We start from the raw sequence: 44,755 nt of genomic DNA, 5'->3' as shown, positions 1-44,755 counted from the left end.
TAAATCACTATATATCATATATATATAACTTCTTTAAATACTCCGAAAAAACCTAAATAAAAATTTCTTACAAATAAATCACCTACATTTCTCTTTTATTCAATATATTTATTTATATTTGGACTAATTAAAAATAGCATCACATTATGATCTCTGAGAGCATAGTCCTTAACAAATTAACCTTTTTTCTTTTTTTATTTACTTTTTCAATTAAACGGGCCGATGCACAGGTTGTCCTGAATATTACAAATGAATTCAAACAACCCATTGTCGGCGTACTAGTCACTGTTAAAGCAAACCAGAATTTGGTTTTCCAACAGCAAACGGATACAAACGGACAAGTACTAATTCAAGAAAAACCAGGAAATTATATTGTTGGGGTAGAAAGCTTTTCCTTTAAAAAGGTCAATCTCAAAATTCAGATAAAGGAAGAGCAAAACACTTTAAACATTATCCTTCAGAAATCAGCACATGAACTTGACGAAATAGTCGTGGCAAAAACCAAACTTTCGGCTTCTCAAAAAATTCGCGAGTCGCTCTACGCTCCTGAGGTAATCGACTTCAAAGAATTCAATAGCACCTCTAAATCTGTAGTTGAAGCAATAAACTTAGCATCGGGGTTGCGAATACAGCAACAAGGCGGTATGGGCAGCGCATTAAATATTAATCTTAATGGCATAGACGGTAAAGATGTCCGTGTGTTTGTGGATGAAATTCCGGTTTACCTCTTAGGTCGTGGTTTTGAACTTCAAAACCTTACCACCAACATGATTGATAGAGTTGAAATATATAAAGGACTCGTCCCCATACGGTTTGGCTCTGATGCTTTAGGAGGCGTAATCAACATTGTTACAAGAAAAAATGACAAGGATTTTTTAGGTGCAGGATACTCCTATGGTTCCTGGAATACACATGAAGCTACTCTTAGCTCCTATTCTCACCCGTTCAAAAACAAAAAATTCTTTGCAGGTGTTGATGCTGTTTATCGTCATTCCGACAATGATTACTGGATGGACGATGTAGAGGTTGTAGCTGACGATTTATACAATACCAAAAAAGGACGAGCCAGAAGATTTAATGATAAATACGATTTTGGTTTAGCCAAAGTACAAGTCGGTTTTAAAGACTTAAGCTGGGCAGACCATCTAAAATTCATTTCTTCCTTTACTTACACCCATAAAGAATGGCAACACGGAATTACGGCTCTGAAGCCTTGGGGAGAACCGTTTTCTACCGAATATACCGGAGGTGCAGCATTGAACTGGAAAAAATCAAGTTCGAAAAAAAACAGCTGGCAAATTGATATAACGACCGGATATAATTTCGAACAAACCTATTTTGAAGATCTTTCTTCACGCATCTACTTTTGGGACGGTAACTATATCGAAGGGCAAAATAAAGGCGAAAGCGGTTTATATAGTCAAGGCATCACGCCCAAAATAATTCAAAAAGTTTTGTATGCAAGAGAAAATGCTTTTTTCAGAATTGGAGAAAATTACCGAATAAACGCCAACCTTTTTACCACAAAAAGGGAATTAACAGGCGAAGACAAAGCAGGTGCAGCTACTTACAAAGAAGATCCTTTTAAAGAACCTCAAATGCTTATCAATAATTTCTTTGGAACTTCACTGGAATCAAAATTTCTAAACGGCCGCTTAATTAGTACTACGTCATTAAAACATTATTACAGCAAAGTACGCGGAGTAAGCTTTAAGATCACCAATGAATTTGATAAAATTAGCACCTCCTCTTCTTCCGATATTGGCTTTGGTCAGGTTTTCAAATGGGTTGTCAGTCCAAAAATAGCCATCATTCCGGGATATGAATATGCTGTTCGTCAACCCGATAGCAGAGAAATATTTGGTGACTATATCACCGTTAGCCCGAATCCCAATCTAAAATCGGCTACCAGTCATAACCTCAATATTAAAATACAATTTAAAGCATTAAATGAAAAGATCTTTACGGGCATTGGTGGCTTTTACAGAAACACCAAAAACCGAATTATACTGACTTCATTTTCCAATTCATTAGCAGCTTACACCAATTTATTACAAACTACTACTATTGGTGGTGAATGGTTTTTACAATACAAACCAACGAATACAATTGACCTGAGCCTAAACACAACGTATCAGGACATACGGTTGGCAGCTGTAGATGATCTGGGAATTTTTACAGCCGACTATATCGGAGCACGAATTCCAAATACTCCGTACCTATTCAGCAATTTTCAAGGATCATACACCCTAAACCCGGGGAATAAACGAAACTATTATTTCAAATTTTTATATACCTCGTCCTATGTACATGAGTATTTCCTCACTTGGGCCATTAACGGTAAAAAATCCTCCAAAGTAACCATTCCGTCTCAACTTATAAATGACATTTCAATCTCAATTCATTCAAAAAATGCACGATGGAGCTTTGCGGTTGATTGCAAAAACATAACCGATGCAAGGTTATACGATAACTTCTCTGTTCAAAAACCCGGGAGGAGCTTTTATGGAAAAATCGCTTATATATTAACCAAACAATAATCATGAAAAAATGACAAACAAATTTACCCTTTTACTTTTTACATTGTTAGCATTTTCATCTTGTAGCAGCAATGACGACAAGACAGAGCCAACAACGACAAATACATCGGCTAATTATGCCTTAATTACAAGACCACAAAATGCAGACGGCAGATCTTTTGCTGCTTATATGCAGAAAATGGACTCACCGGATGTTACAGGAACAATCAATAACGCTAATGCTCACGAAATTTCTGCTTCGCATTCGGGAGGCGTTTATGAGTTTAAAAAAGCAGTATATGTAAACGATTACCAAAATGGCTTAATCACCAGATGGACTTTATCAAACGGAAATCTAGGACAAAAAACAGGATCTATCAGCGTTGCGGAATTGGGATTCCAGGGAAATATTTCTTTCAAAGATGAAAATACGGCCTACATTGGAGGATCAGGAAAAATAGTAATTTTTAATCCTACCACCATGGTAAAAACAGGGGTTATCGATTGCTCTACTCTGTCAAGGATAGGTAAAGTGACCAATTTCCCAACTACCGGAGCAACCATTAAGGCCGAAGGCGTTACCGAGATTATCATCAACGGGAATTATATGTATGCAGCTTTGTATGCTATGTATGATTTTAACACCTTTACTCCGGCTACAACTAGCTGCGATATCCTTGTAATAGATCTTACAAAAGTGAATAATTCTGTTTCAGGTAATTCGGCTGCTTTAGTTAAAGTGATTACAGATGACCGTGGTTCTTTTACAGGTGCCTGGAATACCGGAGGCGGGGTTTATTATATGAATAAAACCGAAAACGGAGATATTTATGTATTGTGTCATAACGTTTTTGGCGGCGCGCGATCTGCGATAGGCAAACCAGCCTGTTTATTACGAATTAAAAACGGAGCTACTGCTTTTGATGCCAATTACTATTTTGACTTAGAAACGGTATCACAAGGAAACGGTAACTCGGTCACCAATTTTGAGTATTATGGAAACGGTAAATTCCTGGCAACCGTACTGGATCCGACAAAACTGGATCCAAACAATCCGTACTCTTATAATACAGATCCTGTTTTCCGTTGGTGGAGTTTTGACCTGAATGCTAAAACAGCAAAGAAACTGGATGATGAATATACCAATAGTGGTAAAGTGGCAAGATGTTATTTTGCAAACGGTTTTGCTTATGTTCCATTTGCTAATAAAACCACCAACTACATCAATAAAATCAACCTAAACGATTTTAGCAAAACTAAAGCGGTCACTACAACCGGTATTTCTCATATTCTGGGATTAAAATAATACCTCGCATTACTTTTGAGCATCCGAGATACCCACCCGGATGCTCATTACCTTTTGACACAGCTTATTAAGTCGACTATTCGTTAATCAAAAAAAAAATCTTATGAAAAAAACGATGCTTGTACTGCGGTACATTTTTGCCGTAATTCTTATACTCTTTGGTACAATAGGAACCTACGCCATGTTTACAGAAGGTTATAACCCACAAAGTGAAGGTATCCTGTTATTCGGAGAAACTTTTCGCAACCTACACAATGCCATTATGTTAAGTTATTTAGGAGTCTTTGTCCGTTTAGCACAGCTAGTTGCCGGCCTGTTGCTCGTAACCAAAAAATATTGGTGGATTGGTTTGTTGTTCTATCTTCCCTTTGCTGTCAATATCTTTTTAATCCATATTATTCATGACAACCCACCTGTACATCCGGGCTTTTTCGCTTCGGGAATGGTCGTTTCTATCTTGAATTTTATCCTGGTTTTCTATGAAACCGATCGCTTAAAGCAATTGGTTGTCAACCCGCAAAGTAAGTAAGATGGCCACAAATCATATCGTTTACGAAGCTGTAATTGTTGGATCGGGATTTTCGGGTATTTCAATGGCTATTAGCTTAAAAAAGCGTGGAATAAACTCTTTTATTATTCTCGAAAAAGCAAAAGACATTGGAGGTACCTGGAGAGACAACACCTATCCGGGAGCAGAATGTGATGTGCCCTCTTCCTTGTACAGCTATTCTTTTGAACCCTTCCCGAATTGGAAGAAAAAATGGTCTGATCAACCACAAATTCTCGACTATCTTAAATTCAATGTCGAAAAGAACGGATTAAGAGATCATATTCTCACAGAAAAGGAATTTTCATCTTCTTCTTTTCTTGAAAAAGAAGGGCATTGGGAAATAAAAACCAAACAAGGTGACGCCTATGCCGCCCGATTTCTGATTATGGCGGTCGGCCAGTTGGATCATCCCAAGATTCCAAATTTTAAAGGAAAAGAAATTTTTAAAGGAACGACCTGGCATTCGGCACGATGGAATCATGCTGTAGATCTGAACGGAAAACGTGTAGCAGTGATAGGCAATGCGGCCAGTGCTATTCAATTTATTCCGAAAATTGTTCCGCAGGTAAAAGCGTTGACTGTTTTTCAGCGTAGTGCCAAATGGTTGTTACCTAAGAAAAACGCCTCATACAGCAATAAAGACAGGCATTTGCACCAAAAATACCCTTTTCTGCTCCATTGGGCCCGCCATTCGAATAACACTTTCAACGGTTTGTTTTACCATTTGATGGGACAAAACAAATTCTGGAAAAAGGTTTGGCAAGGCATAAGCATGAGCCATCTCAAAAAAGCAATCAAAGATCCGGAATTATTGAAAAAACTAACACCGGATTATCCTATGGGCGCCGTTCGTGTTCTTTTGTCCGATGACTATTACCCTGCTCTGGCAAAAGAAAATGTAACTGTAAACGATGAAGGTATCTCACATCTAACAGAAGATGGTGTTGTTACTTCCTCAGGAAATAAAATTCCTCTGGACGTTATCATATATGCTACAGGTTTCGAAAGTAATCCTTTTTTAAAAGGACTGGATATCTATGGTTTAAACGGAAATTCGATTAGCGAGGCATGGGAAAAATCGACCGAAACTTATCTCGGAATCACCACCGCAGGTTTCCCCAATTTCTTCATGATGTACGGTCCAAATACAAATCTGGGACACAGCTCTGTCTTGCTCATGGTAGAAAGTCAGGCGCACTATATCTCTGAATGTCTCCATTTGATTTCAGAAAATAAATTGAAATATATGGATGTAAAACCTGACTCACAAAAAGGATTTACAAACCAGGTGAATGAACGAATGAAAAAAACAGCTTGGGCCCAGGTAAAAAACAGTTGGTACAAAAACGGCGATGTTATCGTCAACAACTGGCCCGGTAAAGCCAAAGAATACCAAAAACTCACAAAAGTGGTAGACGAATCGGCCTATACCTTTTGTCACTAAAAACAAATCATCAATCAACTAACCCAACAATACTGACATGGAAAAAAGTCACCCCAAACTTGCTCCTCACAAATCAGATACGCTAACCATTGAAGAAGATGCTGGCTGTCTCATTGATTTTCTGATCGAGGGGAGTATAAAGTGTCCGGACAAAATAGTATTCAGCGATGTAGACAGTAACCTTCAGGAAACTCCCCTGACCTATTCTGAATTTTTAAATCAGGTACAGCAACAGGCTCAGGTTTTTAAAAACAGAGAGATAAAAAAAGGAGATCGTTGCCTTTTGATTTTTGATCAGGGCATTGAATTCATCATCGCCTTTTTCGCTTGCCAGTGGATTGGCGCTATCCCCGTACCACTCAACATGCCCGGACGACTAAAACCTTTAGACAAATGGGAAAATATTGCAAAAGAATGTCAGCCCAAGGCTATTGCCTCCGGTGAAAAAAGCAGTTCCAGATTGATTCAGAGTTTAAGCAGATCCGAATTACTCCGCAACATACTCTTAATCCAAGTAAAAATCGCCTCCTCTAATACCTCCGAAACTCCTTTTACAGACCAACCCGATATACATCCTACAGCTTTCTTGCAATACACCTCCGGCTCCACAGGAAATCCAAAAGGAGTTGTTGTAACACAAAACTCCCTGATACAAAATTCAGAAGGGTCCAAAAACTACATGAACATCACTTCAGAAAGTGTACTGGTGAGCTGGCTTCCCTTTTATCATGATATGGGGTTAATATTATTTATAGTTCAAACCATTTACAATGCGAGTACCCTTTATTTACTGAGACCCGAAGACTTCATGAGTAAACCGCTTAATTGGGTTAATGCACTCAGCAAATGGAAAGCTACGCACACAGGAGGCCCCAATTTTGCTTATCAGCTGGTTGCCGATAAACTTGTACAGTTGCATCATGATCTAAAAGCCACCAATACTCCAACAGAAATTTCACTAAAAAACCTGAAAGTATGCGCTTCCGGAGCTGAACCTATTCGTTTTCAGACTATTTGCAATTTCCAAAATGCAATCTCATTGTTTGGCGCCGGCAATCATATCGTTTCTCCCGGTTATGGTTTAGCAGAAGCTACTTTAACTGTTTCTGTACTTAAACAAGGAGAAAAGGTAAAATGGTTAAAAGTTGATAAAGAAGCACTCAAAAACAATACGGTCATCCTGCTGCAAAGCGGTTTTATGGAAACCGGTCAGGATTTTCACGAAGAAGAAGGAGCAGTCTATCTCGTAGCCAACGGACAAGTAATTAACAAACATAGTATTGACATTATTGCTATTTCGGATCTGGAAGCAGAACTACCGGATTCGATCTCAAAACTCCAGACACAATCTCCTTTTGCGATTGGTGAATTATGGTTCTCCGGACCATCTGTGACAAATGGCTATTATGAAAATAAAAAAGCTACTTCCGAAAGTTATTTTTACTCCTGTTCGGATCACACTACTTATCTGCGAACAGGTGACTTAACCTTCAAGGATGAGGACGGACAGATATACATTGTCGGCAGAATTAAAGATCTCATTATCATAAGAGGGTTAAATTATTACCCTCAGGATTTAGAGCGTACCTCTTATTATTCCCATCCTGATTTAAGGATCGACGGTGCAGCTGCTTTTGCCATGAACAAACAAGGAAATGAATGTTGTTACATCGTTCAGGAATTAACCCGTACTGCGGTTCTGTCTCCCCAATTTGATGACTATACGAAAGCGATACGCACGGCTGTTTTAAAAGAACACGGCATCGCAATAGAAGCCATTCTTTTTGTTTCTCCAATGCATGTTCCCCGAACTACCAGTGGAAAAATTCAAAGACGACTTGCCAAACGTACTACTGAACTCGACCTATGGCCCAACATTCTACATACCTCACATCTGGGAGCAACGCCCTCTAAAAAAGAACCGGATTCCGCTTCAACTGATCAGCAAAAACAACTGTTACAGCAAATAACGGGAGAATTACAACATTTTCTTGAAACCAGAGTCGATAGTTATGCCATTGACGAAAGACGTACAATTCCGCCCTATATCATGACCGAATTTGCCCGCATGGGACTTATGGGGCTTATGGTTTCACCGCGATACGGTGGTCTGGGATTCAATCTGAGTCAAACAAGCCGTTTTATCGAAATGATCTCTTCGGCAGATTTAACACTGGGATTGTTCGTGAGCCTTCACAATATACTCGGGCTACACCCCATCGTACAATTTGCCAGAGCAGAAATTAAGGACAAAGTTGTTCAGGAATTAGCCACTGGCAAAGGAACAGCCAGCTTTGCACTTACTGAACCCGGAGCGGGAAGCAACCCCAATGCAGGTAAAACTTTTGCTCAAAAACAACCGGATGGCAATTGGATCTTAAATGGTGAAAAATGCTGGGTTGGTTCTTCGTCATGGGCAAGTTATCTGACTGTCATTGCACATACACAGGATCAAAACGGAAAATATCTCGGACAATCTGCCTTTTTAGTGCCACAGGGAACACCCGGACTGAGTCATATAGAGGAATGCATGACTCTGGGAATGCGTGGCTCCGTACAAGGTCATTTTGTACTAAATGAGGTTAGCCTTCCGGAATCACATATACTGGGCGAAATAGGCAAAGGAGCAGAAATTCTGCAAGAAGTCGTAGCAATGGGGCGTATAGGAATTAATTCTATGTGCATCGGAATCTTGAAAACCGTTTTATCCAGATCAAAAAGATGGGCGGAAAACAGAGAAATCAACTCCGGATACCTTATGGACCAACCTGTGGTTCTTAAACAGCTCCACCAACTATTACTAGTGCTGGAAATAATTGAAACGTGCCAATCCAAGCTTCTGAAATGGAAAGATGAAGAACTGCTTCTGCCGGATATGCTGATCAGTGCCGGCAAGGTTTTTTCAACAGAAGAAACCTGGAAAGGTGTTGATTTCCTAATGCAGATCACTGCCGCCAGAGGCTATTCGGAACACAACGGTATTTCGCAGCTTTTTCGTGATGCCCGTGTATTGCGAATTTTTGAAGGCCCTTCAGAATCGCTGATTGCTGATTTGGGAGGACGTTCTGATGAAAGTATCAACGAAACATTAAATTTCCTGCTCAACCAAAATGTAACCATTAATCCCGCCATTCAAAGCGAAAAAATACAACTTGTCAAACAGCAGTTCGAACATCATACAACAGCTAATGACGGGCAGCAGGATCTTCAGAAGAACAGAAAGTTTGCCAAATATGCTTTTGGTGAAGTACTAAACTGTCAATTGATACTGTGGATGTGTGGAGACGGTATTTCCTCCCACGCCAAAAAATGGCTGGAGAAAAAGATCAAAACTCTCACAGCGGAGGCACTTGAATTTGATACCAGTCTGCTTGTTAAACAACAATTTGAATCACAATTCAATCATTTACTAAAAGACCACCAGACTATTTATACACAACCCGTACTTCATGATGCTGCTGTACATTCCCCATTTCGGGATTTGCGTACAATAGAAACACAAAATTCCAAACACCAAACAGAGGAAGAAAGTAACGTTGGAAATACTGCTTCATTTTTGGCAGAAAGTTCTTCTGCTGTCCTGCAAAGCAATTCTCAATTGCTGCTAATAAATAAAGCCGTTAAAGAAATGGAGTCCTGGATCTACAACTGGTTAGAAAAAGAAGCCGAAATTGAAAGCGGGCACTTTGCCCCTGCCACTTCTTTTTCAGAATATGGACTCGACTCGTCCTTATCCATACGTTTTATAAGCGACATCAATTCATATTATGCCATTCACATCGAACCGTCGATCATCTGGAGTTATTCAACAGTAGCCGAACTGGCGACCTATCTGTGTGAATTTGAAATCAAACCTTCCGAACATACCGTAATCAAGGAAAATGAAAATAATGGTGTCGATAATGCCTTTTTAAAAGGACTACTGGAAGACGAAATAAAATGATAATCAAAAACAGAAACATATGAGCAACGTCAATAAAAATAAGATAGCTGTCATTGGTTTAGATTGTAAATTTCCGGGACAATCCAATGGTCCTGATCAATTTTGGGAAGCCCTTTTACATAAAAAAGACGGCATCATCCCAATCCCTTCGGATCGTTGGGATCATTCCTTTTATTATGATGCACAGGGTGGCAAAGGAAAAACATTTGTCGATCGTGCCGGTTTTATTTCCGATGTTTTTGATTTCTCACCTCAGAGCTTCGGCATGTCAGAAAAAGAAGCAGCTGACATCGACCCGCAACAGCGACTTCTGATCCAGTCTTCCTGGAACAGTATTCAAAATGCAGGTTACAAAATTGATGCTATAAAAGAAAAAACAGGCGCCTTCTTTGGTTTGAGTTATCGTGATTATTATGATTTCGATATCGCTCCAAATGGCGTAAACGGTTTTACAGCTGCAAATCCATTGGGAACTGTTAATGCAATTGCCGCAGGCAGAGTCGCCTATTTGTTGGGGCTAAACGGCCCTGCTATACAGCTTGACACTATTTGTTCTTCTTCGCTCATGACTCTACATCTAGCCTGTCAAAGCCTTCTCAATAAAGAATGTGATTATGCCCTTTCAGGAGGTGTTAATTGTATACTATCTCCTCATGCTTTAGTTGCCTTAGCACAAATGGGGGCTTTATCAAAGTCTGCCAAATGTCAGGCTTTCTCTAAACAAGCCGATGGTTACATAAGGGGCGAAGGCGTAGGAGTTCTGCTCCTTAAACGACTGGAAGATGCTGAACGCGATGGCGATTATATTTATGGTACTGTGGAAGCTACCGCTACCAACCATGATGGCCGTAGTAACGGATTAACCGCACCCAACGGCAAAGCACAGGTAAAACTTATAGAATCCTGTCTTGAAAAAGCCGGGCTTTCTCCTGAAGACATTGGTTATATTGAAGCACATGGTACCGGCACGTACTTGGGAGATCCCGTAGAACTCGAAGGTCTTAACCAAGTCTTTGAAGCCTCAAAATCACCTTTAAATCCGCTTTACGTAGGCTCCGTTAAATCTAATATTGGGCATCTGGAACCCGCAGCGGGAGTCGCTTCGTTAATAAAATCATTGTTAATTCTTAAAAACAATTGCATCCCTGCCGGATTGCATTTAGAAGAACTGAATCCCGGTTTTAAATGGAATGAAAAACCTATCGAACCGGTTAAAGAAAACAGAGCGTGGGAAACCGATAAAAAATTTATTGGTGTAAGTGCCTTTAGTATGACGGGAGCCAACGTTCATGCTATATTGGGTAAAGCTCCTCAGCAAAACGAAAATTATTTAACTGATATATCAGCGATGAAATGGCCGATTCTCATTTCCGCACAAAATGAAACCACCTTAAAACACTATATTTCTTCCCTTCTTTACAGTATCAACCCAAACATTTCTATCGCATCGCTATCCCACACATTCCTAACCGGACGTGAGGTATTTGAAGAGTCGATTTATGCCAGCTTCACGACCACTGAGGAATTCATTCAAGAACTGGAAAAATACCAAAATGGAGTACAAAATGCCTTTGAGAACGTTGCTCTGCAAAGAAAAAGAAAAACCAATCAGATGGTTTTGACGATCGCAAACTTTACCGACTTCCAACCTGAATATCTTCAAATCTGGAAGGAGCAGAAGTTATTTGTCCCATCCATCACAAAAACAGATCGTATGCTGACCAATTTACTTGGCAAATCGCTATACGAACTAACAGCATGTCCTGCTACAGAAACAGAACGAAAAATTATTCATTTTTCTCAGGCCTTTATATGGTCCGATACGATCGTGTCCGTATTAAAAACCGATGTATTATTGAACACATCCGGCGAAGGCGATTATCTCGGAGCGGTTTTCAGTGAATTAATAAGCTTTGAAGAATCTTTACTGCTTTATATTCTGGAAAATGGGTTAAAACGAAACCAACTACTTGACAAGATTAGATTCGGTACCGGAAATAAACATTGGGAAAAATTAGAAAAAGCCTCCAATAAAGAATTCTGGCTTGCTAAAAAAGACGATGCTTCTGCAAAGACGATCACATTGAATGTTCTTAATGATACAAAATCGTTATCCATAACCCAAACAGAAATGGTTGCGCAATTACCTGATTTTCTGCTATACGGTTACGCAAAAGGAGTTGAAATTGACTGGATACAACTATTAGGAAACACAGTCTTCAAAAAAATTCCACTTCCTCCAACGCCACTTGCCACTGCCACCTACATTTCTGAGTCGTACAAAATCAACAGCAGAAAAGATCCGTCCAACTTTCAGAAGTCAGGGCAGAATAATTTTATCGCTTCCATTTTGCATCATCAGATAACAAATGAACAAGACAACCGAAAAAGCTTTCATTCCTTTTTCAGTCCTGAGCAAGATCTTTTCATTAAAGACCATCTGGTCAACGAAACCTATATTTTTCCGGGTGCCGGTTATCTTTCTATGATCTGCGAAGCCTTATTTTATCTTAAAAAAGACCAACAAATCAAGCTAAAAAATGTGCAAATTTTTCAACCCATGAGTTTCAGTTCATTGGATGAAAAACGAGAAGTAAAACTGGATTTAACGTATGAAACAAAAAATACCGAAGAACCTTTTTCTACCAGTGGCTCTTGGGAAATTAAGAGTCGCAAAGAGCAACAAGAGTGGGCGATTCACATAAAAGGCAGTTTCGGACTTCGCTCTGAGAGTACCTCAACACAAAATAAAAAGACAGTATCCACTTCTAACGAGCCCCTCTTAACTCCCGTAGATACAACTGCATTTTACGACTATTTAAACCTTTGGGGCGTGCAATATGGTCCTGAGTTTCGTCTGATTAATCAACTGCAATCTGATGAACGCAGCATGAAAGCTGTAGTGAAACAGCATACAATGCCAATGAATTTGTTTGCTGCTCCGGAACTCCTAGATGCTTGTATGCACGGTTTGTTTTCGGCAAAAACATTTGAACATTTTTCGGAACCTTTTGTACCGTCCCGTTACGATGAAATAAATTTCTATCGTCCCCTTCATGGTACTATTCATGCCTCCGGAATGCTATTAAAAATGGAGTCTGATGCTATGAATGCACAATTCCGTTTCTGTGATCCCGAAGGCACTGTTCTAATGGACATTACCTCTATGGAAGTCCGCAAAATTTTAAGCGAGTTCCTCTCAACAGAAAAAGAAAACAAAACGGTTTATGACGAAAAGTGGAAAAAACTTGACGTTAACACTGCCAACAACCAGCCAAAAACCAATCCTGATCATCTGGTAGTTTCAAAAGAAGTTTGGGCTTTTATCAATGCGGAACAAGCGCAACAAACATTTTCAGAAATGGCTAAAACCGCTGTTACTCTTCCTCAAATTATGTTGCTCGGACAAGAAAGCAATACGATTTTAGATCACAATATAATTTCATTTAAAGAGATAACCGGGCTCCTGAAAAGTCTGCATAACAACGAACAGTTAATGCTGTTTGCCCCGCCTATTGACGACATAAAAGGATTGTCCCGGATGTTCGCTTTATTCAAAGACCTGCTCTTAAATCTACCCAAAAATCTAAATTTCAGATTGTGTACGATCAAAGGAATAGCGATCAATTCTGAGGAGCAAGTGAATCCCTTTCACACAGCACTTTGGGGACTGGCCCGCACGATGCCAATAGAAGGAAAACAAAAATGGAAAGGTGTTATCGACATCACTTCTATTGAGGAAGCTCCTATGTTATTGGATTCACAGTTCAAAGATGTTTTTTCTGCCCACGATCAGTTGGTCATAAGAGAAAAAACGCTTTATACACCCATCCTGACAACCGAAATTGATTCTTTGCCCGACAACCTACAACCAAAAGGAGACTGGACCAATCCTGTTTTAATTACGGGTGGACTAGGACAAATGGGACGTGTATTTACAGAACAGTTGGTTCAGCTCGGATGCAAAAAAATCTATCTTCTTTCCCGAAATCCAGCCTGGCTTGAAATAGAAGACAGTCAAACCGACACCTTCAACCTGAGTCAATCACAACTTGAATTTCGGGAGTACATTAAGAAATGTGCCGCCAAAGGCATCTCCATTTCAGCCGTTAGCGGAAAAGTAGATGTTACTAAAGATATGGCTGCAATAGCCAAATTACTAAAAAAGCAAGGTGTCAAAGCCCTTAATCTGATTCATGCAGCAGGAGCCGTTACCCGAAATAAAGTAGTTCATGCCACTTCTGAAGAACTCGAAACAGAATGGAAAGCCAAATACGAAGGAGCACTACAATTAGACAAACACTTCGGTGATTTCAATGTCGGATTTACTTTGTACACTTCTTCCATCGCCTCACTTTGGTCAGGAGAAGGTGTAGCGGGGTATTCCAGTGCCAACTTACTGTTAGATGGTCTCGCCATTAACCGAAATCTCCAGGGAAAAAGAACCCTCTCAGTGCGGTTCGGAAGATTTGCAGAAAAAGGACTGATGAAAGAACAGGAAGCACAAGAGTTGGAAACATTAGGTATTTTGACATTACCCATGTATGATGCGGCAGACAACGCTTTGGAACTTGTTGAAAAATCAACACTCGTCACACCAAGCATCATGAAGGTAGATTGGCAACGCTTTAGCTCGCTTTACCAAGTACCGAATCGCAATCAATTTTTATCCGCATTAGCGCAGCAAAACAGTCCTTCGAAGGACGATGCCAGACAAGATTTTAGTTACAGTCCGGACAGACCTTTACAGGAAATCATCAAAGAACTGGTGGCCGAAGAGCTGGAAATTGACATTCATGATGTAGATACTACCATCCCGCTTTTTGAATTAGGGTTAGATTCTATTCATTCCCTTAGCATACGCACCACTTTAGAAAAACTTCTGAAAATCAAATTGTCAGTAAGTCTTATTTACGACTACAATACTGTTGATCTTCTGAGTGAACACCTCGACGAATTAACTCAAAAGACATCCGATCCCGTTCTTGAAAAAGAAAAAAGCGAAGAGGAACTTTTACAACTTTTACTTGAGGAACTTAACTAATATCAAAACAGAATTCCAATGGAAAATAACAATACCACAGATCGCTCAGATATTATAAAAAAGGCCCTTGAAGAAATCAAAAGACTGAAGAAAAAAGTAGAAGAAAACCAAACTTCTCTTTTTGAACCCATTGCTGTAGTAGGTATGGCCTGTCGCTTTCCAAAAGGTGCCAGCACACCTGCAAAATTCTGGAAAGCCCTACAAGAACAAAAAGACCTGATAGGTCCCGCACCTGAAAAACGGGCAGCTCATTCTCTTGGCGGGGCTTGGCAGGAAAGCCCTTTTCTAAAAGAAGCGGGTTATCTAGAAGAAGATATTGAAGATTTTGATCACCGCTTATTTCGCTTTTCTCCCAGAGAAGCAGAACGCACAGATCCACAACAACGCTTATTTTTAAAAGTCTGCTGGGAGGCTCTCGAAAATGCGGGATACGCACCGGATTCCTTACGAGGCAGTAAAACCGGAGTTTATGCCGGTATTATGCTTATGGAGTATATGCAGCAACTCACTTCCGAACGAAAACTTACGGCTCAATTCGATCCCTATGATGTATCCGGAAACGGATTCTCCTTTTTGTCCGGCAGAGCGAGTTATTTTTTTGGTTTTCAAGGCCCCGGCATTACAACAGATACCGCCTGTTCGTCGTCATTGGTAAGTATCGATCAGGCCTGCAAAGGCTTATGGATGGATGATTGCAAAATGGCACTTGCGGGTGGAGTAAATCTATTGCTCTTTCCGGAATCTACTGCCCTATTCTCTTCTTTGAATATACTTTCGCCGGACTGCCGTTCTAAATCGTTTGATGCAGCTGCCAATGGAACCGTTCGCGGAGAAGGATGCGGTGTAGTGGTCTTAAAAAAACTATCTGATGCTCTAAAGGATGGTGATCATATTCATGCCGTTATCAAGGCTTCAGGGGTAAATCAGGGCGGACTATCTTCGGGACCCACTGTCCCGCACGGGCCCTCACAGGAAATGCTTTTAAGAGAGGTTTGGAAAAAAGCCGGTCTCAGCGAAACGGGTCCGGATTACATTGAAGCACACGGTACAGGTACCGAAATTGGTGACCCTATCGAAATGAACTCCATTATCCATTTACTACCCAAAGAACGCAAAACACCTGTATTTGTAGGGACTGTTAAATCAAACCTCGGACATCTTGAGGCGGCTGCGGGAGTAGCCGGGTTTATTAAAACCGTTTTAGCATTGGAAAACAAAAAGATTCCGGGCAACCTGCATTTTAATAGCCCATCCGGTCATATCAACTGGTCCGAATCCTGCATTGAGATTCCGCGCCGAACAATAGAATGGAATACATCTCAAAAACCAAGAACAGCAGCAATTAGTTCTTTTGGTTTAAGCGGTACCAACGCCCATATTGTATTGGAAGAATTCGAAACTGCTGTCGCGCCTGCCGATGAAAAAGCAGCTTATCCCGTACGCCAATGGCCACTTCGTTTCAGTGCGCGAAGCCTTTCCTGCCTGAGAGATCAATGGGTTGCTTTTGTTTCTTTCCTTAAAGAAAACGAAAACCGGAATATGGATGAACTGTCCTATAGTCATAACGTTTCCAGAGCCGATTTTAAAGAAAAACAGGTCATCTGGGCGGCTACTAAAGAAGAAGCTCTGCACATTCTGGAAACCGTCCTTGCCGATGAATCAAATGAAATTCCTGTTAAGAACTTATGGCGAAATAGTGCTGACCTGCCTCAGGCAACGGATTCCCCGGAAAAGAGCTTACAAGAGATTTACTTTTTAGACACTAAAACAAATCCGACTTTGGAACAAGACGTTTTTGCTGATTGGATAAAAGGAAAGAAAACCGACTGGAAATCCTATTACCGGGGATCTGGTCTGCGAAAAATTGATGTTCCGAATTATCAGTTTAAGGAAAAAGTATTCGGTTTGAAAACAATCCAAAGCTAGGTAGTAGCCTTTGTATAACACAACAAGATCACCTCTACAAACTATACCATGACAACTATAGAACAAATACCACAAAAAATCACCCTTAAAAATATCTCAGAAGCTTTTGAATACCTGCAAAAGAATCTGATGGAAGAGTTAAAACTAGATGAAGACGAGTTGGAAGAACTTGAAGATGATGAAAATCTGTACACACTGGGATTAGACTCCATTTCAATGACCGATCTAACGAGCCGTTGGAAAAGAGAATTGGGAATCGAAGTAAAAAATACGGATTTCCTGAGAGAACCCACTTTGCAAAGCTGGGCAGCTTTCCTTATCGAAAAAATAGAGGAACAAAACAGTCCGACCTCTTCCGAGGATGTTACACTACACTTGTATCAAAACGATGAACAACATCGGTACGAACGTTTCAAACTTGGTGCAATACAAAATGCTTATCTCGTGGGCAGAAATGCAGAACTCCCATGGGGTGGTATCAGCTGTTATGGCTATTTTGAAATGAATACAAAAGACCTTAACCTAAAGGCTTTGCAATTAGCTGTAAACGATTTGGTGCAAAGACATGAAATGCTTCGGGTAAGGGTCGATGAAAATGGATTCCAGAAAATCCTTCCGGAAATGACCTATACCCTTCCTGTGTACAAACTGGAAAATAATCCGAATTTGCAAAACCACCTTGCTGTAATTCGGGAACAGATGGCCAGCCAGATTATTCTTCTCCACAATCCGTTGTTTGACCTTCGGGTTAGTGAAATGTACGAGAACGAATGGCGCATTCACTTTGGTATGGATTTTATTGCCAGTGATGCCTTAAGCCTTCGATTGTTTTGGAGGGATTTATCGCTTTTATATTTGCACCGATTGGAAAACGCTTCAGGCAAAATACCTATGCCGGAAATTAAAGCTTCTTTCCGCGACTACCTACAATACGTTGAACTCCGCAAAAACTCTGACCGTTACGAAAAAGACAAAGCATATTGGCTAGGCCGGATAAACAATTTACCTGCTCCGCCTAAATTATCTGTAAAAAAACAGATCAGCGAATATGGCCATACGGCAAAAGAGTTTACCCACTTTGAACAAACCTTTGAAAAAGAACAATGGGATAGCTTCTGTAAACACGCGGCACAGAAAAAACTAACCCCAACCGCTGCTTTAATGAGTATCTTCTCCGAAGTACTCTCTGCCTGGGGAGCCGGACAACATTTTGGATTAATGCTGACTGTTTTTGAAAGAGATCCCGTTCATCCTGATATGGATAAAGTAATTGGTGATTTTACCCATTTATCGCTTCTGAGCGTAAACTGCCTCAAACGCAGCGTGGGAGAAAACGCTCAAGCATTGCAATGGCAAATGCAGGAAGATTTGGAACACAAAAGTTTTTCTGCTATCGAAGTTGTGAAGGAATTAAACCGCGTAAACCCATCTGCTGACCTTTTTTACCCGGTAGTATTCACCAGTGCATTAGGTTTGAGCAAGGACGAAAACGATTTAGGCGATCCCGCCGTGTTTGGCGAAGTAGGTTATTCCTCTTCACAAACGCCACAAGTCTGGTTAGATTCCCAAGTAATGACCAAAAACGGAAATAAAGTCGTAGCATGGGATGTTTTAAACACCCTATTCCCTTTTGGACTCGCAGCGGAAATGTTTGAAACTTATACCAATCTAATTGAAAACGCCATACAGGAAATCTCTTTTTGGGAATCGACACTAGAGGACCTTAGACCAGGGCAACAGCGCTATTTACATGGATTAGTAAACCAAACGCAATACAGCTATCCGGAATACCTTTTGCACGAGCAAATCCTGGAACATGCTAAAGAAGCCCCTAACAGGGAGGCTATTGTGTTTAAAGATAAGTGTTATTCTTACCAACAATTAGTTGAAAAAGCCAATTATATTTCGGCAGTATTGCAGAAAAACAACATACCAAAAGGAGCCAGAATTGTAGTGCAGATGCAAAAATCTTTTGAATCTGTTGCGGTAATTCTCGGCATCGTGCAATATGGTGCGGCTTATATTCCAATGTCACACAACAATCCGCAAGTCAGGACTGTTGAAATTATTCAGCAATCAGAGGCACACGGTTTTATCACGGATCAGGAATTTGAACCAGACGCTATTCAAACTGAAAACTTCCTGTATCTCAAGGACACCGACCTTAGCTGGGAAAAATTTGATTTTGCCCCACCTGCCATTCTTCCCGACGCTATTGCTTACATCATCTTCACCTCAGGATCAACAGGAAAACCTAAAGGAGTTGTGATTAGCCACCAGGCCGCTACAAATACTGTTTTAGATGTTAACAAACGTTTTGGTGTCAGCAAAGATGACGCAGTATTAGGTGTTTCGGCCTATAGCTTTGATTTGTCTGTTTATGATATTTTTGGAATTCTGGGAATAGGTGGAAAACTTGTAATCCCTACAGAAGAGGAACGTATTGATCCTAAAGAGTGGAAATCTCTTCTCATCAAACATCAGATTACGGTATGGAATTCTGTTCCGGCACTGTTCAATATCTTATTGGATTCTCTTTCCGACCAGAATACAATTCCTTTAGAAAAAGTCTTTTTATCAGGCGACTGGATTCCCCTCTCTACTTTTGACAGAATGAAAAAACTGTTGCCCGAAACAAGTCTGGTGAGCATGGGCGGAGCTACTGAAGCTTCGATCTGGTCCAATTTCTATGAAGTAAAACAAATAAAAGAAGACTGGAGTTCTATTCCTTACGGATACCCACTTTCTAATCAGGAATTTTATATTTTAGATGAGTCAGGACGTCCATGTCCAACGTTTGTTAAAGGAAAACTACACATCGCCGGAAAAGGCCTTGCAGTAGCCTATTGGGGCCGTGAAGACTTAACCCAACAAGCATTTTATATACATCCAACCCTAAATATTCGGCTGTATGACACCGGTGATTACGGCCAATATATTGAAGAAGGAATTATAGAATTTTTAGGTCGAAAAGACGATCAACTAAAAATCAATGGTTATCGTATTGAAATTGCCGAAATCCAATTGGCCTTTCAAAAATGCGATCCCAATTTAGATCCTGTTATTCTTCCTATTGGAGAAAAAGCAGCCAACAAAAAACTGGTGGCTTATGTGAAAGCAACTGTTGCCACTTTTTCGGAATCGGCTCTTAAAAAACAGTTGGCAGAATATCTCCCACCGTATATTATTCCGGACAACATTATTCCTCTGGAAAGTTATCCGGTCACCCCTAATGGAAAAATTGACCGAAACAAACTTATCCAACAGGCGACTCAAAAAACAGTACCCAATTCGGAAACATCTGCTGCTAAAAAAGAAATAAAAAACGGCAAAAAGCAATATAGTGTTGTACATCCCGTATTAAAAGTCGTTCGCGAAGTATTTAACTTACCCGATTTAAACGAACAGGATCAGTTTAGTGAGTTAGGAATTTCTTCTATCGATATTATTCGTCTTGCCAATCAATTGGAAACCTCTTTTCTGGATCGTCCCGCAGTAGGTGACATGGTGAGACTGGATTCAGCAACAGAACTTATTGCTTACTATGAAGAAAAAGACATCCGTTTTGAAGAAATTGAGGCTGCCAACGCTCAAACAGTTTCCGGCAACATACAGGCGATTCCGCCTCAGTTTCTGCTTTACACACCGGAACAAATGAAGTACCTCAACGGACTAAAATTCATTGACAAACTAGACGACAGACAAGCGTACAAAAAAAGTCGTATCGCAAAACGCAGCGATCTCGTTTCCAACAACCGAATTTCACTGGCTGAAACAAAAACACCTGATTTACCCGGTCAGTGGCGAAAAAGTTACCGTAATTTCCTCGACAAGCCAGTTTCGTTTGAAGAATTCAAAGGTTATTTAAATCTTTGCTCTGCTCAGGCCCTGGATCAAAATCAACGGTTCAATTATGCTTCTTCCGGTGGTATATATCCCGTGCAGATTTACCTGACTGTTTTAAAAAACAAAGTAGAAAATGTAGAAGAAGGTTATTATTACTTTGACCCTTACAGCCAGGAACTTGTACTTCTTTCCAATGAAAATACGATATCACCAACTCAACTCAACTTTAATCATGAGTGGTTGGAACAAGGCGCTTTTGCGGTCCATATGATGGCAGACATGGAGGCTGTTTATCCTGTTTATCAGAAAGAATCATTTAAATTCTGCCTGCTCGAAGGTGGCCTTATTTCGCAATTATTGGAGTCAGACGGTGCACATTACAATATAGGTTCCTGTCAGTTGGGAGGATATGATTTCGAACAAATCAGAGCCAATCTAGACCTTTCTATACAGCATTTCTACATTCATACACTCATCGCCGGCGCTATCGATTTTCAATCGGAAAAAGCGGCTATGCAAACAACGCGTGAAGCTCTGGAATGGCAAAAACAGACCTACATTCTCAATTCCTTAGTAGCCGAATGCGATCAAAAAGAAGTACAGCTTTGGGTAGAAGAAGGTAAACTTAAATTTAAAGCGCCAGGAGGAGCACTCGACAATGAACTGCTTGAAAACTTAAAATCTAATAAAGTTTACTTAATCGCTTATTTACAATCCGAAACGTATAAGAAACATCAAAAACAACACGAACGATTTGATCTGACTCCCATACAAGCTGCCTTTTTAATGGGCAGGGACAACAACTTTGAGTTGGGAAATGTCGGATCCCATTATTACAGTGAACTAAAATGGCCACAACTGGATGTAGCGAAATTAGAAAAAGTAGTCAATCATATCATTAAGCTGCACGATGCACTACGTACGGTCATTTACGAAGATGGTACACAACGGGTTTTACCGGGACAACCCCATTATACCATTAAAATTTCAGATGAAAATCCTCAAAAAATAAGAGCGCAACGTTCGCATCACAAATATCCTTTAGGGCAATGGCCAATGTTTCACTTTGAAGTCAGCCAGGTCAATACTGCCGAGACTATTTTACATCTTAGTGTCGATTTACTTTTGCTTGATGCCTGGAGTGCCGATCTATTGATGCGGGAAATTATTAAAGCCTATCAGGATCAGGACGTAAAAAAACCAAATTACACTTTCAAACAGTACATCGCTCATGAAAAGGCATGGCATCTGGAACATACGCAATTTATTCAAAAAGCGGAAACCTACTGGAATTCCAAACTTAAGGATATGCCTGCGGGACCTTCCTTACCGTTTAAAAAACCACTTTCTGAAATTGAACAGCCACAATTCAAAAGGTACACCTTTGCGGTGTCAGATGAGGCCATTGCGATTTTAAATACAAAAGCCGGACATTACAAGCTCAGTGCCACAGCCGTATTTGCAACCCTTTTTTCAAAACTGTTATCCCACTGGAGCGGAGGAAAAGCACTCACTTTAAACATGACGCTTTTCAATCGTTTAAGCCTGCATCCCGATGTAAACGAGGTCATGGGAGACTTTACCAATGTGGCTTTAATTTCGTATTTCCCGCACGACGATGCAACCTTCTTAAAGGAAGCCAATGCTATACAAGAACAAATATGGCAGGCGGTCGAACACAGAGCCAAAAACGGATTGGAAATCTTGCGTACTTTAAACAAAAACAATCCCGGAAAAGCAGTCATGCCGGTAGTGTACACCAGTTTGTTAAGCAGTGAGTCCGCCGATATTGAAAACAACTTCTTCCCAAAAGGAGTCAAAGAAGTCTATGCCGTGAGCCAGACGCCGCAAGTCGTAATCGATCATCAAATATACCGCAGAGGTGATGAATATCTGATCAATTTAGATGTGGTAGAAGAGGCTTTTGATCTGCAACAACTTGAAGAAATAGTAGCCCTGTATAAATCCTGGGTACATCAAACGGTACAGGCAGAAACCTGGGAAATTCAACTCCATTCAACAACACTTATAAATCAATTTTAGCAACTCAATATAGATTAAAAAGACATGGATACACTACAAAAATGGTTTCCCTTTAATCACAAAAAAATGAAGGAGGAAAAGGAAAAAAACAATTCAATACCGCCTTCAGAAGAATGCATTCAGGTGTTTTGTTTTCCTTCGGCCGGCAGCAGTGCCAGTTTGTACAGAGGTTGGTGCACCGCTACGAAAAATGTAGACGATATAGATTTCATTCCAATCGAAATTCCCGGACGCGGCAATCATATTACGGTACCAACTGCCGCATCAATCAACGAACTGACAGAGGCTTTCATAACAGCATTTTCAACGGTAGTACATCAGCCTTACATTTTATACGGGCACAGTTTTGGTGCTGTAGTGGCATTTCAGGTAGCACATACCCTGCAACAAAGAGGATTTCCTTTACCTGAAAAACTTATTGTAGCAGGCCGTCATGCTCCTCACATGAAAGACCCCAATCCGCTAAGCAGTGTCAGTACTGATCTTGAAATTATTGCAGAAATTAAAAAAATGGGAGGCACTCCCGAAGCCGTTTTAAGCCATCCGGAGATGTTACAGTTTACCCTTTCGCAATTGCGCGGAGATTTACGTACCCATGAATCCTTTAAATATACGGGGCAAAAACTTCAGATTCCGATCGAAGCCCATTGCGGTACTCAGGATGATGCCAATAAAACAATAGTAGCATACTGGAAAGAAGTGACCACAGCAACCTTTACGATTACAGAATTTGAAGGCGATCACTTTTTTATTAAATCCTTAGGTGACACCTATCTTAATTTTCTGATTCATACTATTTTAAAAACAAAAAAGTCACTCATCTAATCTATCTCTAATGACAACTGATTTACTTCATAATACCACAACATCGCAAATCATTCCTGATGGTGATTGCTATGTAGAAAAAATTCAGCTCACTACTGTCCAATATAAAGCACTGCAAGAGCAATTGAATCAACAAAACCAAACACTTGAGATCGTATTAACACTCACTGCCTTACTTGCTTTAAGGACCTGTCTGGATCTGACTGATCAGGAAGAGGGGGAACAGATTACGCTTTTTAATACAAAAGATTCCTGCCCGATCCTACTCCATTCGTTTTCGGAAAACACCAAACACGACCACGATTTTTTAAGCCTCTGTACGGACTTACAAAATTCCATTACAGGCAATACAGGCAAAACTATACCATCAGCTAACAGTAATTTTTTACTAATATATCAGGACGGCTCCCCCGAATTTAAAATCCCCGAAGTCACACCTGCAATCCTTATCACGATACTGGTTGCTGAGACCGTACAAATCAACTGGCAGGTTAACCCCGAATTTTTAAGCGAGAAAAGAGTTAAATCTTTGGCTGAAACACAGGAACGTTTGCTACACTGGGCATCAAAAGAAAATCTGCAACAAACAATTCCGGATCTTTTAACAGAGCAGGAAAGAAAAGTCAGAGAAGAAGTAAATCAGACCACAACGCTTATTGAGCCGCAACTTATACATCAGGCCTTTTTTCAGCATGCCCAAAAACACCCTCAGGATATTGCACTCTATCAGGAGAGTAATGAATCCTTCCACATGCGTTATGGAGAACTGGCAAATGCTGCCTTAAAATTATCCTCCGTTTTGGTTAACAAAGGAGCCGAACAAGGAAGCCGTGCTGCGATTGTATTGCCCAAAGGTACGTCTCAGATTGTTGCCGTTATGGGGATTTTAGGAAGTGGCTCACTCTATATTCCTATAGGTATAGAACAGCCCTCAGGACGTCAGGAAAAAATCTTTAAAAAAGCCGGCGTACAATTTATTGTAACAGATACTTTGACACTTTTAAATTCTCCCCATCTCAAAGATTTAGCACAAGAACAAAATATTGCCCTTATAAACCTCGATGAAATAACCGAAGTCAAACCGCTGGATGCCCCTGTAAATTCAGATGTTGAGCAGCTGGCTTATATCATTTTTACTTCGGGATCTACCGGTGAACCCAAAGGGGTTGAAATTACCCATGCCGCGGCCTGGAATACGATTCAGGACATAAACACCAAATTTAAAATAAGCTCCTCAGACAAAGCTTTAGCCCTGTCTGCTTTGGATTTTGACCTGTCGGTTTACGATATTTTCGGGCTCCTGGCGGTAGGCGGATCATTGGTTTTAATTCGGGAAGAAGACCGAAAAGAAGCTTCTCTTTGGCTTCATCTGGTCGAAAAATACAAAGTGACCCTTTGGAATTCAGTTCCGGCACTTTTTGATATGCTGCTTGTCACCTCATCGGCAGAAAATGATCTGTCGAGCCTTCGTTTGATTTTGGTCTCAGGAGATTGGGTGGGATTGGATTTGAAACACAGAATGAGAGACAAATCTCCCAACTGTCAACTCATCGCCTTAGGAGGAGCAACTGAAGCATCAATCTGGTCTAATTTTTTTCCGGTAGAAGAAATAAAAAAAGACTGGAAATCAATTCCGTACGGAAAACCACTTTCCAACCAAAAATACCGCGTGGTGAACCACATGGGTATGGACTGTCCCGATGAAGTTATCGGCGAATTATGGATTGGAGGAAAAGGTGTTGCCACCGGCTATACCAACAACAAAGAACTTACCCATAGTCGATTTGTTACCGCCAATGACGAAAGATGGTACCGTACAGGTGATCTCGGACGTTATTGGCCGGACGGCAATCTGGAATTTTTAGGTCGCGTCGATCATCAGGTAAAAGTAAATGGTTTCAGAATCGAATTGGGCGAAATAGAAGCTGCCCTTAAAACTTTCCCCGGAGTGGCACAGACTACCGCCATAGTCCTTTCCATCAACCAATCTGCGCATTTGGTTGCGGGAATCGTTGGCGAAAAAGTCTTTTCCAACAATCGTATTGATGATTCCTTATTACTCACAACGACCTCTCCTGCTGCCCAAGAAGAATACGAACTTCAAAAACAAATAGTAGCTGCTTTTCTATACGAATTATTGGATTTATCCCAACATACTCAAAAACACATTGCAAGTACTTCAATTCATCCGTCTGCCAGTCAACCGTTGCCATTTCAACTAAAACAATTGCAAACGCAACTTATTACAGAGATGAACATTGCTCCTGAGCAAACTTCAGTGATCGAGATGTGGCTCAATTGGTTATATACAGAAAATATTTTAACACTAAACGACGGTCAACTTTCCTACCTTACCGAATATAACCCGATTGCTACTACTGATGACTTCTTTAACTCTTTCAAAGAAAAATTAAGCGACCGTAAACCGTTACTTCGTCAAATTCTGTCCAATACGGTTCCCTCTGTTTCTTTATTGGATGATGCACTATTATCCCCGGAAATATTAAGTACACACGACAAAGGCACTCTGAAAGGAATCGAACGTATTGCCGAAAAAATCAATGAGGCGTTTCCGCTCTCTAAAAAACCAATAAAAATAGCCATCCTTGGTGGTCGCACAGGCGTCTTAACAGAAAAACTGCTTCAGGCCATTCAGCATCCTGAAATTGAATTTTCTGTAATCGATGAAGGCCGTGCCATGGTTCGTAGTTTTACGGAACGACTCTCAAAAGCAGGTTATCAGGTAAACGGAATTGAACTAAAAAACAATCAGGTCCCTGAAGAATATTGGTACCTTTTTGATTTTGTAGTTAGTATCAACACCTTGCACCGTTTTCCCGAACCCAATCAGGGTCTGTTTATAAGCAGCCTGTTATTAAATAACGGGGGACGTCTTTTAGCATTGGAAGCCGAACTGTTGATGCCGGCGGCACTAATTAGTTCCGGAGTAATTGATCGTGGATTTCAACACTTCAATCCGCAGCGCAGCGCAGTATTCAGTCCTATGTTAAACGAAAAATCATGGCGAAACTATTTTCTAAAGACAGGTTTAACCGAAGTTTATGCTGAAGTCATTCCCGATTCTTCTACACTATTATACGATACCCGTAGTCCCGAAAATCGCCATCAATTGAAAGAAAGTATGGTACTCTCTCACATTCAGGCATTGCTGCCACCCCATATGATGCCGGAAAAACTGACTATCCTTCCCTGGATTCCGTTGAGTGCTAATGGAAAAGTAGATCGAAAATCGTTTACAGAACTCATCAAAACTATAATTGAAGCCGATATTCGAAAAAGTACACAAGACTTCGAAAAACCAATCGGCGAAATGGAAGAAGCTATTGCCGGCATCTGGAAAGATTTACTGGCATTAGAAGCCATAGGCAGAAACGATGTGTTCTTTGAAATTGGAGGCGACAGCTTGTCGGCAACACGTTTTCTCGCAGAAGTAAAGAAACAATTTGAGGTGCAATTATCACTAAGAGCCTTGTTTGGAACCACTTTAAAAGATACTGCCGCAAAAGTACAAATCGAACATTTGAAACTACAGCAAGAATTACAAACCATGGAAATAGGAGAAATTTAAGATGATAGGAATAATTGGAGGTTACGGAGAAGTTGGGCATCATGCCTGCCTTACCTTACAGCAATATGGTCTTGGGCCATTGAAAATTGGCGGGCGCAATCCCGAGAAAGGAAAAGCAAAACAAGCTGATCTTTTACCCGGGGCAATCTGGGAAAAAGTAGATGTAGAAGACGACGAAAGTCTTTCCGTTTTTATTAGCGGTTGTGATTTGATATTAAATTGTGCTGCTCCATCACATCGCTATTCCAGACGCATCGCCGAAATTTGTTTACAACACCACGTCAACATGGTAGATGCAGGAATCGATAATGATTATGAAAGTAATCCACTGGATACTGGAAAAAATGTACTGGTTTACGCCGCCGGAGCTACTCCCGGATTTTCGGGACTTTTTCCGGTTTGGTTTGCACAACAGTTCCATAAAGTTCATTCCCTGCTTAGCTATTACGGTACTTCAGGGCAAATAACGCCTGCCGGTGCAGAAGATTATCTGGAAGGATCATTACATTCTAATAATGTCCCTCGAGCCGCCTGGAGAAATGGTGTAGTCCCGAACGTATTGTCACGAAAAAGTGGCGTAAAACTACCTTTTTTACCGGGAGAGATTACCTTATTCCCTTTGTTTGACGATGAAACACAACTGGTAGCCAAAAGACTTGCGCTCGAAAACGGAGAGTGGTATGCTGCTGTAGAAGGCGAAAAATCGATTGCCGCACTTGACAGCGCCAGCTTTGAATATAAAACAAACCCCAAAGCGATGATTGAAAAATTATGCTTTGCCGTAGAAATGGACACCCTCGGAAGAAGTCCTTATTTCATTTTGATGGTCCAGTTAGAAGGAGAGTCTGATGGCGTAGAAAAAATACAAACAGCGGTTTATGAAGTCAATAAAATTATCCCTTTCTGTGGAAAAATGGCAGCGATAATCGTCAAAGCCGTACTGGAAGGCAGAATCCCTCCCGGATTACATCACACCGCTTCTATTGAAGAGCTTGATTTTGTGATGGAGCATCTTGAAAAAACAGACGCGACGCATACTATTCAAATCATGGATCACTCCATCGAAGAACTTTCATTTGAGGAGGAAGGATCCTTATAAATATTTCAAAAAGATGAATCATAACAACGGAAATTATACATCAGGAAAAATAAGAACAGTGGTTTTTGGCTCGACTTTTGGGCAATTTTACCTCGAATCACTAAGCAATCTCAATGATGACTTTGAGATCATCGGGCTAATTGCCGGTGGTAGTGAACGATCCCGAAAATGTGCTGAAGCATACGGCATCCCACTCTACAATAATATAAGAGAAATAAACCCTAACGATATTGATCTGGCCTGCATCATCCTGCGTTCAGGAGTAATGGGGGGCAAAGGAACCGAATTTGCTCTTTATTGTATGGCAAACGGAATTCATGTGCTACAAGAGCATCCCATTCACCACAAAGATCTGACTACCTGTTTGCGAGCAGCAAAATTAAACCATGTCCATTTTATAACAGGTAATTTATACCCGCACCTGCCCGCCTTTAGAAGGTTTACTGAAGTAGCCAAACATCTTTTCGAAACTAAAGAAGTCGTTTACCTTGATATAGCACTTGCTACTCAGGTCTCCTTCCCGTTGGTTCAAATGATGATTGCTCTTTTACCTAATCCAAGGCCTCTCAAAATACAACATGTGCTAAAAGACTCAGGGCCATTTCAGGTACTTACGGGCGAATGGGGAGGCCTGTCTTTTACCCTTCGTGCTCATAATGAAGTAAATCCGAACGACCCCGACAATCATCAGCATTTATTACACACTATTTCTATCGGATGTTCGGGAGGCACTTTATCCTTGACCGATACCCACGGTCCAGTCGTATGGAAAACCCAACTTCATATTCCGCATAACGAGCTCCTAAAAAATGTTTCCCCCGACCAGCAGCTCAATGAAAAAAGCACCTTGATTCTGGGCCCCGAATTCCCGCCAAGTTATCAGGAAATACTTCAAAAACAATGGCCAAGAGCCATTGAAAAAGACCTGCAAATGATGAAAAATTTCATCACTGGAGAAAAAAAACCGGAACAAAGAGCACACTTAGAATTACTATGTACTCAACTGTGGCATGACTTAACAAACGCTTTAGGAGCTCCAACATTAAAACCGAATGCCCAATATCAGCACGTAGAAATAAGCACACTAAAAGAGCTGGCCAATAAAATCCCGGCCGAACCGGAAGAAATAAACGCATACTAATCCGGCTTAAAAACAAATACTATTAACAACGCTACTATTGTGATATGATTATAAATATAGAAGAAACTGATGTTCAGGAGCTGATTAGCAGCATGCGAAAAAAGAAAATTCAGCTTTGGACAGAAGACGGAAAATTAAAATTCAAGGCGCCGAAAGGCATCATGGATCAAAATACCATTGAACTCCTCAAAGAAAACAAAACTAAAGTCCTTGAGTATCTCGAATCAGAGATCAAAACTATTACAATCCATAACGACCTGTCCAATCGTTACAAGCCGTTTCCGCTTACCGATGTGCAGTCGGCTTATCTTTTGGGCAGAAATCAGGGCTTCCGATACGGAGGTGTTGCCTGCCATCTCTACATGGAACTAAAATATAACCCTCTGGACCACCAGCTTGTTGAAAATACCTGGAATACCTTAGTGCAAAGACATGAAATGTTACGCGCTACGGTTAGCAACCAAGGTTTTCAAACCATTCAAAAAGAAACCCCTCGTTTTAAGGTAAGCTATCAGGACGTTTCTGTATTAGACGTTTTAAAACAAGATTCTGTTCTTGATGCGGTAAGGGCCCGCATGAGCCATCGCGTTTACGATACAGAACAATGGCCCTTATTTGATATTGCGGTCACTACAACGCAGTCGGAGCAAAAGAAAGAATCGGTGCTACATTTTTCAATGGAATTCCTCATTGCAGATTGGATTAGCATGTGGATGCTCATGGCGGAATTTGAAAAACTCTATTTCAATCCCACGACACAACTTTTACCCATAAACCTCAGTTTCAGAGATTACGCCATTGCAGAAAGAGGCGTACGTGAAACTGCTGCCTATGCCAAAGACCGCAACTATTGGCTGAATCGCACAGCAACACTACCTGCAGGTCCCAATTTGCCTATTGCCCGACGCGAAAATACCACTTCCAATCACTTTACAAGAAACAGTACCCTCATTGAAAAAAAGAAATGGGAAAACTTTAAAACGACCGCAAATTCATATGGTGTTACGCCTACTTCGGCAGTCGCGGCAGTGTATGCCTCGGTACTGGAACGCTGGAGCGAAACGCAGCATTTTTGCCTGAATCTTACTGTACTGAATCGTATGCCTCTTCATCCGGAAGTACATCAAATCGTAGGCGATTTCACTTCCGTAAGTTTACTCGAAGTAGATTGGAGAGAACAAAAAACATTCTCTGAAAAAGCAAAGGAAATGAACCTCCAGTTATTTGACGATCTGGATCATACCTTATTTACCGGAGTAGAAGTCCTTCGTGAAAAGACCAAACAACAAAACGGAAGAGTACTTCTGCCTGTTGTACTGACCAGTGCCATCGGCTTACTTGATACCGGTGAAGAAGCAGGGTTAAAAGGACAAATTGGCGACTACAACATCAGTCAGACACCGCAGGTATTTATTGATTGTCAAGTAGTAGATACTGCCCAAGGACTGTCTGTAAACTGGGACACCCGGGATGGTATTTTCCCTGAAAACATGATTGACGACATGTTCTCAACTTTTGAAACCGTACTTAACGAACTTGCCGACAACGCCGGATATTGGAATAAAAAAGAGATGATCGCATTACCTGCCCGACACCAGCAAGAAAGAGATCTACTCAATCATGAAACAGCCAAATTACCGGAGGGCTTATTGCAGGAAGCTGTGATCAAAAATTTTAAAACTTTGGCCGATAAAGTAGCCATCGTTGATCAATATGGTTCATTCCCTTATAAAACTATAGAACAAAAATCGGTTGCCATCGCTTTAAAATTAAGTCAGCTAGGTTGTTCCGAACAAGATATGGTCGCTATTACACTTCCTAAATCACACCATCAGGTAACCTCTGTATTAGCGGTGCTTGCCTTGGGCGGTGTCTATGTGCCAATAGACGAAAATCAGCCTGTGGAGCGACGTGCCAAAATTATCAAAAATGCGGGAATTCGTTATGTCCTTACCACTGACAAAATTAGACAAGAAGGGTATGGAACCGAAGATGATGTACATATAATCGCCGTAGATAGCTTGCCAAACCATACTGAAATTAGCCTTGAAATCCTTTCAGCCAAAATAAAGCAAGATTGCAATGCCCCGGCCTATGTGATCTATACTTCAGGCTCTACCGGTGAACCTAAAGGCGTCGTCATATCGCATTTGGGAGCGCTGAACACGATTGAAGATATCAACAGACGTTTTAAAATGGACCAAAACGATAGTGTACTTGCACTGTCACAACTCGGTTTCGATTTATCTGTGTACGATATTTTTGGACTGTTAGGGCTTGGCGGTACCATCATTTACCCTCAGCCCGATCGCCAGCGGGATCCTTCACATTGGCTGGAATTACTGCAAAACCACCAAATCACATTGTGGAATACCGCACCGGCTCTTATGCAAATGTTTGTCCACTTTCTTGAAAGCGAAAAACAGAGCCTTGGTACCACTCTGACACATTTCAGATTAGCCATGCTGTCGGGAGATTGGATTCCTTTGAATCTTCCTGATACCCTGCTACAGCTTGTGCCTTCTGTACAGTTAATAAGTCTGGGCGGAGCTACCGAAGCTTCCATTTGGTCTAATTTTCATATTTACAAAGGCTTACAACCGGATTGGAATAGCATCCCCTATGGCAGGCCCCTTTCTAATCAGGGCTTCCGCATTTTAGACGAGCAACTCAGAGATTGTCCGGAATGGAAACCTGGAGATTTATTTATCACCGGTACCGGATTGGCTTTGGAATACTTCAATGATCCAGTACTGACCAACGAACGTTTCTTCCCTCATTTTGCTGACGCTGAAAGAATGTACAAAACCGGAGACTTAGGCCGATATACTCCCGGAGGTGAAATTGAATTTTTAGGAAGAAGGGACAAACAAGTAAAAATAAGAGGACACCGTATTGAATTGGGTGAAATTGAATCGGCTCTACTACTTCATCCTGATGTTTCCAATGCTGTTGTTATTGCAAAAGCCAATTCAGAAAACAATAAAATTAAAACTCTGTTTGGTTTTATTGTTCCTGCCAAAAATCAATCTGAAGCGGATCTTGTTTCGGAATTGTTTCAGCTACTGGGCAAAAAAGTACCGTCTTATATGGTGCCTTCCCATATTCAAATTATTGAAAAAATACCCGTAACGGCAAATGGCAAAGTCGATACCAAAAAACTGGAAGAATACTGTGTTTTTGAAGCGGATAAAAACAATATTGGAAATCAGGATTTTCAAGATGAAATTGAAAAAACCATCCACGACTTATGGTGCAGTTCTCTGGGGATGGACACTATTGGAAAACACCAGAACCTTAATGACTTTGGAGCAGATTCTTTGATATCGGCTCAAATGGCCGGAAAATTACGCGATCTGTTTACAGACCGGGGGCACCATAATCTAAGTTTCGACCTGATTCTAAGACAAATTCTGACTTCACCTACTATCGTCGGTTTAGCAGATTTCTTTAGGGATCAGGAACAAAATAATGGCACCTCAGAAAAAGTTCAGGAGATCAAAAAACCAACTCGTATTGGAACACTAACCTATTTTGGTGGTGATCCATCCGGGACACATCGCATTATACTCCATGCAGGAGGTGGTACGCTGGACCGATACAAACACCTGATTCGCGAAATGGTAAATCAATATTCGGGAGCCGTTTACGGGATTTCGGTAGGCGATTTTGATGCCTATTGTGCCATAAACAGCGATCAGCTGGTCGAACGCATTGCCGATGATTATTGTGCTTCAATTATTGAAAATGGAGCAAAAAAAGTACAGCTTATTGGGTATTCCATTGGTAGTATGGTAGCGGTGGAAATGGCCCGAAGATTAAGTGAGAAAGGAATTGAGGTCGTCGATTTGTGTATTATCGATGCCATCCGTGTTCCCTTCAAAGTATACGATGATTTGTTTGTTGAATTCCGCTTCCTTCCCAATCTAGGTCTTACTCCTGCCGATGCCGGTTTTGGTTCTATGAATGGAGAGTTATTCATGGAATGGGTTACCAATACCCTGCAGAACAACAAAAACGAACTTCCCGAGGGTGCGATTTTCAACATGCAAGGCAACAGCGAACTGGAAGAAATCAGCTCGGTTTTCAACAATATGAAAGCAATAAGTCAATCCGATCGTTTTGATGCTTATCTCTCTACTATGAAACGTTTAACGGGGAGGGAAATGCCAAAAGAACTTCTGGAACGAACTTACAGCACTTTTGCCCAAAATTTCAAAGCTTCCAGATTTACCTCACCTCCTTATTTTGGTGACATACGTTATTTTAAAGCAAAAGAACAAGGCTCCACAACCGCTACCGGAATCAATGATGATATTGTCGAGCTCTGGTCCGGAATAAGCCTTGGAAAACTGCAGATCACAGAAATAGAAGGCGATCACCTGGGGTGCGTGGGAGAAGAATATGCTCCAGATCTTGTACACCATTTACGAGATCTTTCAACTAATTAATCCTTCACTGGTATGAATAATAGTATGGAACACAAAGACAAAATCCTGAATGGAAATCTATGGGGCCTGGCATTACGCTTGTCCTGGCCCATCATCATTGCCATGGTTTTGTATGGCCTTAATATGGTTTTAGATGCTGTTTTGGTCGGGTTATTTATAGGCGAAAATGCTTTGGCTGCTGTTGTCATTACATATCCGGTAGTTTCTTTAACTATGGGTATTGGCTCCCTCATTGGTGTGGGAGCCGGTTCTATACTCAGCATTGCTATTGGTGAAAAAGACCATCAGAAACAGGTAGCTCTAATGGGCAATGTCAATTTTTTATGTGTTGTTTTATCCCTGGCCTATCTCCTTTTTGTTTTCTTTAGCGGTCGCATCATTTTACAATTTATGGGAGCTGAAGGCGAAGTATTAAACCTCGCTCATACCTATTTTCAGCACACTCTTTTTGGTGTTTTCTTTTGGGTATATGGTTTTGCTGCCAATATGATTGTAAGAGCAGAAGGCAAAATGAAACTTGCGGCACTTATCATGGGAACGGGATTAGTGGTAAATGTACTGATTAGTTATTTCCTTATAGAAGTATTAAAACTTGGGATAATTGGGGCAGCCTGGGGTATGAATATCGGGATGTTTGTTTATTCTGTATTTGGATTCTGTTATTTTCGCAGCGGGCGGGTTTCTTTTCCGGCACAACCTTTATCTTTTACATATGATACTGTTATTTTAAAAACTATATCCTCTTTGGGAATGGCTTCTTTTGTCATGGTAGTCATGAGTCTGATACAGGCAATAGCCATCTTTCAGAGCATTTCCCGATACGGCAACACCGTCGATTTGGCTGTTTACGGAGCAGCCTACCGCGTATATACTTTATTGTTGATGCCAATTGCGGGTTTTATGAGAGCACTTCAACCTATTGTCGGAATCAATTACGGTGCAGGAAAATATACGCGAACCGTAAATGCCTATATGATTTTTGTCGTCTTATCGACAGCCCTCATTTTGCCCGTATGGATTCTTATCATGGCCTATCCCGGACAAATACTTTCTTCGATGATCAATGTAGCTTTATTAAAAAACCTGCATTATCAGAATTTTCAAGTTTTATTATGGGCTACTCCTGTCATTCCGTTTTTGTTCATGACGATGAGTTTTTATCCTTCCATTGGCAAAGGCAAACCGGCCGTATTTCTGGCGATTACCCGTCAAATTATTTTTTACGTGCCTGCCATGCTTATTTTGCCCGTGCTGTTTGGAATCAATTGGATCTATCTTGCTTCAAGCGCAATCGAGTACATCGTGGCCATTATTACCATTATTATGATTGTTCGCGAATTAAGACAAATGAACAGGCTATAAACAAAATTAGCTTTAACAGGACATACAAATTAAATCATCACCCCCTTAAGTAACTCAGACCATTACCATGAAAAACTTCCCTGAAAATCTACACGCCGCTTATTTTGATGTAGATGGAACATTAACGAAAAGCAACATTGTTGACCCTCTAATGTACATCAAAAAACAGCTAATGTCACCCGCTAAATACACCCTCTGGAAAACGATGCTACCCCTTCGGTTTGTTTATTGGACCGTACTGGACAAAATTAATCGCGAAATGTCAACTGCATCCATCTATCGGCAATATAAAGGTATTTCTATTGAAAAAATGTCTTCTTTACAAGGACAATGCTATCAGGAAAAGTATAAAAAGAAATTCTTTCCGGAAGCATTTGAAACGGTCAGCTCATTAAAAAAACAAGGAATTCCGATTGTTTTGGTTTCAGGTTCTTTAGATCTTTTTTTACAACCTTTAGCACAAGAATTAGGTGCCGTATTACTTGCAACTTCTTTGGAAACAAAAAACGGAATTTACACCGGAAAAATTGCGGGTCGTGCTGTTTCAGGAAAACGAAAAGCCGAACTGATCAACGAACATGCAACTAAAAATCAATTCGATCTGAAGCATTGTGCCTCATTCGGAAATTCGACTGATGATATCCCTATGTTGTGCTCCGTAAAATACCCTGTGGCCATAAATCCGGACAAAGGGCTCATTTCATTTGCTAAAAAAAACAACTGGGATTTTCTAATTTGGTCTTAAAATGCACCTGGGCGGCATAAAACAGCAATCAACCTTTGAGTGAAACTGTGTTTGAAGAAATGGTTTAATATGTTTCTCCTGAAAAAACTATATACTTAAGCTCCATAAAAAACAAACCTGACCGTTTTTTGAAACCGGTCAGGTTTAAAAAATCTATTTTTCTGACGTCTTTACTTTAACATAAATTCCAGTCTTTATCTAAAAATTCATCCTCTCCAGGCTCTTCCGTTTTGTAAGCAATCGCCTCGGGAATGGATGTCTTTGGAATGTTCACATGTATAATTGTATTTTCTTTAATAGTCTCAAGTTGCTGCAAAACTTCTTCAAGTTCGTCTAAACTGTTAACTTCAAAACCTTTGCCCCCAAATACATCTACAAGCTTGGCATATTTCCAACGATGCATTTCATTGTAATCGTAAACACTGTTTAAATCAGGAATATCATAATCTACTTTATCCGCACCACGGAAAGGATTTGGATTCACAAGCATTTGTTCGATACCATAAATACCGTTATCCAGTACAAAAACAATCGTGTCGTGTTTCAATTTATTCTGTGTTGATATTGCCTGGCAGGTTTCCTGAAAAGCACCATCGCCAACAAATACTACCGGTCTTTTATCCGGTCTGGCACATTTTATTCCAGTTGCGGCTGGTACAGAATAACCGATAGAAAGCCAGGATGCCTGCGCCACAAATCCATTAGGCTCTGCAATACGGATGCCCTGAGCACCCAATAAAGGAAAGCCGGCATCGGCCACGAGAATATAAATATTTTTACTTTTCTTTAGTCTCTTTTATGGAAAGTAAAAAAAACAATCTAAAAATAACAAAGAGACCATCGCAGAACTAAAAAAAGCCGTTCAATTGAGTTATGATAGACCAAATTTATCAGAATTCGCCAGAGAGTTAGAGTAACAGCACACAGTTGTATAAATGCGTAAAGAATTCAACGAGTTTGGAGAAGGAAGCTTTTCTGAAAAAGGAGATTTAAAACTAACTCTCGAGCAGGAAAAAGTTCATTAACTAGAGAGAAAAAAAACTCAAGTATATTCATTTAGAGTGTGATATATTTAAAAAAAACAATCGGCTTTTTTTCCAAGAGTGGTCGATGATTTATAGTTTCATAAAAAACAAAGGATAACTATTTTCGATTGAAAAAATGTGCAAAGTTCTGCACATGAGTAGTGGAAGTTATTACTGATGAATAAATAATTACTACTAGGTTGCAACTAAAAATTACTATACGAGAACAAATAACATTGATTTATTTTGAATCCAAGCAATGCTGTGAAAGTTCTAGAGTAAGACAAGAGCTCCAGAATTTAGGTTGCAAAATTTCTAGAATTACTGTGGCAAAACATATGAAACAGCTTGAACTACGAAGTAAGTTAAGCAAGAAGTTCAAAGCGACAACCAACTCTAATCATAATTATTTAATAATCAAAAATGTAATAAACAGAAAGTTTTTTTTGCAAAAATGCCGTGAAAAACTTGAGTTTCGGATATTACTCACATCCAAACTAGGGAAGGATTTATATACCTGACAACTATATATAGATTTTTTAATAGATGTGTAATGGGTTATGTTAAATTAATTCTATATTTAATTATTTTGAAGAAAGTTTCAACAACTTCCTTATCATAACGGTTGCCTTTTCTGCTCATACATTGGGAGATTTGTTCACTTTTTGATAAAATGTATGTAAAGCCTTTATAGATATACTGGATCCCTCTGTCTAAATGAAATATTAATTGTTAGCTCGGACTAAAGGACAGTTACGGAGAGCCTGTTTTAAAGGCGATAATAGTTGTATTAAATGCTTTCATAGTTTCGCTCACCGACTAGCCGATTCTGCATTGGCTCAAGTGGCAAATACGGTAATTTCAACTGCGATGAAAATTTTATGTACAGCTTTGCTCATAGGTAGCTCTTTCAGCCATATATAATAGCAGCTCGGATCGCATCAGAGGCGATTTTGGTATTACTCTGATAATGATTGCTGTGAAACTCACATTAAGTCCAATGCAGACATTACTATGGCACAAGCTAAAATCCACAGCTTACCTCTTTAAATGAGGTGTTTGATTTTACATTTTGTAATACGAGATTCTTGTCCTCTGTTCTGGAATTCAGATTTACAAAGTCTAATTATTGTCTGTGAATTTTAAAAAGGGATAATCAAACATGCATTTTTATTTTATAATTATGTTTAATGAGCGAAATCTGTGTTCTATCCAAGCCGGCAAGATGAAAGATGATTATGCATGCTTTTCTTAGTATTTTCGCGTTTACTTGTTTTTGTAAGATTTTAAGCTTAGTGTTTTTTGATAATCAGATAAATAATATTTTTGAATTGCAAAATATTGTATAAATTTAACTTGAAAATAAAGGGCAGATGGATAGAGGAAGACATGCAGATCCAATTAAAAATGTGCTTGTAATCGATTTGAACATCGAAATTGATGGAATTATTATCACTTTTTCGAGTGACGACCTTTTTGGAGAGGAAAGATGGCTTGGATATATTTACGGATAAAATCAGAAAGGTGTTTCTCAGCTTTGAACAAGATCATGTTATTTGATACCACAATTTTATGATTGGAAGATTTTGAAATGCACCGAAACCCTTTTCTGACTGTTAAAATTGGATACGCGCGAAAGATGAACAAGGTATGTTTGTGGCTTAGGCTGTTTGCGACAATGAAAGCCAGTTTTTGAGGAGTGTATTTTTTAGTATTAGCTTGTAATTTAAAAGTTTATAAATATCGGCATGAGAAATGTGATTATTATTGCTTTTGTGTTTATAATTCCCTTTGCATCATTTGGGCAGGAATATTTTTTTTCAAATTTGACCATTGGAAAAAACTTTAGAAAAAACCAGTGTACCTATAATGTTTCAGGTGTATGGAAACATATCTACAATGACACGGAATGGAGCAGGATAAGCGCTAAAGCAAAAATCGACTATAATTACAAAAGCTGGCAACTTATTAGCGGTTTGACTGTGCTAAATACATTTGACAGTGAAATAGTAAACAGTATTGAATTGCGTCCATGGCTAGGTATTAACTTAAAGAACGCCGTAATTGAAGACTTACAGCTTGAACAGGAGGCACGTCTGGAATGGAGGAGTTTTTTTTATCAAAATAAAAACCATGCCAATTACATCCGAACAACTTTTGATGTGGGTTTAAACTATAATCTGGATAAGATAAAATTAAGATCATGTAGCATTCAGGTTGGATTCATCTGGTATTTTATAAAGAGCCCGATTTTAGGAGAGCGTTATGCTGATTCTCGTGAATTCAGATTTTTATTAAACAGATCATTTACGAATGGAAAGCTTACACTGGGTTATAAACATGAAAAATTTAAGCCTATAGTTTCTAGACTCTCGAATGAATTTCATACATTGGAAATCTCTTACTTATTTAATTGAATAATACCTTTTTTTTAAGGATTGCCAAAGGGACTCAAGCCTCGATGAGGATAAAGATGGATTTTAAAGCGGAGGATAGTAACAGCAGATCTAAACATAAAGACTATAATCAAAATTGGGACACAGCGTATGTTATCATCAATTTTAATTATACTTATTAAAAATTGTATCTTGTTTGTACCTTAGAATTCACTTTTTTTCTAATTGATTAAAAAGTTAATTTCTGGGAGTGAAATTCGCACAATATTGAATTTATCTAAATTTGAGTCCATTTTAAAATGGACTTTTTATGTCTTTTCTGTGCTATTTAGAGTTTTTTTTAGTATTCTGTTTGATTAAGTGACAGGGAAATTACAAATTGCAACATCTTTTATGGATGATTTGAAGCAATTGGCTTACCATATGTAGTGCCTGCCCTCCGTTGGCTTTGTAAATTTGGTTTGGATGTCCCGTTGGGGATTAAGGTGAAAATCTGTTTAATTCCCAAATAATTTGTAGGCAAGTGTTCTAAGATAATTATTTAAAATAGACACCTAGAGAATTTATAACAGAAAGAAATCAAGTATAACGGGGAAAATAAAAAACAAATGATGACAATTGTCTCAGTTGGCTTAATTTAAGAGAAAAAGGAATTAGTAATTTCATTGCCAGTTAATAAAATTCTTAACTTCGTTTTTATTATAAAATTACAAAACTAAAATTTGTAAAAAACCTCAGTGTAATAATGACTTCAAAATTTATTTTATTTTTTATTTTAACATTAACAACTTGTTTTAGCCAAAATATTACGGATCCTTTGCCAACCGCTGAAAAAGAACTTAATGAATGTATTAAAACCAATAGCAAAGAAGAATTAAATTGCAGAAAAGAATACTATCATGAACTTCAATTTTGGGAAATAGAAGTTTTTAATGCTGTTTTAGAGATTACTTTTAGAGATAAAACGGAAGAAGAAAAAGCAACATTTGAAAAAAAACAAATGGAATGGAAGGAGACAACATATTATTACTTTGCGAAGACAATGGAGGAGTTTCAAATGAAACATCCTGGAAAGTTTGTCTGGGATAATGACTCTGCTCTAAAATTGGATGCCAGATTCTTTTATCAAAAAAATGCCAAATATTATACAGATAGGATTTCTTATTTATTAAGTTTAGTAAGAAAGAAATAACATATTAAAAGAAAAAAAAATAATCCTTATTTAAAAAAAATAGAATGTCAAGTAAAAATAGTTGTTCATTAAAAGATAATAAATGTAGCGTCTGCTTTATTGTTTATTTATTTATTTATTTATTGTTTCACCATTATGGAATTTAATCTTAGCTCAAAATGTTGAGAAATATACATTAATTCCGGATGTTAATTTTGAACTTGCATTAAGAGATTTTGGTTATGATCGTGGGGAGATTGACGGGAAAGTTTTAAGCAATGATATTGCAAAAGTAAAAGAGCTTTATATTAAAGATCGTGGTATAAAGGATTTGACGGGAATAAAGGACTTCATTTCATTAACAAAACTTACTTGTCTTCAAAATAAATTGACCTCTTTGGATGTATCCAGCAATCTGGCTCTAACTACTTTATCATGCGAAGAAAATCAGCTAGAAGTATTGAATGTTAGTAAAAATGATGCTTTAGAATATTTGAACTGTTCTAAAAATAAATTAAAGGTTTTTGATATCACTCACAGTAAACTGTTAGTTACTTTGTTTTGTCAAGAAAATCAGTTGGTTGCATTTGATTTAAACCAAAACCTGAAATTGACAACTTTAAGTTGTTCCAAAAATCAATTAGAAGCACTCGATGTTTCCAAAAATACAAGTTTGCGGGACCTAAGATGCGGACAAAATAAATTAACTTCCTTAGATATAAGTAGAAATATAGTTTTAGCTAATTTTGACTGCAGTATCAATCAGTTAAAGACATTAGATTTATCACATAATATTAATTTGATGTCATTCGGATGTTCTGAAAATCAAATAACAGATATAGATCTTTCGGCAAATCTTTATTTGTCGAATTTTTCTTGTAGTAATAATCCATTGAACAAGTTAGATATAACACATAATATTTATTTGAGTTATTTAGTTTGTATGAATACGCCATTGACCAACTTAGATTTAAGCAAAAATATTGCTTTGAATAAAGCTTATTTAGATGAAAATAAACTGAAGTCTCTCGATGTTTCAAAAAATATAAATTTGACATACTTGAGTTGTTATAAAAATCAGCTGGTTATATTAAAAGTTTCCAGTACACCATTAAGCGAATTAGTTTGTTATAGTAACCAGCTAGTTACGCTAGATTTAATCCAAAATCCATTATTGCAAAGTTTATCGTGTTCGAATAACCAGCTGGTTAGTTTAGATATTTCACAAAACCCAAAAATATATGCGCTCTATTGCAAGTCAAATTCACTGATGAGTTTAAATATTAGTAATGGAAAATATAAAATTATCACCTGTTGAAATGCGATTTAAATTAGTGTAGGTATACTTAAATGTTTTGAGAGCTCTTCACGCTATAGGTTTCAATCTTTTGTGCCGAATCCAGATACAAAAGGATCTCACTGCTATCGAGGTTAAAAAGAGGCATAGGCTTTTGCTGATTGTGAAATTAATCCGATTGTCAATAACGGGTTTTAAACTTTTTAGTATTATTTATTGTTTTGATAATTTGTACTACTACTACTACTACTACTACTACTACTACTACTACTAATGCCAAAATTTAAAACATAAGAAGCAGAAACGGGATGATTTATCACAAAAAAAGAAAAATAACTATTTACAATTCCATAAACATAAGTTTGAGTTACTTTATTTTGATAAAAATGAATTGTTATTTCTACTGTTTTTTAGCAACTCTAGGTAAGTAATTAAAATCTAAAAGATAATGTCACCCCTATCTGACTTGGCATCGCAGCAACAGATGACCTTCTTAAACTGGTATCACTGCTCCCATATAACAAATAGTGTTCATTGGTCAAATTTTTAGTCCATAAAAATAATCCATAGTTTTTATAACTTAATCCAAATCTTGTATTTACAATATGATAAGTGGGCTGGTACAGACTGTTTTGAATATCAGTATAATATCCTCCAATGTTTCTAAATTCAACTCTAAACAGTAAATTTACTTTTTCCGAGGTTTCGATTGAATATTGAGCTGCGGTATAAAATGTTGTCTTTGGAGTATTAGATAATTTGTTGCCTCCTATTGGTGTTATAATTACTGAAGCTGATGCAAAATTTATTCTTTTTAAATCAAAATCTTTATATTCAGCATTATTTATTGCATAGGCGAAATCCAATTGCAGGCCTTTTGCAGGAATAATATTAGCTTCCAATTCAATACCTTTTGAGTAAGCATCGCCTACATTTTCCATAGAATAAGTAGTCGGTGCAACTAAATTAGAGAACTGTAAATCCTGCCAATTAATTGTAAATGCTGCTGCATTAAAGTTTACTCTGTTGTGCCAAAAACTGGTTTTGTAACCTAACTCAAAATTATCAGAATATTCAGGATCATAATCTTGACGAACTCCCGCAGGAACAATTTGCGAGCTTATGCCACCAGCTCTAAAACCACGTGTAAAAGTCGCATAAACATTTGATTTTTTGTCAAGATTATAAATTAGTGAGGCCTTAGGAGAAAATGAATTGTATTTTACCGCTTTTGTTACGTCAGGTTTTAATTGGGTAAATACCCCGCCCACAAAAACGGCATCTCCAAAACCATTAAAAATAGACTCACGTTCTTCAATATCGTATCTTGCCCCAGTAACTGCTTTAAGCTTATCTAGAAATTTATAGCTTATTTCTCCAAAAACAGCATATCCGCTGTTATTTCTTTTATTTCTATAAATAACATATTTATTTGGAGCTAATTCATAGGCTAAATTGTTTGTTGGATCATAGCTAACTTGCTTAAAACCATATACCCCTGCAGTGTATTGAAACTTGTTATTTTTGTTAGAAGAATTAATTAAAACCTCTTGACTCCATACATTTTGTGTTGGTAATTTTTCTCCAATAGCACTTCTATAGAAGGATTCGTAATAACCAGGGAAATCCATATTTTTAAACAAAAAAGAAATTTGCTGGAAAGCGGTAATAGAAGTTAGTTCGAAGTTTTGGGCTTGATATTTTCCTGTTAAGGAATAATTAGTCATTTTTCTTTCATGAGTTCCTATTCTGGCCAGGTTAATGACTGTAGGTGTTTCCAAAGCATTTTTTTTTGATTTTTGTGATACTAAATAGCCTGATGCATTTGAAAAGTCTCTTTGATGTTTGACATTAGTGGTAAAACTAAGTTTATGATTAACGAGCCATTTAAAAAAAATATTTCCATATGTATTTTCTTCATCTCCAATGGTTTTTCCGTTTAAACTGGTATCGGTTGACGAGGTTCCTGTGATGTCGTTTTTCATAAAACCATCTTTTTTCAGGAATAAACCATTTAAACCAAAAAATAATTTATCTTTAATCAATGGTGTTTTGATACCAGCTGAATAACGCTGTAAAGCAAAATTTCCGCTTTCCAGTTCTATAAATCCTGTAGTTTTGTTGGTAGGTTTCTTTGTATAAATATTTACAACACCTCCCATAGCGTTGCGTCCAAAAAGGGTGCTTTGCGGGCCACGTAAAATCTCAATACGATCAATATCAGTAAGTTCAAATCCACCAGCCATAATATCCAATGAATTCACATCATCAACATAAGTGGATACAGCTGGGTTATAACTAAATACTTGAATTCCCCTGATAGAATGTATCGATTGAAAACCAACACTAGAGCCTTGATATAAATAATTAGGAACTCTTGCTGTTAAATCAGAGTAACTTACCAATCTGGAATCTGTGATTGCTTTTGCCGAAATAGAAGTGACAGCTACCGGAACCTCTACATTTTTTTGTTCTACTTTGTTCGCTGTTACAATAACCGCTTCAAGCTGACTGTTTTTTGTCCCCTCTTTTTCAACTTTGTTTTGTCCATAAGTATATTGTATTGACAGCGTTAAAAACAAAATAATTTTTTTCATTTCGATAATTATAATTAATTCAAGCAGCTGATTTTAATAGAATAAAAAATATGATTTTGTGTTTTTTTACTAGAAAATATTACCGCGGTTTTTCGGGCGCAAAATTATATTATTTTTTTCCTTGATATAACATTCCAAAAAGAATTAATTATAAATAAATTTTCAAAAACAAGTTTTTAATAACGAGTTCATATTGATTTAAATAAAGCTAAAAAAGAATGCTTTACAATAATTATTCTGTTGTAAAATTTTAATCTTATATAAAAACAAATGGGCTCTCAAGAATGACAACCCATTTGTTTTTTCTTAAATTCATTTATCTTATCTACATTCAAGATGTTTAAATATACAATTCTAAATCCTTTTCTTTAACTTTTTCAGGAAATCTTCATCTAAAAAATTAAGATTAACTTCATACAATTAAATAACAATAGTG

General features: G+C 38.8%; 21 protein-coding genes. 19 read left to right on the top strand and 2 right to left on the bottom strand.

Annotated features, from left to right (window positions below):
- The first annotated feature begins 146 nt into the window (after nucleotides 1-146).
- From FLA105534_RS00325 to FLA105534_RS00255, 15 genes are all read left to right on the top strand, one after another.
- The gene (locus FLA105534_RS00325; RefSeq protein ID WP_173964063.1) at nucleotides 147-2,540 is read left to right on the top strand and encodes a TonB-dependent receptor; all 2,394 of its coding nucleotides are present in this window, start codon (nucleotides 147-149) and stop codon (nucleotides 2,538-2,540) included.
- 10 nt (nucleotides 2,541-2,550) lie between these two features.
- On the top strand, nucleotides 2,551-3,825 hold the full coding sequence (locus FLA105534_RS00320) for a DUF4374 domain-containing protein (protein WP_173964062.1): 1,275 nt from the start codon (nucleotides 2,551-2,553) through the stop codon (nucleotides 3,823-3,825).
- Between the two features lie 103 nt (nucleotides 3,826-3,928).
- Nucleotides 3,929-4,354 (top strand): hypothetical protein, encoded by a 426-nt coding sequence (locus tag FLA105534_RS00315; RefSeq protein WP_173964061.1) that lies wholly within the window; start codon nucleotides 3,929-3,931, stop codon nucleotides 4,352-4,354.
- A gap of 1 nt (nucleotide 4,355) precedes the next feature.
- Nucleotides 4,356-5,819: a flavin-containing monooxygenase gene (locus FLA105534_RS00310; RefSeq protein ID WP_173964060.1), complete on the top strand. Its 1,464-nt coding sequence runs from the start codon at nucleotides 4,356-4,358 to the stop codon at nucleotides 5,817-5,819.
- Between the two features lie 37 nt (nucleotides 5,820-5,856).
- Nucleotides 5,857-9,762 (top strand): AMP-binding protein, encoded by a 3,906-nt coding sequence (locus tag FLA105534_RS00305; RefSeq protein WP_173964059.1) that lies wholly within the window; start codon nucleotides 5,857-5,859, stop codon nucleotides 9,760-9,762.
- A gap of 19 nt (nucleotides 9,763-9,781) precedes the next feature.
- The gene (locus tag FLA105534_RS00300; RefSeq protein WP_173964058.1) at nucleotides 9,782-14,806 is read left to right on the top strand and encodes a beta-ketoacyl synthase N-terminal-like domain-containing protein; all 5,025 of its coding nucleotides are present in this window, start codon (nucleotides 9,782-9,784) and stop codon (nucleotides 14,804-14,806) included.
- 18 nt (nucleotides 14,807-14,824) lie between these two features.
- Nucleotides 14,825-16,732: a type I polyketide synthase gene (locus FLA105534_RS00295; protein ID WP_173964057.1), complete on the top strand. Its 1,908-nt coding sequence runs from the start codon at nucleotides 14,825-14,827 to the stop codon at nucleotides 16,730-16,732.
- Between the two features lie 48 nt (nucleotides 16,733-16,780).
- On the top strand, nucleotides 16,781-22,621 hold the full coding sequence (locus FLA105534_RS00290) for a non-ribosomal peptide synthetase (protein ID WP_173964056.1): 5,841 nt from the start codon (nucleotides 16,781-16,783) through the stop codon (nucleotides 22,619-22,621).
- 24 nt (nucleotides 22,622-22,645) lie between these two features.
- Nucleotides 22,646-23,446, top strand: a complete 801-nt coding sequence (locus FLA105534_RS00285; RefSeq protein WP_173964055.1) for a thioesterase II family protein — start codon at nucleotides 22,646-22,648, stop codon at nucleotides 23,444-23,446.
- 10 nt (nucleotides 23,447-23,456) lie between these two features.
- Nucleotides 23,457-27,035 carry an amino acid adenylation domain-containing protein gene (locus FLA105534_RS00280; RefSeq protein ID WP_173964054.1) on the top strand — a complete coding sequence of 1,193 codons (3,579 nt, stop codon included), beginning with the start codon at nucleotides 23,457-23,459 and terminating at the stop codon, nucleotides 27,033-27,035.
- Between the two features lies 1 nt (nucleotide 27,036).
- Nucleotides 27,037-28,134 (top strand): saccharopine dehydrogenase NADP-binding domain-containing protein, encoded by a 1,098-nt coding sequence (locus FLA105534_RS00275; protein WP_173964053.1) that lies wholly within the window; start codon nucleotides 27,037-27,039, stop codon nucleotides 28,132-28,134.
- Nucleotides 28,135-28,147: 13 nt separating this feature from the next.
- Entirely contained in the window at nucleotides 28,148-29,275 is a 1,128-nt protein-coding gene (locus FLA105534_RS00270) for a Gfo/Idh/MocA family oxidoreductase (protein WP_173964052.1), read from the top strand.
- A 44-nt stretch (nucleotides 29,276-29,319) separates the two neighbouring features.
- Nucleotides 29,320-33,726, top strand: a complete 4,407-nt coding sequence (locus FLA105534_RS00265) for a non-ribosomal peptide synthetase (RefSeq protein WP_173964051.1) — start codon at nucleotides 29,320-29,322, stop codon at nucleotides 33,724-33,726.
- A gap of 12 nt (nucleotides 33,727-33,738) precedes the next feature.
- Nucleotides 33,739-35,088, top strand: coding sequence for an MATE family efflux transporter (locus tag FLA105534_RS00260; RefSeq protein WP_173964050.1), 1,350 nt, complete (start codon nucleotides 33,739-33,741; stop codon nucleotides 35,086-35,088).
- Between the two features lie 67 nt (nucleotides 35,089-35,155).
- Nucleotides 35,156-35,833 (top strand): HAD family hydrolase, encoded by a 678-nt coding sequence (locus FLA105534_RS00255; RefSeq protein WP_173964049.1) that lies wholly within the window; start codon nucleotides 35,156-35,158, stop codon nucleotides 35,831-35,833.
- A gap of 175 nt (nucleotides 35,834-36,008) precedes the next feature.
- Here the strand turns inward: FLA105534_RS00255 and FLA105534_RS00250 are convergent, their stop codons facing one another.
- On the bottom strand, nucleotides 36,009-36,593 hold the full coding sequence (locus FLA105534_RS00250; RefSeq protein ID WP_246253129.1) for a thiamine pyrophosphate-dependent enzyme: 585 nt from the start codon (nucleotides 36,591-36,593) through the stop codon (nucleotides 36,009-36,011).
- Between the two features lie 1,638 nt (nucleotides 36,594-38,231).
- Between FLA105534_RS00250 and FLA105534_RS00245 the strand changes: the two genes are divergently transcribed.
- The 4 genes from FLA105534_RS00245 (at nucleotide 38,232) to FLA105534_RS00230 (ending at nucleotide 41,743) form a co-directional block, all read left to right on the top strand.
- The gene (locus FLA105534_RS00245; protein WP_173964048.1) at nucleotides 38,232-38,372 is read left to right on the top strand and encodes a hypothetical protein; all 141 of its coding nucleotides are present in this window, start codon (nucleotides 38,232-38,234) and stop codon (nucleotides 38,370-38,372) included.
- Between the two features lie 234 nt (nucleotides 38,373-38,606).
- Nucleotides 38,607-39,275 (top strand): hypothetical protein, encoded by a 669-nt coding sequence (locus FLA105534_RS00240; protein WP_173964047.1) that lies wholly within the window; start codon nucleotides 38,607-38,609, stop codon nucleotides 39,273-39,275.
- 724 nt (nucleotides 39,276-39,999) lie between these two features.
- Complete coding sequence (locus FLA105534_RS00235) at nucleotides 40,000-40,446, top strand: hypothetical protein (protein ID WP_173964046.1); 447 nt, start codon at nucleotides 40,000-40,002, stop codon at nucleotides 40,444-40,446.
- Between the two features lie 367 nt (nucleotides 40,447-40,813).
- Nucleotides 40,814-41,743 carry a leucine-rich repeat domain-containing protein gene (locus tag FLA105534_RS00230; protein WP_217427677.1) on the top strand — a complete coding sequence of 310 codons (930 nt, stop codon included), beginning with the start codon at nucleotides 40,814-40,816 and terminating at the stop codon, nucleotides 41,741-41,743.
- A 410-nt stretch (nucleotides 41,744-42,153) separates the two neighbouring features.
- Here FLA105534_RS00230 and FLA105534_RS00225 read toward each other — a convergent pair whose 3' ends face one another.
- Nucleotides 42,154-44,319: a TonB-dependent receptor gene (locus FLA105534_RS00225; RefSeq protein WP_173964044.1), complete on the bottom strand. Its 2,166-nt coding sequence runs from the start codon at nucleotides 44,317-44,319 to the stop codon at nucleotides 42,154-42,156.
- Nucleotides 44,320-44,755 lie beyond the last annotated feature (436 nt).

It is taken from the genome of Flavobacterium collinsii, assembly GCF_902804485.1.
GTDB classification, from domain to species: domain Bacteria; phylum Bacteroidota; class Bacteroidia; order Flavobacteriales; family Flavobacteriaceae; genus Flavobacterium; species Flavobacterium collinsii.
The sequence above is the reverse complement of the archived record's forward strand: the minus strand, read 5'-3'. Positions and strand labels throughout refer to the sequence as shown.

Excerpts from the sequence above, each read along its gene's own strand:
- FLA105534_RS00260 (WP_173964050.1), top strand. The coding sequence starts at position 33,739 with ATGAATAATAGTATGGAACACAAAGACAAAATCCTGAATGGAAATCTA.
- FLA105534_RS00285 (WP_173964055.1), top strand. The coding sequence starts at position 22,646 with ATGGATACACTACAAAAATGGTTTCCCTTTAATCACAAAAAAATGAAG.
- FLA105534_RS00290 (WP_173964056.1), top strand. The coding sequence starts at position 16,781 with ATGACAACTATAGAACAAATACCACAAAAAATCACCCTTAAAAATATC.
- FLA105534_RS00225 (WP_173964044.1), bottom strand. The coding sequence starts at position 44,319 with ATGAAAAAAATTATTTTGTTTTTAACGCTGTCAATACAATATACTTAT.
- FLA105534_RS00310 (WP_173964060.1), top strand. The coding sequence starts at position 4,356 with ATGGCCACAAATCATATCGTTTACGAAGCTGTAATTGTTGGATCGGGA.
- FLA105534_RS00270 (WP_173964052.1), top strand. The coding sequence starts at position 28,148 with ATGAATCATAACAACGGAAATTATACATCAGGAAAAATAAGAACAGTG.
- FLA105534_RS00300 (WP_173964058.1), top strand. The coding sequence starts at position 9,782 with ATGAGCAACGTCAATAAAAATAAGATAGCTGTCATTGGTTTAGATTGT.
- FLA105534_RS00295 (WP_173964057.1), top strand. The coding sequence starts at position 14,825 with ATGGAAAATAACAATACCACAGATCGCTCAGATATTATAAAAAAGGCC.
- FLA105534_RS00325 (WP_173964063.1), top strand. The coding sequence starts at position 147 with ATGATCTCTGAGAGCATAGTCCTTAACAAATTAACCTTTTTTCTTTTT.
- FLA105534_RS00255 (WP_173964049.1), top strand. The coding sequence starts at position 35,156 with ATGAAAAACTTCCCTGAAAATCTACACGCCGCTTATTTTGATGTAGAT.
- FLA105534_RS00305 (WP_173964059.1), top strand. The coding sequence starts at position 5,857 with ATGGAAAAAAGTCACCCCAAACTTGCTCCTCACAAATCAGATACGCTA.
- FLA105534_RS00235 (WP_173964046.1), top strand. The coding sequence starts at position 40,000 with ATGACTTCAAAATTTATTTTATTTTTTATTTTAACATTAACAACTTGT.
- FLA105534_RS00245 (WP_173964048.1), top strand. The coding sequence starts at position 38,232 with ATGGATAGAGGAAGACATGCAGATCCAATTAAAAATGTGCTTGTAATC.
- FLA105534_RS00315 (WP_173964061.1), top strand. The coding sequence starts at position 3,929 with ATGAAAAAAACGATGCTTGTACTGCGGTACATTTTTGCCGTAATTCTT.
- FLA105534_RS00265 (WP_173964051.1), top strand. The coding sequence starts at position 29,320 with ATGATTATAAATATAGAAGAAACTGATGTTCAGGAGCTGATTAGCAGC.
- FLA105534_RS00275 (WP_173964053.1), top strand. The coding sequence starts at position 27,037 with ATGATAGGAATAATTGGAGGTTACGGAGAAGTTGGGCATCATGCCTGC.
- FLA105534_RS00240 (WP_173964047.1), top strand. The coding sequence starts at position 38,607 with ATGAGAAATGTGATTATTATTGCTTTTGTGTTTATAATTCCCTTTGCA.
- FLA105534_RS00320 (WP_173964062.1), top strand. The coding sequence starts at position 2,551 with ATGACAAACAAATTTACCCTTTTACTTTTTACATTGTTAGCATTTTCA.
- FLA105534_RS00280 (WP_173964054.1), top strand. The coding sequence starts at position 23,457 with ATGACAACTGATTTACTTCATAATACCACAACATCGCAAATCATTCCT.